Source organism: Mesorhizobium sp. M3A.F.Ca.ET.175.01.1.1 (assembly GCF_004791945.1).
Lineage (GTDB): Bacteria > Pseudomonadota > Alphaproteobacteria > Rhizobiales > Rhizobiaceae > Mesorhizobium.
The window spans coordinates 57,672-112,162 of the sequence record NZ_SRTP01000002.1; the positions used below are offsets into that span (position 1 = coordinate 57,672).

Sequence of the window (54,491 nt, forward strand, 5' to 3'; positions counted from 1 at the left end):
CGACGTGGCGAAATACTTCGCCATCATCCCGGCCATGTTCGCGGTCTTCTATGTCGCGCCCGGACAATCCGCCGGGCCGTTGCAGGCGCTCAACATCATGCATCTGGCGACGCCGCAGAGCGCCATTCTGTCGGCCATCATCTTCAACGCGCTGATCATCATCGCGCTGATCCCGCTGTCGCTGAAGGGGGTGAGGTACAGAGCCATCGGCGCCGGCGCGCTGCTCACCCGCAACCTGTTCGTCTATGGGCTCGGCGGCATCGTCGTACCGTTCGTCGGCATCAAGGCGATCGACCTGATCGTCACCGCCTTCGGCCTCGCGTAAGGATCTCTTCCATGCTCAAGCAACTCAGACCGGCGATCGTCATGATCGCCTTCTTCAGCGTGCTCACCGGCCTGATCTATCCGATCGGCATGACCGGCATCGCACAGGCGCTGTTTCCAAAACAGGCAAACGGCAGCCTGATCACCAGGAACGGCAAGGTGATCGGCTCCAGCCTGATCGGCCAAGCCTTCGCCAGCGATCGCTATTTCCACGGCAGACCCTCTGCCGCCGGCAACGGCTATGACGCTTCATCATCCGGCGGTTCCAATCTCGGACCGGCCAATCCGAAGCTGACCGAGCGCATCAAGGCCGACGCCGACAAGCTGAAGACCGAAAACCCGAATGCACCGGTGCCGATCGACCTCATCACCACGTCGGGCAGCGGTCTCGATCCCGACATCAGCCCGCAGGCCGCCTATTTCCAGGTTCCCCGGGTTGCGAAAGCGAGGGGCATCGACGAGGCGAAGGTGAAGATGCTCGTCGACAGCCATATTGCGGATCGCGAGCTCGGCTTCCTGGGCGAGCCGGTGGTCGACGTGCTCGCCCTCAACCTCGCGCTGGATGATCTGAAATAGGCAGGCAAAGCGCCGGGGATCGACACCATCCCCGGCGCAATTCATGATTGGATCGATGCCGGACGACAGGACCAATCTCGAGAACAGACCTTCTCCCGACGCGCTGCTCGAGCATGCCGAGCGGGAGGGTCGCGGCCGGCTGCGCATATTTCTCGGGGCCGCGCCCGGTGTCGGCAAGACCTACGAGATGCTGATGGCGGGCCGCGCCCGGCGCGCCGAAGGTATCGATGTCGTGGTCGGCATCGTCGAGACGCATGGCCGCAAAGAAACCCAGGCCCTCGTCGACGGCTACGAGGTGATCCCGCGCCGCCAGGTCGAGTACAAGGGACGCGCCCTTGAGGAGATGGATATCGACGCCATCCTGAAGCGGCTGCCGGCGCTCGTCCTGGTCGACGAGCTTGCCCACACCAACGCGCCCGGCAGCAGGCATCCCAAGCGCTATCTCGATGTGCAGGAGATCCTCAGGCAAGGCATTGACGTTTACACCACGCTGAACATCCAGCATGTCGAGAGCCTGAACGATGTCGTGGCCCAAATCACTCGGATCAGGGTGCGCGAGACGGTTCCCGATTCCATCATCGACCAGGCCGACGACATCGAGATCATCGACCTCACCCCCGACGACCTGATCCAACGGCTGCGGGAAGGCAAGGTCTACTTCCCTCACACCGCCCAGCGAGCGATCGAGAACTATTTTTCGCCGGGCAATTTGACGGCGCTGCGCGAGCTGGCGTTGCGCCGCACCGCCCAGCGCGTCGACGAGCAGTTGCTCAACCACATGCAGTCCCACGCCATTCCCGGGCCGTGGGCGGCGGGCGAGCGGGTTCTTGTCTGCGTCGACGCGCGTCCGGGCGGGGCCGCCCGCATCCGCTACGCGCGAAGGCTGGCCGACCGGCTCCGTGCGCCCTGGACGGCGCTCCATGTCGACACCCCGCGCATCGCCGGCATGTCCGAGGAGGACAAGGACCGGCTGGCGACGAACCTGCGTCTTGCCGAGCAGCTTGGCGCCGAGACCGCGACCATTCCTGGCCAGAACGTCGCCCAGGATATCATTCGCCACGCGACGGCGAACAACTTCACCCATATCGTCGTCGGCCGACCGACCCGCTCGCGCTGGCGGGAGCTGATCGAGGGTTCGCTCACCTATGATCTGATCCGCAATGCCGGCAACATCAGCGTCCATGTCATTGCCGGCACCGAACGCGACGCGGAGGTCGCCTCTGCGAGGGTCAAGGCCGCAGCCGAACAGAAGCCTTTTCAGATCTGGCCCTACCTGTTCGCCACCGCCTTTGTCGCCGGCGCGGTGGCAGTCAGCTCGGTACTCGATCAATTCCTCGACGTTCGCAATCTCGCGATCGTGCTTCTGCTGTCGGTGCTGACATCGGCGGTGACGTTCGGGCTTTGGCCAGCACTTTACGCCTGCTTTCTGAGCGCGCTTGCCTTCAACTACTTCTTCCTCGAGCCTCGCTACACGCTGACGATCAGGGAACCAGAGAGCATCGTTGCCTTTGCCGTTTTCCTCGTCGTCGCTGTCATCGCCAGCAATCTGACCGCCCGCGTTCAACGCCAGGCGGTCGCCGCCCGCTCGCGCGCCCGGGCCACGCAAGATATCTACTCCTTTTCGAAGAAGCTGGCCGGCGCCGGCACGCTCGACGACGTGCTTTGGGCCACCGCCTTCCAGATCGCCTCGATGCTGAAGCTGCGCGTGGTGCTGCTGCTGCCCGAAAACGGCACCATCACCGTCAAGGCCGGCTACCCGCCGGACGATACGCTGGCCGAGGCCGACATCGCGGCGGCGCGCTGGGCGTGGGAGCATGACCGGCCGGCCGGCCGCGGCGCCGATACGCTGCCCGGCGCGAAGCGGCTCTATCTGCCGTTGCGAACGGGACGTACGGCCGTCGGCGTGGTCGGCCTCGATAGCGACAAGCAGGGGCCGCTGCTGACGCCCGATCAGCAGCGCCTGCTCGATGCGCTTGCCGACCAGGCGGCGGTCGCCATCGAGCGCATCCAGCTCGTCGCCGATGTCGACCGCGCCAAATTGGCGGCGGAGGCCGATCGGCTGCGTTCGGCTCTGCTGAGCTCCATCTCCCATGACCTGAAGACGCCGCTGGCGGCGATCATGGGCGCGGCCGGCACGCTTCGCGAGTTCGCGCCGGCGCTGCCCGAGGAGGATCGGGCCGAGCTTCTGTCGACCGTGCTGACGGAATCGGAAAGGCTGAACCGCTTCATCGCCAATCTGCTCGACATGACCAAGATCGAATCCGGCGCCATGGAGCCGAACTACGCTTTCCACTATGTCGGGGACATTGTCGGGTCGGCGCTCAATCGTGCCCACAAGATCACCGGCGAGCACAGAGTTGACACCGACATTGCGCTGGACCTGCCGATGCTGCGGCTCGATCCCGTGCTGTTCGAGCAGGCGCTGTTCAACCTCCTCGACAACGCCGCCAAATACGCACCGCCCGGCTCGGCCATTCGCTTGCAAGGCTGGGTCGACAACGGCTCCGTCATCCTGCAGGTCATGGACGAGGGGCCGGGCATCCCGCCCGAGGACCTCGAGCGGGTTTTCGACAGCTTCTATCGGGTGCGCAAGGCCGACCAGGTCCGCGCCGGTACCGGCCTTGGCCTGTCGATCAGCCGCGGCTTCATCGAGGCCATGAGCGGCACCATCTCTGCCGGGAACCGCTCGGACCGGTCGGGCGCGGTCTTCACCATCAAAATGCCGCTGCCGGAAGAAGTTCCGGATGTTGCTGCCGCCAAAACGGATGATGCTGCATGACCAATCCGAACGTCAGCATCCTTGTCGTCGACGACGAGCCCCCGATCCGCAAGCTGCTTCGGGTCGGCCTCGGCAGCCAGGGCTACACGGTCTCCGAGGCGCCGAATGGCAAGGCCGCGATCGATCTCATGAACGCGGAGCGGCCCGACCTGATCCTGCTCGATCTCGGCCTACCAGGCATCACCGGCCTCGAGCTGCTCGGCAAATGGCGCGCCGACGGCCTCGACATTCCGGTCGTCATCCTGTCCAGCCGGACCGACGAGGCGGGCATCGTGACGGCGCTTGATCTCGGCGCCGACGACTATGTCACCAAGCCGTTCGGCATGAACGAGCTTATCGCTCGCATTCGCGTCGCGCTGCGCCACAAGTTCCAGCAGCAGGGCGAGAAGCCGGTCTTCCAGACCGGTGATCTCAGCGTCGACCTCGTCAAGCGCATCGTCAAGGTCGAGGGCAAGGAGGTGAAGCTGTCGCCGAAGGAATACGACATCCTGCGCATCCTCGTGCAGTACGCCGGCAAGGTGCTTACCCACCGGTTCCTGATGAACCATATCTGGAACGATTCGACCGATGTGCAGTATCTCAGGGTCTATGTTCGCCAGCTGCGTCAGAAGATCGAGAAGACGCCGGACCAGCCACGCTACATCACGACCGAGACCGGCGTCGGCTACCGTTTGCGCGAGGTTGACTGAGCCGAGCGCGCCGATGCCCGATTGGCCATTTTCCTTGGCACGATGATCAACCAGCTGGTCATCTCCCAGCCTTGGGACCATGGTACATCGGGACAGACGCCCTATATTATCGCGAAGGTTCTTTTTCTGCGGAAGGAAGCGATGGCGCACCCTCGCCTGTTGACGATTGGGATATCGGCGGTTCTCACGGCGGCTGTGCTGTCGGGCATGGCGTCGCATGCCTCGGCCCAAGTCGCCATCCCTGCAAATCGCAACGCCATCCAGCAGAACGAGCTGCAGATGCTGCAGAACCGGCTGCAGCGGCAGCAGTTCCAGCAAGAGCAGCAGTTCTATCGCGAGCAGGACCGGCAGGTCGTGCCGAAGCCTCGCCCCGACGTGCCGGTGGTCAAGCCGAGTTGCCAGTCCCAGGTGATCGGCAACACAATTTCACGCGTTTGCCGCTGACAATCCGCTTTTTTCGGATTATTTAGCCGACTTACTTGCTGGCAATGCCGGATCGCATGGGCGGCGGTTTTGGGGTTTTGCACGGGCGATGCCTCGTCGCGCGCGGTGTGGGCGCGACCGGGGCTTGGCCCTTGACCGGATTTTGGGATGGCTACAGCCAAGAAGAAAGCAGTGCGCAAGGCAAGGAAGGGAGAGCGGATCCGCCAGGTCGCGGCCATTCCCTTCCGCCTGGACGGACGAGGCGGCATGGAAGTGATGCTGGTCACATCGCGCACCACGCGTCGCTTCATCGTGCCCAAGGGGTGGCCGATGAAGAGCAAGAGCGGGCGCAAGGCGGCGATGATCGAGGCCCAGGAAGAAGCGGGCGTGCTGGGGAAGATCCTGAAGCAGCCGGCCGGCACTTATTCCTATTGGAAGCGGCTGGAGAGCCGTTTCGTACGCGTCGACGTCATCGTCTACCTCCTTGCCGTTGGCGAGGAGATGGCCGACTGGCAAGAGTCCGGGAAGCGCGAACGGGCCTGGCTTCCGCCGGCGGATGCAGCACTGCTGATCGACGAGCCGGAACTTTCGACATTGCTCAGGGATTTGCGGATTCCCGCCGCCGAGGCGACCTGAAATCCCTCATGTCGCGTCGTCCGGAAAAGGTCGCGCCGGGGTTCCTGTATAGGCCCACAGCCACTCCCTTGGCAGCGGTCCCTTGTTGCGCTCGCTCTCCTGCGACTGCTCCCAGGCATGCGCGAGGATGCCGACCGAGCGCGACAAGACGAACAGGCCGCGCGTCAGCGCCGGCGGGAAGCCAAGCTCGCCATAGATGACGGCGGTGGCCCCATCGATGTTGAGCGGGATCGCCTTCCCCTTGCGCCTGGCCACGTCCGCCTCGATCGTCTCGGCGATGTCGGCGTAGCGGCCGCCGACCACGCCGCGGGCCGCAAACGCGCGCGTCAGTTGAATGAGGCGAGGCGCCCGTGGGTCGACCGGGTGGAAACGATGGCCGAGGCCGGGCACATAACCCTTCTCCTCGGCAAAGAAGCGGTCGAGCCGGATTGTTGCCGCCTCGGCCAGCGTCGCGCCGCCATCCATCGCCGCCGCGATGTCGCCATAGAAGGCAAGCGCCTGCTCGCCGGCGCCGCCATGCACGTCGCCCAGCACGTTGATGGCCGAAGCCATGGCGTTGTTGATGCCGACGCCGCAGGTCGCCGCCATGCGCGCAATCGCAATCGACGGCGCTTGCGGGCCGTGGTCGACGGCGGCGCCGAGTGCTATGCCGAGAAGCGCTGCCTGCTCCTCGCTCGGCAGTTCTCCGCGCAGCATCAACCAGATCATCGCCGGGAAGCCGACGCGGCCGATCAGGTCCTGGATTTCATAGCCGCGCAGCCGGATGACGCCGGGATGCATCTCGATGATGCCGGTCTGCCACCATTCCTCGCCGCGCTCGCGGCCAGTCTTCTTCTGCGCGCTCATGGCCGCGTTCCCGTCTTGTCACGCTTCGGCAGTGCGGCAAGGATTTCGTCCATATGCTCGCCGAGGCGCGGCGGCGGGGCGGCGGGCGACGGTGCCGCGCCGTCGACCATGAAGCCGCCGCGCACCACCGTCAGCGGTCTGTCCATGCCGGGGACGTGCTGGAAGCGGGTCGCCATGCCACGCTCCGTAACCTGACGTTCTTCCAGCACCTGAGGGATCGTCAGCACCCGTCCCGCCGGCACGCCGGCCCGGTTGAGCTTTTCCTCCCAGGCTGCGGCCGGCGCGCCCGCAAGGGCTTCTTCGATCAATAGCTTCAACGCCGCGCGATTGCGCTTGCGTGTTTCGCGCTCCGCAAAGCGCGGCTCCGACGCCAGTTCCGGCCGTCCGATCAATTCGCACAGCGTGACGAACTGCTCCTGCTTGTTGGCAGCGATGTTGAGCAGGCCAGCGCCGGTGCGAAATGCACCCGAGGGTGCTGCGGTCATGTTCTCATTGCCCATGGGCTGCGGCTCGACGCCTGCCGTCAGATAGTTCGACACCGGCCAGCCGAGCGCCGACAACGTGCATTCCAGCATCGAGACGTCGAGAAAGGCGCCCTCGCCGCTCGTCTTCTGCCGCACCAGCGCCGCGGCGATCGCAAAAGCTCCGACCAGGCCGCCGAGTGTGTCGGCCACGGGATAGCCGACGCGCAGCGGCGCGGTGTCCGGCGTGCCGGTGATGCTCATGATCCCGGACAGTCCCTGGATGATCTGATCGTAGGCGGGGTTGCCGCGCATCGGTCCGGTCTGCCCGAAGCCCGATATGGCGCAATAGACCAGGCTCGGCCGTATTTCTCTCAGCTGTTCATGGCCGAGGCCCAAACGGTCCATGACGCCGGGGCGGAAATTCTCCACCAGCGCATCCGACGTGGCGACGAGATCGAGGAAGCGGTCCCGGTCCGCCTCGTTCTTCAGATCGAGCACGACCGATCGTTTGCCGGCATTCTGCGCCAGGAACGAGGCGCCCATGCCGGCACTGTTGAGCTCCGGCGAAGCGCCAAGCTGGCGCGCGAGATCGCCGCCCGGCGGCGCTTCGATCTTGATCACGTCGGCCCCGAGCAGCGCCAGCTGATAGGCGCAATAGGGGCCTGCCAGCACATTGGTGAGGTCGAGGACGCGGATGCCGGAAAGCAGGCCGTTCATGGCGCAGCGAGCCGTTCAGGCGTCGCCGGGCACATGCTCCGGCCCGCGCCTGCGCCGGTGCTCGATATAGGCCCAGATGTGCGGGCCGGCGAGGCCGATGAAGGCGAGCGTCAAGAGCGTCAGCGACAGCGGATGCCGGAAGAACACCGTCCAGTCGCCATTGGCGATCGTCATCGCCCGGCGGAACTGCGTTTCGGCAAGCGGCCCGAGGATCATGCCGATGATGACCGGCGCCGTGGGAAAATCGAAGCGCCGCATCAGGAAGCCCGCGGCACCCAGCAGATAAAGGATGAGGAGGTCGATGGGCGACTGCGAGATGCCATAGGTGCCGACCGTGGCGAAGACCAGGATACCGGCATAGAGCTGCGGCGCCGGTATCTTCAATAGCCGCACCCATAGCCCGATCAGCGGCAGGTTGAGGATGACGAGTATGACGTTGGCGATGAACAGGCTGGCGATCAGGCCCCAGACGAGATTGGCCTGCGTCGTCAAGAGCAGCGGTCCGGGATTGATGCCGTAGCTCTGGAAGGCGGAAAGCATGATCGCGGCGGTCGCCGAGGTCGGCAGGCCCAGCGTCAGCATCGGCACCAGCACGCCGGCGGCCGAGGCGTTGTTGGCCGCCTCCGGCCCGGCCACGCCCTCGATGGCGCCGACGGTTCCGAACTCTTCCTTGTGCTTCGACAGCTTCTTTTCGATCGCATAGGAGAGGAAGGTGGGGATCTCGGCACCGCCGGCTGGCATCGCGCCGATCGGGAAGCCGATCACCGCGCCGCGCAGCCAAGGCTTCCACGAGCGCGCCCATTCGGCAGCCGTCATGTAGAGCGAGCCCCTCAGCGGCACGATCTCGTCCTTGCCGGCATAGCGGCGCGAGGCCATGTAGAGCGTCTCGCCGACGGCGAAGAGGCCGACCGCCACGATGATGACGTCGACGCCGTCGAGCAGTTCGCCCGTGCCGAAGGTGAAGCGCGGCTGCCCGGTCTGCAGGTCGACGCCGATCATGCCGATGACGAAGCCGACGAAAAGGCTAGTCAGTCCTCGCACGGAGGACGAGCCGAGCACCGCCGAAACGGTGATGAAGGCGAGCACCATCAGCGAGAAATACTCCGCCGGTCCGAACGCCAGCGCAAACTTGACCACGACCGGTGCCAGGAATGCCACGCCAAGCGTGCCGATGGTCCCGGCCACGAAGGAGCCGATGGCCGAGGTGGCGAGCGCAGCCCCGCCGCGCCCGGAGCGCGCCATCCGGTTGCCTTCGAGCGCAGTGACGATAGTGGCGCTTTCACCAGGCGTGTTGAGCAGGATCGACGTCGTCGATCCGCCATACATGGCGCCGTAATAGATGCCGGCGAACAAAATGAAGGAAGCTTCCGGCGCCACTTGGTAGGTGATCGGCAATAGCAGCGCAATGGTCAGCGCCGGCCCGAGGCCTGGGAGCACCCCGATGGCGGTGCCGAGGGTTGTGCCGACCAGGCACCACATAAGGTTGGTCGGCGTGAAGGCGACTGCAAATCCGTGCGCGAGATAACCGAGCGTGTCCATGATCTCAGCCCCTCGCACCGAAGACTGTGTTGATCAGCGCATTGAGCTGGTTCTCGATGAGACCCGCGCCGATATTGACGCCGAGCGCCCTGGCGAAGCCGAAATAAGCTGCCAGCGCCAGCACCAGGCCAAGCAGCGCGTCGCGCAAAGGATGCCGGCTGCCGAAACCGAAGCAAACCAGCACGAACATGATCACCGACGCCGCGGTGAAGCCGAGCGGCTGGATGAGAAGCAAGTTGGCGAGGAGGCCGGCGATCACGAAGCCCATCGACTTCCAGTCGGTGGGGGTTTCCTTCTCCTCGACCGGCTGCCAGCCGCCGCGAACCGCGGCAAGGATCAGCAGCAAGGAAAGCACGATCATCCCGAACATGGTGATGTAGGGAAAGACGGTCGGGCCGACCTTGGAATAAAGCGGCGACACCGGGATCGCCAGGGTCTGCCAGGCGACGGCACCGGCGCAGGCCAGAAGCCCGATGCCGATCAACAATTCGGGTACGGCCAGGCGCGGCGCTGGAGGCTGTTGTTCGCTGGTGCTCATGATCTCCTCCCGGATGGCCGACATCGCCGGCATCGCCGCAGTTTCAATGCTGCTCGGTCAGCTGTCATACCGGTCCGAAGGGAAACCAGGTCCCCTTCGGACCTTGGGCAGGCTGGAAATCAGGCGAGGCCGAGATCCTTGAGGATGGCGGCGATGCGGGTCGTATCTTCGGTCACGAACTTGGCGTAGTCGTCGCCCGTGAGCAGGATCGAAGTCCAGTTTCGGTTCTTGCATTCGGTCGCCCAGGCCTCGCTCTTGGCCATGGTCTCGATCAGCTTGATCATCGCCGCCTTGTCGGCATCCGAAACGCCGGGCGGGGCGAAGACGCCGCGCCAGTTGAACAATTCGACGTCGATGCCCGCTTCCTTGAGCGTTGGCGCGTCGATGCCCTCCTGACGCTTGTCGGAGGAGATGGCGAGCAGCCTGAGAGCGCCTGCTTTGATCTGCTCGGAGAATTCGCCGTAGCCGGAAATGCCTGCCGCGACCTGGTTGCCGAGCAGCGCCGACAGCGCCTCGCCACCGCCGGCGAAAGGCACGTAGGACAGGTTCGCGGCGGGCACGCCGGCCGTCTTGGCGATCAGGCCGAACAGGATATGGTCCGTGCCGCCGGCCGAACCGCCTGCCACCGGAACCTTCGTCGGATCTTCCTTCAGCGCGGCGACAAAGTCGGCCGCGGTCTTGAACGGCGAGTCCGCCGGCACGACCAGCGCCTCGAATTCGCCGGTGAGCCGGGCGATGGGCGTCACTTCGGTGAGATTGTTGGCGGCCTTGTTGGCGATAATGGCGCCGACCATGACCATGCCGGCGACCATCAGCGAATTGCCCTTCCCCTTCCACTGATTGACGAATTGCGGCAGGCCGACCGTGCCGCCGGCGCCGCCGACATTGGTGATCTGCGAGCCCGAGATCAGCTTTTCAGAGCGCAGCACCTGGTCGATCGTGCGCGCGGTCTGGTCCCAGCCGCCGCCGGGCGCTGCCGGCACGAAGATCTGGATCTGCGGCGCGTCCTGCGCAAAAGCCGGCGTGAGGTGCAATGCGGCGAAGCTGGCGGCGCCGACCGCGGCGGTGCTCGTCAAGAACTTGCGTCTGTTCAGCATGGGGATTCCTCCAAATCACGACACCTCCTCCGGTGCCTGCCAAGGCCGGGCCTGAGCGAAGACCCGCTTATCGAGTTCAAGCAATGTCGCCTCGTTCTGTCAATGGGAACGGCATTCTTCTAGACAGAACGCGTCCGACCGGCCAAAATCTGTTGTCCGGGTCGCTCCCGGATTGGAGCGACCATGAAATCACGGCAGAAATGACAGACACTCCCTCCAGCCCGCCGGCAAACGACGGAGTTGCCGCGCTCGACCGCGCGATCGCCATCCTCGATGCATTCACTTCCGCGGACCGCTCGCTTGGTTTGGCCGAGATCGCGACCCGCACCGGCCTCTACAAGAGCACGATCCTGCGGCTGGCGAACTCGCTCATGCGCGGGCAGTTGCTGGAGCGCCTGGAGGACGGGCGATACCGCGTAGGCCCGGCCACCTTCAGGCTGGGTACGCTTTACCAGCGTTCGGTCGTGGCGATCGACATCCTGCTGCCGATCATGCGGGACCTGTCCGACCACAGCGGGGAAAGTGTCGCTTTCTATGTCCGCGCAGGTGACGTGCGCACCTGCCTCTACCGGGTCGAGTCCAAGCATCCGATCCGCTACACGATACGCGAAGGCGACGTGCTGCCGCTGCTTGCGGGCTCCGGCGGGCGCGTGCTCGCCGCCTTCTCGGGCGAGCCGGGCGAGCCTTACGAGACGATCCGCAAAAACTGCTTCTATATCTCCCTCGGTGACCGGGACCCGCAGACATCGGGTGTTTCCGCACCCGTATTTGGACCGGGCCGGACATTGGTCGGCGCATTGACGCTCGCTGGTCCGAGCGCGCGGGTCGACCTGGCTTTCCTGCAGCGGATGCAGCGCCCGTTGCTCGAAGCCGCCGCGCGCGCCACGCGCGCTTTTGGCGAGCATTCGCCGTGGCCGCATGAAGCCAGTGTGAAGGCGGACACCGCCTCCCCGACTTGAGCGCCCGCATCATGGCCGCACCGGTATAGCGGCTTGACATACATATATCCCGCTGGTTATAGATCAATCAATAACCAATGAGTTATTGATTGCCATGTCGGCCACGCACGAAATGCTCTTCCGAACGCTTGCCGACCCGACAAGGCGCGCCATTTTCGAGTGTCTGTGCCGCCAGGGCGAGCAGTCGGTGGGCACGCTGACGGCGCAGGCCGGCGTCTCGCAGCCGGCGGTGTCGAAGCATCTCGGCCTCCTCAAGGAAGCCGGATTGGTACGTGACCGCCATGAGGGCCGGCAGACCCATTACAGCGCGCAGCTCAGCGCGCTGGCGCCGCTGATGGACTGGACGCGGGACATGGCCGGGTTCTGGGAAAGCCGGTTCGATGATCTCGAAAACCTGCTCAAAAGGATGGACCAATGAATGAAGTTTCGGTCGAGACCCGCTCCGTCGTCGTCGAGCGCGAGATCCGTCACCCGCCGGAAAAGATCTGGCGCGCGCTCACGCAACCGCATCTCATCGAGGAGTGGCTGATGAAGAACAACTTCAAGCCGGTTGTGGACCACCGTTTCGATCTCAGCGCGGACTGGGGTGCCGTCGCCTGCCGGGTCCAGACCGTGGAGCCCAACAAGACGCTGTCCTACACATGGGACACCAAGGATCTGGAGAGCGTCGTCACCTGGACACTCACCCCGACGAGCATGGGCACTCATCTGCGCATGGAGCAAACGGGCTTCCGCGCGGATCAGCAGTCATACTATCGTGGCGCCACCGTCGGCTGGCAGAGGTTCCTTACCGCCCTGGAAGATGTCCTGGCGCGGATCGACTGAAGGCCCGCCGAAGGGTCGGAACAACGTGACGAAGATTGCCCATTCTGCAGAGGAGGCGGCTTTGGACTGGAGCAAGTCGATCAGGCAGCTGCATCGCTGGTTGTCGATCATCTTTACGGTGACCGTGATTGCCAACTTCGTCGCCATGGCATTGGGCGAACCACCCGCCTGGGTGGTCTATTCGCCTCTGCCGCCGCTGTTCCTGCTGTTGTTCAGTGGGCTCTACATGTTCGTGCTGCCCTACGCCGCCAAACGGCGCGGCGCTCGCGCAGAGGCGGGTTCGGCCTGATGGGGAAGGCGAAATCGGCGAAGGTCGCCGCCAAGCCGGCGGGTGAGAAGCCGGTCCTGCTTTCCGGCGGCAACCCGCAGATTGCCAAAGGCTATGGAGACGCTCCTGTGCAGGCCTATATCGCCGCGATGCCGGGCTGGAAGAGCGAAGTCGGCCGACGTCTCGACGAACTTGTCATGGAAGCCGTGCCCGAGGTGCGCAAGGCCGTCAAATGGAACTCGCCGTTTTACGGGATGGAAGGCGAAGGCTGGTTTCTCGGCATCCACTGTTTTACCAGGTATATCAAGGTGGCGTTCTTCCGCGGCATGTCGCTCGAGCCCATTCCGCCCGTTGAGTCCAAGAGCAAGGACACACGTTATCTCCACATCCATGAGGGCGACCAGCTGGACGAAGCGCAATTCGTCTCCTGGGTAAAACAGGCGAGCCGGCTGCCCGGCGAACGCATGTGAACCGGTCTTGCATCGAAGCCAGAAGGAAAACAGATGAAAAGCGAATCGCAGGACAGCAGATCTCCTTCCGAGCTGATCGATGGCCGGATCGAGGAACTGGGCGACTGGAGGGGCGATATGCTCGCGCGGTTGCGCGCCCTGATCAGGCAAGCGGACCCGGACGTCACCGAGGAGTGGAAATGGCGCGGCGTGCCGGTCTGGGAAGACGCCGGAATGATCTGCACCGGCGAGACCTACAAGGAGGTCGTCAAGCTGACTTTCGCCAAGGGCGCGGCACTGCCCGATCCGACGGGTCTCTTCAACGCCAGCCTCGAAGGCAACACACGGCGCGCCATCGACTTCCGGCAAGGCGAGCAGGTCGATGAAGAGGCGCTGAAGGCTCTTATTCGCGCGGCCGTGGTCCTGAACAAGTCCAGGCTCAAGCGCTGATCCGAACGTCTGTCGCCGCCTATTCGCTGCCTCCGGCCTGCCTCTTCAACAGGATCGTCGGCTTTTCGTGATAGGTGGTCCGCAGGGTTTCGCGATAGCCGTTCCTTTCGGCCACCTTGAGCGATGCGCCGTTTTCGGGATCGATGATGCACACGGTGCTGGCCGGCCCGAACACCTCGTCTCCCCACGCAACGATCCGCCCGACGACCTCGCTGGCAAGTCCCTGACCCTGCGCCTCCGAGGCCAGCGCCCAGCCTGCCTCCGGCACACCCTCGATCGACGGCTCGATATCGCGCTTCAGATCATGGAACCCGGCCTCGCCGGCAAAGCGGCCCGTCTTTTTGTCCTCGATCGCCCAGAAGCCGTAGCCCAGCAGGGACCAGAGGCCCGCATGGCGCAGGAAGCGCATCCAGCTCTCCTCCCGGGTGCGCGGCTTGCCGCCGATGAAACGGGTGACTCCGGGATCGGCCCACATGGCGACATAGGTCTCGAAATCGTCGAGCGCATGTGCCCGCAGGATGGTCCGCGCCGTCTCCAGGACCGGAACGCCGGCTTGCTTGCTGTTCATGGATTTCGCCCCTGTTGAGCCCGCAGCGCTACGCAGGCTGGCGCAGCCGGACAAGGGCCAGCATCACCCAGGACCACGGGGCAGCCAAGACCTGACCGGCGCCGAGCGCGTCGACGTCTCGCGCATTCTGCCGCCTGCCCAGCCGTCTGGGAATTTTGAGCGACGATGCTACTCTTCGAACGATTCAGCCACGTCAGGAAGAGCGCATGGATACGACTGATCTTGTATTGGCCATTCTGCATCACCTGCTGGTGTTTTCGCTGGCCGGCATCATCGGCGCCGAATTCGTGCTGGTGCGCGGCGACTTGCCTGCCGCCACGCTGAAGCGCCTGGCCGGTATCGACCGCCACTATGGCATCATCGCCACGCTCATCGTGGTCGTCGGCGTCTGCCGGGTGTTCTTCGGCCTGAAGGGCTGGGAATTCTACGTCTACAACTGGGTGTTCTGGGCCAAAATGATCGCCTTCATCATCGTCGGGCTTCTGTCGATCATCCCGACCGTGCGCTTCATCTCCTGGAACCGGCAGGCGGGCGGCAATCAGTCCTTCTCGGTGCCGGCGGCCGAACTCGCCTCGGTCAAGACCTATGTCCGCGCCGAAGCCTTCATCTTCCTGCTGATCCCGGTCTTTGCTGCAGCCATGGCGCGCGGCTATGGCTACTGAGCCCGGAAGGTTGTGCAGCAGTTTCTCCGGAATTTGCGAGCAAACGAACCCTAAGCTCCGGCAGAAGGCGCCTCCTCCAGCGGCGCGATCGGCACCAGCGGCGCCGGCACGTCGGTGGTCTTCTCCTTCGACTTGCAGATATCGGCGATCACGCAGGCCGGGCAGTCGGGCTTGCGCGCCTTGCACACATAGCGGCCGTGCAGAATCAGCCAGTGATGCGCATGGCGCATATACTCGGCCGGGATGACCCTCAACAACCCCTGCTCGACCTCCTCCGGCGTCTTGCCGGGCGCTAGCCCGATCCGGTTGCCGATGCGGAAGATATGCGTGTCGACAGCCATCGTGTGCTGGCCGAAGGCGACGTTGAGCACGACATTGGCGGTCTTGCGCCCGACCCCCGGCAGCTTGACCAGTTCGTCACGGTCCTCCGGCACGTTGCCGCCGTAGTCGTCGATCAGCGCTTTGGAAAGCGCGATGACATTCTTGGCCTTGTTGCGCCAGAGCCCGATGGTTCGGATATAGTCGCCGACCTTGGCCTCACCCAGCGCCAGCATCTTCTGCGGCGTATCGGCCACCGCGAATAGCGGCCTCGTCGCCCTATTGACGCCGACATCGGTCGCCTGCGCCGAAAGCACCACCGCGACCAGCAGCGTGAAGGCGTTGACATAGTCGAGCTCGCCTTTCGGCTCCGGACGCTGCACCGAAAAGCGCCGGAAGATCTCATGCACCTCGGCAGCGCTGTAGACGGAGCGCGTCCTGCCCTTCAGGGGTCGCGCCCTCGGTCTCGCATCGATCGAGGCTGATGCGGAGGGCTTTTTGACAGGGGCGGGATTTTTGGACTTGGGAGGCGCCATTTCCTTCCTATAATATTACCTCATGAGCGACACAAACGCCTCGTACCAAGCCGACGAGCCATTCTTTCAGGCACTGCTCACGCCCCATCGTTCCCTCGGCCGCACCGGCTTCTTCATCCTGATGGCCGCGCTGCTGTTCGGCTGGGCGGTTACCGGCGCGATCTTCCTGGCGCATGGCGCATGGCCGGTGTTTGGTTTCTTCGGGTTGGACGTGATCGGCGTCTACGTCGCCTTCCGCCTCAACTACCGCGCCGCACGAGCCCGTGAGGAAATCTCCGTCTCGCGCACAAGCCTCGACATCCGCAAGACCGCGCCGTCCGGCCGCTCCGAAGCGCATCATTTCAACCCGTTCTGGACGCGGTTTTCGATCGCCCGCCACACCGAGATCGGCATCACCAGGATGGCGGTCGAGGCGCAAGGCAAGAGCGTTTCGATCGGCGGCTTCCTCAATCCGGACGACCGCGAGAGCTTCGCCTCCGCCTTTTCGCGGGCTTTGGCGACCGCCAAGGCGCGCTGAGACGCGCTCCAGCCGAAATCGAAGTCCATCGGGTATGCTCCCGGCAAGGCAAGTTTCGGGTGGTGATCGGCCGTCCGAACGGCGATATTCGCGCTCAAGGAGATAGACCGATGAACGCTCAAATGCCTGTCAAGACGACCGCGGTCCTGGAGAAGGACATCACCCCGGAAGGCAGCGACTACGAGATCGTGCGCCGCGCCATCGAGAAGATCAGCCTCGACTATCGCGACCAGCCCTCTCTCGAGGTTCTGGCGGCGGAAGTCGGCGAGACGCCCACCGGGCTGCAGAAGCTGTTCACCCGCTGGGCCGGGCTGTCGCCGAAAGCCTTCCTGCAGGCGGTGACGCTCGATCACGCGCGCAGGCTGCTCGATTCCGGCATGCCGCTGCTGGAGACCTCTTTCGAGCTCGGCATGTCTGGACCGGGACGGCTGCACGACCTGTTCGTCACCCATGAGGCGATGTCGCCCGGCGACTACAAGACCCGCGGCGCCGGCCTCACCATTCGTTATGGCTACCATATCTCGCCCTTCGGCATCGCGCTGATCATGGTCACCGATCGCGGCCTGGCCGGCCTCGCCTTCTGCGACGCGGGCGGCGAGCGAGAGGCCTTCGCCGACATGTCCGGCCGCTGGCCGAACGCAACCCATGTCGAGGATATGTCGGCGACCCAGCCTTATGCGGCGCGGATCTTCGATCCGGCGCTCTGGCGCGCCGACCAGCCGCTGCGCGTGGTGATGATCGGCACCGACTTCCAGCTGCGGGTCTGGGAAGCGCTGCTGCGCATCCCGATGGGCCGGGCCTGCACCTATTCCTCGATCGCGGCCAGCATCGGCGCGCCGAGCGCAAGCCGGGCTGTTGGCGCCGCGGTCGGCGCCAACCCGATGTCTTTCGTCGTGCCTTGCCACCGCGCCCTCGGCAAATCCGGAGCGCTCACGGGCTACCACTGGGGCTTGACCCGCAAGCGCGCCATACTGGGCTGGGAAGCTGGCCAGCTGGGATCCTGAGACCACGATCACGCCAATGATGTCGGCCGCCGGCGCGCAACCCACGTGATCTGGAACCCGACGGTCTTTGCAGCTAGCCTCCTGGCCAAGCATTTGTGTAAATGCAAACACTTGGAGTGAATCGGCATTCGATCGAAGGCTGAACGGCTCCTGCAGGAGGCGCTTCTTTGATCATCATTGTCGGCTCGATCAATCTCGACCTCATCGCCAAAGTCGACCGTTTGCCGGCACCTGGCGAGACGGTGCGCGGCTCCGGCTTCGTCACCGCGCCCGGCGGCAAGGGCGCCAACCAAGCGCTGGCCGCGGCTCGTGCCGGCGCCCAGGTGCGCATGGTCGGCGCCGTCGGCAAGGACAGTTTTGCCGGGGACGCCCTGGCGCTGCTCAAGGCCGGCAATGTCGATCTTTCCGGAGTCGGCGAGAGTTTTGCCTCCACCGGCACGGCGCTGATCCTGGTCGGCGCCGACGGCGAGAACGTGATTGCCGTCGTCCCAGGCGCCAACGACTCCTTGGTTCCTGGCGACCTCGCCAAGGCCTACCTTAAGAAGGGTGATGTCGTGCTGTTGCAGCATGAGATCTCGCTGCAGACGGTCGAAGCGGCACTCGACGCGGCACGGGAGGCCGGCGCCGTCAGCGTGCTCAACACCGCGCCTTTTCGGGCAGAGGCCGCCGGCTTTCTCGGCAAGGCCGACTATGCCGTCGCCAACGAGACCGAATTCGACCTCTATGGCGAGGCGCTTTCGCTCTCCGGAGACGACCGGCAGGAGCGCATGCGGGACTATGCCAGCAAGACCGGCAAGACCATTGTCGTCACCCTCGGCGGCGACGGTGTTCTGGCCGCTACCCCGGACAGTTTCCTGACCGTTCCGGCGCTGAAGATCACCCCGGTCGACACGGTCGGCGCGGGCGACACCTTCTGCGGCTATTTCGGCGCCGCCCTGTCGACGGGCCTGCCGCTTGAGAAGGCGCTGGCCCGCGCCGCCGCGGCCGGCTCGCTTGCCTGCCTCAAGCCCGGAGCACAGCCGGCGATCCCGCTGGCAAAGGATGTCGAGGCGGCTTTGGCGGTCGGGCGGTGACGGCCACCCGTCCCAAGACGAAGCATGCCGTGCCGCCGGCCGGCGACATCTGCCGGCTGTCCGCCGTGGCGCTTGCCGCCAGCATCAGACAACGCCAGTTTTCGGTGCGCGAAGTCGTCAGCGCTTTTCTCGACCGCATCGACGCCGTGAACCCGCTGGTCAACGCCATCGTTTCGCTGCGCGACCGGGCCGGCATTCTGGCCGAGGCAGAAGCGGCGGACGCCCGCCTGGCCGGCAACGGCGAGGTTGGATCGCTGTTCGGCCTGCCGATCGCCATCAAGGATCTGGCTCTGACGAAGGGGCTCAGGACGACGTTCGGCTCGCCGATCTTCGCGGACTTCATTCCGCAGGAGGACGACTTCTTCGTCGAGCGCATCCGCAGGGCCGGAGCCATCATCATCGGCAAGACCAATGTCCCGGAGTTCGGGCTGGGCTCCAACACCTACAACCCGGTCTTCGGCCCGACGCTCAACGCCTTCGATCCGGCGCTCACGGCCGGCGGCTCGTCGGGCGGCGCGGCCGTGGCGCTGGCGCTCGACATGCTGCCCGTCGCCGACGGCAGCGACTTCGGCGGCTCGCTGCGCAATCCCGCCGCCTACAACAATGTCTATGGCTTTCGCCCCTCGCAGGGGCTGGTGCCGGCCGGGCCCGACATCGACGTGTTCCATGCCCAGATGGGTGTCGAGGGGCCGATGGGCCGCAGCGTGCGCGACATTGCGCTGCTGCTCGACGAGCAGGCCGGCTATCACCCGGGCGCCCCGCTTTCGCACGACAGGCAGGGCTCCTTCCTCGAGGGCCTGCGGGCGAACGCGGCCGGCGGCCGCATCGCCTGGCTCGGCGACCTCGGCGGCCATTTGCCGATGGAGCCGGGCATTCTCGAGCTTTGCGAATCCGCCCTCGCGCGCTTGGCGGATGCATCCTTGGCCAGCGAGGCTCTGGTGCCGGATGTTGACTTCGAGGCCTTGTGGCAGGCTTTCGTCGTTCTTCGCCAGGCCAGCAGCGGCTGCGGACTGAAAGCCCACTACGACGATCCGGCCAAACGCAAGCTGCTGAAGCCCGAAGCGGTTTGGGAGGTGGAACAGGCGATGCGCCTGGCGGCGCCGCAGGTGCACGCCGCCACCGTCCGACGCTCCTCATGGCACCGCACGCTGCTGTCGCTGTTCGAACGCTTCGATCTCGTCGCCTTGCCGAGCGCACAGGTCTTTCCCTTCGACGTCACCACCCATTGGCCACGCGAGGTCGCCGGGCAGTCCATGGACAGCTATCACCGCTGGATGCAGGTCTCCGCCTTTGCCACGCTGGGCGGCTGCCCGGCGCTCAATGTGCCGGTCGGCTTCGATCAAAGGGGACGGCCGATGGGCATGCAGCTGATCGGCCGCCCGCGCGGCGATCTGGCCGTGCTCAAAGCCGGCGCTGCCTATGAAGCGACGCTGCCCTGGCCGGCAGGCGCCGTCTGAAAGGCTTGTCTCCGGTTCGCGCTGAGCTTGCGCCGGCAGCGGTGCCGTGCATTGATCCTGCCCGGCCGCGCCGCATCGCCGCCATCGAGGGAAGACCATGTCGCTGGAACTTTACGCCACCTATGTCGTCGCCTGCATCGTCATCATCCTGGTGCCCGGCCCCACCATCACGCTGATCATCGCCAACAGCGTCCGCCACGGCTCGAAGGCTGGTCTGGCCAATGTTGCCGGCACCCAGGCCGGGCTCGCGATCATGATCGCCATTGTCGGCATCGGCCTCAACACGCTGATCGCTGGCATGGGCCACTGGTTCGAATGGGTGAGGCTGATCGGCGCCGCGTACCTGATCTGGATGGGCGTCCAGATGTTCCGCGCCAAGGCCGCGCTCAATCCCGACGGATCGGCCAGGAAGCCGCGCGGCGGCTTCTTCCTGCAGGGCTTCCTGGTGGCGATTTCCAACCCGAAGACGCTGGTCTTCTTCGGCGCCTTCTTCCCGCAGTTCATCGCGCCGCAGGGCAATTATACGCTGCAGATCGTGGTCATGGGCCTGACCGCGATGGTCTTCGCGGCCATGTCGGATTCGACCTACGCGCTTGCCGCCGGTCGGGCCGGACGCATGCTCTCTGCCAGGCGCGTCAAGCTGCTGTCCCGCATCAGCGGCAGTTTCATGGTTGGGGGCGGGTTGTGGCTGGCATTCTCGAAGGCAAAGTAAGACACAACCCGCAGGCCTTCACAACAACACTTCTGATCCCCACATCATAGGCGCTGGGGGTCAAGCAAATGCTTAGCATCTACACTGAACTGCGCAAGAACGCCTTCGGCATTCTGCTGCTTGGCATGCTGTTTGCATTTGGTGCGTTCGACTTCATGCGCCAAGTGGCAAATGATGCAAGTCCCATCCGTTCAGTGGAGTCGTTGGGCGCTACAATCAAAAGCGTTCAGTGGGACAAAGGCTCTCCGATAACCTATGTGCTTTTTCTCGACAGCGGCGCCACGGTGCTCATCAATGAAGATCGGCCGCAGCTTATCGGCTCACACGCGAATATAGAACGCGTCACCCGCAACAACGGCTTCGTCTTCTACCGCTTTCCGGAATGAACGCGCGACAATGGCACCAAAAACCTTCGGCTGCTTACTGCATGTCGCCCAGAAGTGTGCAGCGGTCCTGGGGCAACGACATGCATCAAAGAAAGACTTAAAGCACGCCGGCCGAATCCTTTTCTGCGCGACACGCATTAAGCGGCCTTACAGCCGCCCCAGCCTCTCCAGCAACAGCGCAAAGAAACCGTCATGGTCAATGTCGCGCATCACCATGGCGTTCTTCTCTCGCTCGGTGACGCCCCACCAGTCGATCACCGTCATGCCCATGGTGAGCTCGGAGGTCGTCTCGACGCTGACGTTGCAGCGGCGGCCCTTGAACAGCTCCGGCTTGATCAGATAGGCGATTACGCAAGGATCGTGCAGCGGCCCGCCGTCGGTGCCGTATTTCTCCTCGTCGAAACGCTCGAAGAATTCCAGCATCTCCGCGGTCGCGGTGCCGACCTTGGTGCCGAGCTCGCGAAAGGCTTTGGTGCGCTTGGCCGTGGTCAGCGCCTTATGGGTGACGTCGAGCGGCATCATCACGATCGGAATGCCCGATTTGAAGACCATGTCGGCCGCATGGGGGTCGACATAGATGTTGAATTCGGCGGTGGGCGTGACGTTGCCGCCCTCGAAGAAGCCGCCGCCCATCAGCACGATTTCCTTGATGCGCGGCGCAATGCGCGGTTCGCGGATCAGCGCCAGCGCGATGTTGGTGAGCGGTCCGAGCGGGCAGAGCGTGATCGTGCCGCTGTCCTCCCGCATCAGCGTCTCGACGATGAAATCGACGGCGTATTGTTCCTGCAGCGGCATCGTCGGCTCCGGCAGCTGCGGTCCGTTGAGGCCGGTCTTGCCATGCACTTCCTCGGCGGTCACGAGCTCGCGGGCCAGCGGGCGGATGGCGCCGGCATAGACCTTGATGTCGCGCCGGCCGGCGAGTTCGCAGATCTTGCGGGCATTCTTCTGGGTGAGGCTCAGCGGCACGTTGCCGGCAACGGCGGTGATGCCGACGATCTCCAATTCGGAGCTGCCGAGCGCCAGCAAGATGGCGACGGCATCGTCCTGGCCGGGATCCGTATCGATGATGATCTTTCGTGACTGCGGCATTTCAATTCCTTTTGGGAGTCTTTTTTGGGCGGGGTTTTGGGTGGGATTTTGGGCGGGTCTATGACGGCTTGAACTTGATCGCGCGGCGGACCATATCAAGACCATCGGGAAAAATGCCATGCGGGTTTTTCCAGTTTATGTCGCTCTCGAGAGGACAGTGTAACATGAGCCGAATGACGCCCTTCTCCAGCCCGCTTCTCTTGGGCTTCGACGCGATGGAAAAGACCCTCGAGCGTCTGGCGAAGTCGGGCGACAGCTATCCTCCTTACAACATCGAGCGCCTGAGCGCGTCCGACGGCAACGCCGAAAGGCTGCGCATCACACTCGCGGTCGCGGGCTTCGCCGAAAGCGATCTCGATGTCACCACCGAGGAGAATCAGCTCATCGTGCGCGGCCGCCAGACGGACGATACCGAGCGCGAGTTCCTTCACCGCGGCATCGCCGCGCGCCAGTTCCAGCGCTGCTTCGTGCTGGCCGACGGCATGCGGGTGATCGGCGCGGAGCTGAAGAACGGGCTTTTGTCGGTCGATCTCGACCGGCCCGAGGCCGAGCGGCTGGTACGGAAAATAAACATATCGGTGAAAGACTGATCTTCGCCGATGGCTCTATGCGAGGCGGCCCTGAGCGGCGTTCTCGCGGCAAGGAGGCTTGAAATGACCAGAACTGACGAAACCCTTACCATGACCAGCGGCGAACTCGCCCATCTCGGCGAAGGATCGGTCGCTTATTTGAGGAAAGTGTCGAGCGACGATCTGCGCGGCCGCTTCCCCGGCCTCGAGGAAATCGCTCCCGGCCTGGAACTGTGGGCGTTGTTTGCCGCCAACGGCCAGCCGATCCTGCTTTCCGACGCCCGCGACCGGGCACTGGCGGGCGCGCTGGAGAACGATCTGACCACGGTCGCCATTCACTGACCTCAATCAATCTCTGAATTTGGGGCCTGAATTGGAAAGGGCCGCACGCGCGGCCCTTGCAAGGACTGATCCTGAAACCTCAAGCCGCGTGCGAAGCCTGCGTATCCGACAGCAGCGCATGGATCGCTACCGCGTCGCGCGTCCCTCTGATCTTGGCCACCGTGTCGGCATCGCGCAGCACCCGTGCGATGCGCGACAGCGCCTTGAGGTGATCGGCGCCGGCGCCTTCGGGCGCCAGAAGCAGAAACACCAGATCGACCGGCTGGTCGTCCAGCGCCTCGAAATCCACCGGCGACTCCAGCCTGGCGAACACGCCGGCGATCCGCTTCACCCCGGCCAGCTTGCCGTGTGGGATGGCGATGCCGTTGCCGACGCCCGTCGAGCCCAGCCGCTCGCGCTGCAGGATGGTGTCGAACACTTCCCGCTCCGGAATCCCCGAAATTGTTGCCGCCCTCTCCGACAACAATTGCAGAAGCTGTTTTTTGGAATTCGCCTTCAACGCCGGCATGATCGCCGGAACGCTGATGAGATCACTAAGATCCATGCTTGAAAAATCCCTTGCTCGCCTGCCGCGCCGGTCGTCGCCCCCTCGCGCGGCCGGCTTCTTTATCCCTGCGCGACTTTGGTCGTCGATGGATCGATCCAGCCGATATTCCCATCCGGCCGGCGGTAGACGATGTTGAGATGGTCGTTTCCGGCGTTGCGGAAAACGAAGACAGGGCTGTCCTTGGTATCGAGCTCGATGACCGCCGACGCCACCGACATGGTGCGCAAGGTCATGGTTGATTCGGCAACGATGACCGGAGCGAAATCCTCCGGAATGTCCTCCTCATCGTCGGCGAGCGGGGCCACCACGGTGTAGGCGATATCGGTGGGCTCCTCGCCGTTGCCGTTGCCGGCGTTGCGCGACTTCAGCCGGCGCTTGTAGCGCCTCAGCCGCGTTTCCAGGCGATCGGCTGCCGCCTCGAAGGCAAGCGTCGGATCCTGGGCGTCGCCCGTCGCCTGCAATGAAGCTCCGGAATCAAGCCGGATCATGCAGTCGGCCGAAAAACGCGACCCTGATTTGATGACCGTGACATGTCCTGAAAAACCCCGATCGAAATATTTCTCGATCGCCTCGCCGACGCGGTCGTTGATGCGTGTGCGGAACGCATCGCCGATGTCCATGTGTTTTCCCGAAATGCGCAGATTCATCTGAAAACTGACCTTCCTTGCTCAGGCTTCAAACTGTTCCGAGTTTATACCCGTGGCACGCGCGCACAAGCTTTGCGGCGGCGCGCGCGCCGATTTTAACCCTGAACTTTCCGGTTGATCACAAGTTGCCTTATTGGCCGTCCAAGACTTTCGCCTTGGCGGACCCGTCCGCGTGCGGCCATCAGGGCCCCGTCTCATGCGGGCGGGCTTCTAGCCACTTCATCGCGGCTTGTCAATGAACTGCGAAGCTGTGGAAATCCGGCAAAGCCGGAACGTTACCAAGGTCTGTCGAGATTCAGGTCAGGCCGAGACGAGCATGGGGTTTGCGGGAACCGGAACGGAGCACAGTTTTGGTCCGTGAGTACCAGAAGCGCGGAACACCAGCATTCGCAGGCCGGCATCACCTGAATCTCGATGGGCATTAGCGCCCTGCGTTGGCCAGCGCCCTCTTCTCGCGTCGCCGCTGGACCGAGGAAGGTATGTTCATTCCTTCCCGGTATTTGGCCACGGTGCGCCGGGCAATGTCGACGCCGCTCTCCTTCAGCATGTCGACGATAGCATCGTCGGAAAGCACGTCGACGGGCTTTTCCTCATCGATCAGTTGCTTGATGCGATCGCGCACGGCTTCCGACGAATGCGCCTCGCCGCCGGCCGCCGAAGCGATCGAGGCGGTGAAGAAGTAGCGCAGCTCGAACACTCCGCGCGGCGTCAGCATGTATTTGTTGGCGGTGACGCGGCTGACCGTCGATTCGTGCATGCCGATCGCGTCGGCCACCGTGCGCAGGTTGAGCGGCTTGAGGTGACGCACGCCATGGACGAGGAACGCGTCCTGCTGGCGCACGATCTCCGAAGCCACCTTCAAAATCGTCCTGGCCCGCTGGTCGAGGCTGCGCGTCAGCCAATTGGCGTTCTGCAGGCACTCGGCCAGAAAATCCTTTTCCGCCTGGTCCTTGGCATGGCTGGAGACACGGGCGAAATAGACCTGGTCGACCAGCACCCGCGGCAGCGTATCGGCGTTGAGCTCGACCGCCCAGCTGCCGTCGGCGGCCGCCCGCACCTCGACGTCGGCCACGATGGCGTCGCTCGCGCCACCTGAAAACGCCATTCCGGGCCGCGGATCGAGCGCCCGGATCTCCGCCAGCATGTCGAGAAGGTCTTCCTCGTCGACGCCGCAAATCCGCTTCAGGGTCTGGAAATCCCGCCGTGCCAGAAGCTCGAGATTGGCAACCAGCACCTTCATGGCCGGATCGAGCCGGTCGCGCACGGCAAGTTGCAGCGACAGGCATTCGGCCAGGTCGCGGGCAAACAGGCCGGCCGGCTCGAAGCTTTGGCACACCTCCAACACCCGCGCCACAGCCGCTTCGTCAGCGCCCAGCCGCGCGGCGACTTCCTTCAAGTCGACTCGCAGATAACCAGCTTCGTCGAGGCCATCGGCCAGTTCCCCGGCGATGAAGCGCGCTGCCGGCGCGTGGAAGGCAAGGGCGATCTGCTCGCCGACATGCTCGCGCAGCGTGGCCGCGCTGGCGGCCATGTCGCCGACATCGAACCCCTCCGACGACGAAGCGCCGACGCCGGATCCGGAGGCCGACTTCCATTGCGCCGTCAGGTCGGGACCGAGCCGTTCACGGGTGCCAGGATCGTCGGGGAACAGGTTTTCCAGCGAAGAATCGAGTTTTTCCGAGATCGCCTCGGCGCTCCACTCCGCCTCGCTCTCGAACCAGTCGCCGTCGGCGCCAGGCTCCGAAGCGGCTTCGCTCTTCTGCTCGGGTTCGCTCGCCGCATCATCCTGCGGCTCGGCACGCTCGAGCAGAGGATTGCGCTCGATCTCATCGTCGATGAAGCGTTCCAGTTCGATATGGGTGAGTTGCAGCAGCCGGATCGACTGCATCAGCTGCGGCGTCATCACCAGCGACTGGGACTGTCTGAGCTGCAGTTTGGCCGCCAGCGCCATGGTTTGGTTCAAACGCCTCGTCTATGCATCGGACTGTGCCGAAGCAGAATTTGCCGACCGGGAATAGAAACTGGCCCGGCTTTTGCTTGTCAAGGCAAACGCTAGCAAAGGCCGCTTACCGGAGCGTTATCTGCGGTCGGAATCGCGAGCAAGGAGTCGAAATCCGCCGGAATCACCCGGAACTGTATCTTACGCTCAGAGCGTAAAGCCCTCGCCGAGATAGAGGCGCCGGACATCGGCGTTGGCGACGATCTCGTCGGCGCGGCCATGCGTCAGCACCTGGCCGGCATGGATGATGTAGGCGCGGTCGATGAGACCGAGCGTCTCGCGCACATTGTGATCGGTGATCAGCACCCCGATGCCGCGCGCGGTGAGATGGCGCACGAGTTGCTGGATGTCTGCAACCGCAATCGGGTCGATGCCTGCAAACGGTTCGTCGAGCAGCATGTAGGCCGGGCGCGTCGCCAATGCGCGCGCGATTTCCAGGCGGCGTCTTTCGCCGCCGGAGAGCGACAGCGAAGGCGCCTTGCGCAAATGGCTGATATGGAATTCCTCGAGCAGTTCGTCGAGCGAGCGCTCGCGCTCCTTGCGGCTCTTCTCGACCACTTCCAGCACGGCGCGGATGTTTTGCTCGACGCTGAGGCCGCGGAAGATCGAGGCTTCCTGCGGCAGATAGCCGATGCCGAGGCGGGCGCGGCGATACATTGGCATCGAGGTGACGTCAAAGCCGTCGATCTCGATCGTGCCCTCGTCCACCGGCACCAGGCCGGTGACCATGTAGAAACAGGTGGTCTTGCCGGCGCCGTTGGGCCCAAGCAGACCGACGGCCTCGCCGGCCCGCACGCCCAGCGTCACGCCGCTGACGACCTTGCGGCCCTTGTAGCTCTTGGTCAGGCCCTTGGCGATCAGGGTGCCCTTGAACTTCGCCTTCTCGGCGCTGACCGTGGCCGGCGCAGCCGGCTTGCCGGCCGCCCGCCCCGGGAGTCGGGCCAGCAGCGATGATACGCCGGCCATTACTTGTTCGCCGCTCCCTGCTTCTGGGGCGTGAACGACATCATGACGCGCTTGCCGCAGCCGTCGACATTGCCGAGACCGCTCTTCATCTGCACCGTCAGCTTGCAGCCCTTCAGCACATTGTCGCCCTGCGACAGGACGACTTCGTTGCCGGAAAGCACGAGCACCTGCGTCTTCATGTCGAATGTGCCGGTGTCGCCGGTAGCGATCTGGTCGTTCGATTTGATGTAGACCCTGTTCTCGACCACCAGGTGATCGATGTTGCCGGCGCCGGTCATTGCCGATGCACCGGCCGCCGCGCCCTTGGGCGCGTTGGGATCCTTGACATAATAGACCGTCATCTTGCCTGCCTTGAGCAGGGTCGGCCCCTGGGTGACCGTGACGTTGCCGCTGAACACGGCCACGCTGTCGGCCTGCCGGACCTCCAGCTTGTCGCTCTCGATCTGGATCGGCTGGTCGCCGGACAATTTCAGGCCGGGCATCTGGCTGGTCGCTCCCGACTGCGCAAGCGCGGACGCCGCACCCAGCAACAGCAGCGCTAAGGACGCGCCTGGAAGCCGTGCCGCACTACTGGGACGCATTCTGCTCTCCGCTCTTTGCCTCTGCCGCCTTCAGGCTGGCCGGATCGATGTTGACGCGCACCCGGTTCTCGAAAACGACGAGCTTGCCATTGTCCTGGACCGACAACGAGTCCGCGGTAATGCGCGACCCGCCTCGGCTTACATCGACCGGTTTGTCGGTCTTCATAGAGCCTTTGCCCATGTCTAGGAAGACCGATTTGAACGTGGCCAGCATGCCGTCGCTGGTCCTCACCGTGACGTCGCTGGTGAGGTCCATCGTGTTGGCGTCGCGGTCGTAGATGCCGTGTGCGGCGTCGACCGACACGACGTTGTCGGCGGCCACCGGCAATTTGGCGTTGATACCTTCGAGATCGATGATTCCTTGCTTGCCGACGTCCTGCGTCGCCCTGGTCGCCGTCAACGAGTAGGGCAGCTTCTGCTTGGTGAAGCCGTTGAGCTTGGGATTGGCCATCACCAGCTTGCCGTTGGAGAACGCGCTGCCGTCTGCCTGCACCGAGACCGAAACTGGAGCGGCAAGATAGGAATAGACCGGGAAAGCGACCGCAATGGCGGCCGCAAGCAGCGGCACGGCGAATTTCAGCACGCGCACGCGGCGCGAATGGCGCTGCGCCCGATCGAAGGCATCGCCCCGCGTGCTGGCCGGCCCCTCGGCAGCCGGCACCGTCTCGGCATCGCTCGTTTTTTCAGATCGCGCCAACATGACTGTTTCTATGGAGCCCTTGCCCGCCAAACACCGCCTATAGGTGGTATGCCGGCCCCCGCACGCAAGCACAAGCGGAGGAAAACTGCAAAAATATGACACCCGCCGCGGCAGAACCGCGACGGAATTCGACAGAACCTACTACCCTTCATAGCAGATAGGGACCGGCAGCGTTAAATTTTCGTGAAAGCGTGGTGACGGTAGGTGACGGCTTCGGTCAGCCAAGGTCCGTTCAGGAAACGGTAGCCGGGCGCGGGCGGTTGCTTTAAAAGCGTCCTTTCCCACCCATTGTGAGGCTGATGATGGCAATGAGAGCCGACGACCTGATCGACCGCCGCCGCTTGCGCCGCAAGCTGACGTTTTGGCGCGTGGCCGCGTTTGTCGTCCTGGCGGCTGCGCTGATCGCCTTTTCGGCATGGGTCTACGATGACGAGTTCGCCGGCCAGGCGGTCAATCACATCGCCAGGGTCAAGATCGAAGGCACCATCACGGAAGACGATGAACTGATCAAAAGGCTGGAGGCCATTCGTCAGTCCTCGACGGTGAAAGGCGTCATCCTGTCGATCGATTCGCCCGGCGGCACCACGGTCGGCGGCGAATCGATCTATGAGGAAGTGCGCAAGCTTGCCGGCGAAAAGCCGGTCGTGGCTGAGGTCGGGACGCTCGCGGCATCCGCCGGCTATATGATTGCCAGCGCCGCCGACCACATCGTTGCCCGCAAGACCTCCATTGTCGGCTCGATCGGCGTGCTGATCCAGTATCCCGATGTCAGCGGCCTGATGGACAAGCTCGGCATCAAGCTCGAGGAGGTGAAATCCTCGCCGCTCAAGGCTTCGCCTTCGCCTTTCAAGCCGACCAATGACGAGGAGCGCGCCATGGTGCGCAAGCTCATCCTCGACAGCTATGACTGGTTCGTCGGCATCGTCGCCGAACGCCGCAAGATGACGCGCGAGCAGGCGCTGGCGCTTGCCGACGGCTCGATCTTCACCGGGCGCCAGGCGCTCGCCAACCATCTGGTCGACGCGGTCGGCGGTGAGACCGAAGCCGTCAACTGGCTGGCCAGCAAGGGCGTCGATGCCAAGCTGAAGGTCATCGAGTGGAAGGACAAGGACAGGCGCGGCAGTTTCCTGTTCTCCGAATCCATGGCCAAGACCATGGCCCGCGCGCTCGGCCTCCCGGATGCCGGTGGCGACCTCATCCACGAGCTTGGTGCCGACCGCATGTTTCTTGACGGTCTCGTTTCGGTCTGGCACCCTTGACGCCCGTTGGGATGAGTGAAAAAAGCAAATAAAATCATCCTGATAATTGACCGCAGTGGTTTACGGGGAACGTACTTATGATCAAATCCGAACTTGTGCAGATCATTGCCGCGCGCAACCCGCACCTTTTCCTGCGCGACGTCGAAAACATCGTCGGCGCGATCTTCGACGAGATCACCGACGCGCTTGCCGAAGGCAACCGGGTGGAATTGCGTGGCTTCGGTGCCTTTTCGGTGAAAAACCGCCCCGCCCGCACCGGCCGCAACCCGCGTACCGGCGAGTCCGTCGAGGTGGAGGAGAAGTGGGTACCGTTCTTCAAGACCGGCAAAGAGTTGCGTGAAAGGCTGAACGGCGGCAAATAGGCGCGCCGCCGGCCGGGGTCGAACGAGGCCACTTCGGCAGTGCCCGCCTTTCCATGGGAAACCAGATGTTCAATCGCTTCATGCTCGTCGTGGTCTTCGTGCCGCTAGCCGTCATTCTGATCGCGCTCGCCGTCGCCAATCGCGGTCCGGTCGCCTTCACGCTTGATCCGTTCAACCCCGGCAATCCCGCTCTCACGCTGACGCTGCCGCTCTTCATCTTCCTGTTCCTGGCGCTTGCCGCCGGCATGATTGTCGGCAGCATGGCGACCTGGGTGAAGCAGGGCCGCTATCGCAAGCTGGCGCGCCAGCGCGGTATCGAGGCCGAGAACCTGCGCCAGGCGGTGAGTCGCGCGCCCGCGGCGCCGCCGAGCGGTCCCGCCTTGCCGAAGCCGACGAATTGAACGGCATCTCGCTGCCACGGAGCCTCCCATGCTGACCATTTCGGCCGCCGAGGTTGATCAGGCTCTGACCTTTCCAGGCCTGGTCGAGACGCTGCGCGCAGCTTTCCGCGAGGGCGCCGTGCAGCCCGTTCGCCACCATCACACGGTCGAGCGGCCCGACGGCGCCGCTTCGACGCTGCTGCTGATGCCGGCCTGGACCGACCTCAACGCCGCCGGCACCTCGGCTGGCGGCCACATCGGCGTCAAGATCGTCACCGTGTCGCCGGACAACAACGCCATCGCCAAGCCGGCCGTGATGGGGCTCTATCTTCTGCTCGACGGCGTCACCGGCGAGCCGGAGGCGCTGATCGACGGCCAGCGGCTGACGCAATGGCGCACCGCCTGCGCCTCGGCGCTCGCCGCCTCCTATCTTGCCCGCAAGGATGCTTCCAGGCTGCTGGTGGTCGGCGCCGGAGCGTTGTCGCCCTTTCTCGCCAAGGCGCATTCGGCGGTGCGACCGATCAGTTCCATCCGGATCTGGAACCGCACGCCGGCCAATGCCGAGAAGGTGGCGGCCGCCCTGCGCGCCGAGGGGCTTGCCGCAAGCGCTGGCGGCGACCTCGCCGACGAGCTTGGCGAAGCCGATATCGTCTCGTCGGCCACCATCACCAGCGAGCCCCTGATCAAGGGCGCGCTGCTGAAGCCGGGCACCCATGTCGACTTGGTGGGCGGTTTCACGCCGACCATGCGCGAAAGCGATGACGACGCCATTTCGCGCGCCCGCGTTTATGTCGACACCCGCGCCGGCGCCACCAAGGAAGCCGGCGACATCGTCCAGCCCTTGGTTTCCGGTGTCCTGAAGCCTGAGGCGATCATCGCCGACCTGCATGAATTGGCGCGCGGCGAGAAACAGGGCCGGCAGAGCGACGGCGAGATCACGCTGTTCAAGTCGGTCGGGGCGGCGCTCGAAGACCTCGCCGCCGGCATCGCCGTCTACAAGGCGCTCAAAGCTAAGGGAGTAGGGGAGTAAGGAAACTCAATGCCTACTCCCCTACTCCCCTACTCGAACGGCCAGTACACCCGCAGCCGATGCCCGTCGGGATCGAGCGCGACGAATGTGCGGCCGAAATCCAGATCCACCGGCGCCTGCAGCATCTTCAGGCCGCGCCCGGTCCAATCGGCATGCATGGCATCGACAGCATCCGCATTCTCGACTGCAAGCACGAGTTCACCGCCTCCGCCTGCGGCAGCCGCCGCCGGCTCCACGGCGTGGCGCGACCAGAGCCCAAGCTTGAAACCCTTGTCGAGCACGAACATCACGAAGGTCGGCGAGGCCTCGACCGGCGCGCGTCCGAGCAGCGAGGCGTAAAACGCACCGCTCCGCTCGGGGCTGTCGACATAGAGGATGACGAAGTTGGGCGTATTCATGTGTGATCTCCAAGGGGTGTTTCGACCTTGGTGACCTTAGAATACGATGCTGTCAGATTCTGGCAGCAGCGATCAACGAGCAGAGGCGTTCAGGCCTCGCGACCCGGCTAAACTTTGTTATCCGGTTTGTCGATCGTCCTCCGCCATTCCTTGAGCATTGCCTGGCGGCGGCGCGGATAGCGGATGTCGGTGGCTGTCAGATTGGACATACGGTCGGCGCGGAAATGCCGGAAGTCCTGGCGCGTCTCGCACCACGCAGCCATCACCCGCACCTTGTCGAAGAATCCGAGCGCGAACGGCCAGACCATGCGCTGCGACGCCGCGCCGCCGGCGTCACGATAGCGAAAGCCGAGTTTGCGCTCTCTGCGGATCGCCTCGCGCACGACGCCAAGATCGATGGCCTCGGCGCCTCCAGCGGGCGGGCCGACCAGCAGCGTCGTGGCGTCGAGATTGTCACGCAGATCGTCGGGCAGCACGGCCGCGATCTTGGCCAGCGCGTCGGTCGCCGCAGCCGCAAGCCGCTTGTCCGGCTGCCTGGCGACCCAGCGCGAGCCAAGCACGATGGCCTCGATCTCCTCGTCCGTGAACATCAGCGGCGGCAGCATGAAGCCGGGCTTCAGCACGTAGCCTAGCCCCGCCTCGCCTTCGATCGGCGCTCCCTGCCCCTGCAGCGTCGCGATTCGCGATAAACCGTGCGGATCGAGATTTCCATCTCGCCGGCAAGCATGCGGCCGCTCACCGGCCGGCGGTGGCGGCGCAGGATCTGGACCAGGTCGAGCAGGCGTTGGGAGCGGGACATCTTTTCCATCCGGAATGGCCGGACGATAGGACTGCGGTGGTTAGTGCGACAAGCTATTTGCTAATATTGGAACACCTGCCGCCGAGCGCGGTTGTGCCCACGATGGAGATGCGCGGATTTCTGTTCTTCTGGTCGGTGCTTACAGCCACGGTTGCAGCTCTCAGTCTGGGGCCATCCTTTGCCCATGTCCTGGAATCGCTGCCCCGGTTGACGAGATGGTCGCCGGAACTCTGGCGGGAAACGACAGTCTTCAATGCGCAGTTCCAGCTCTTTCTGCTCGTCGGTGCGCCGCTCGATATGGCCGCGATCGCCTGTCCGGCCCTGCTGGCCTGGATGCTGCGCGATGAGCCTCGCGCATTTTGGCTGGTGATTGCCGCCACCCTCCTCTATGCGCTCTCGCTGGCCCTCTGGTTCATGCTTGTGAAGCCCGCCAACGACGTTCTTGCGACCTGGGCGCCTGGCCCGATCCCCGACAATTTCGAAGCCATCCGGCTGCGCTGGGAAACCGGACATATGGTTGTCACGGCGGCGAAGGCCGTCGGGTTCGTTTCGCTTTGTCTCGGCCTGCTCACGATGCGGCACGGATGAAAGCTTCCAGCCATGTCGCATGGTTTGTTGCGCCGACAGGTTGAGCTGTGGCAGAAGCGGGCCGGACCGCCGGAGATGCCCGTTCTTGAAATCCTTTCGCGACAAACGCCGCGACAGCCGCCCCGCCAGGACGGAGCCGCCGGACCGGCGCGAGTCCATCGCGCCGGCACGGAAACAGCCCAAGACTGGCGAGCGCCCCGCGACAAGATTGGCTGATCGGCTTGAGGCAGAGCCCTCGCCGCGAGTGCTCGCGCGCCGCGAGGGCGTGCTGCCGGCCGAGCGCCTGCCGCTGATACTCGAGGTCGCTCCCAATGCCGACTATGCGCTGCTGGACAGCGGCGCCGGCGAGAAACTGGAACAATACGGCCCCTACCGCATCGTGCGCCCGGAAGGCCAGGCGATCTGGCAGCCCGCGCTTTCCGCCAAGGAATGGCAGCGTGCCGACGCCATCTTCACCGGCGATACCGACGAGGAAGGCATCGGCCGCTGGCGTTTTCCGAAAACGCCGCTCGGCGAGACCTGGCCGATGAAGCATGATGGCATCGATTATCTCGGCCGCTTCACCTCCTTCCGTCATGTCGGAGTATTTCCCGAGCAGGCCTCGCATTGGGACCACATGGCCGGGCTGATCGCCGCCGCGAAACGGCCGGTCAAGGTGCTGAACCTCTTTGGCTATACCGGCCTCGCCTCGCTGGTGGCTGCGCGCGCCGGCGCCGAGGTCACCCATGTCGATGCCTCGAAGAAGGCGATCGGCTGGGCGCGCGAGAACCAGGAGATGGCCGGCCTCGGCAACAAGCCGATCCGCTGGATTATCGAGGACGCGGTGAAGTTCGCCGAGCGCGAGGAGCGCCGCGGCAGCCGCTACGATATCGTTCTCTTCGACCCGCCAGCCTATGGCCGCGGCCCCAAGGGCGAGGTCTGGCAGTTGTTCGAGGACCTGCCGGGATTGACCGACCTCTGCCGCTCGATCCTGACGCCGAAGCCGCTCGCCGTGGTGCTGACCGCCTATTCGATCCGCGCCTCCTTCTTCGCCATCCATGCCTTGATGCGCGATACCTTCGCCGGGATGGGCGGCACGGTCGAATCCGGTGAGCTGATCATCCGCGAGAAGTCCGCCGGCCGCGCGCTGTCGACCTCGCTGTTCTCGCGCTGGGTGGCCTGATGCACGAACGTCATGCAGGGGCACCAGGGCAGGTGAAGGAAGTGACCAGCCTCGCCAACCCGCTGGTCAAGGACATCAAGGCTCTGGCGCTGAAGAAATTCCGCGACCAGCAGAACGCTTTCCTGGCCGAGGGCTTGAAACTGGTCATCGACGCGCTTGATCTCGGCTGGTCGATCAGGACGCTGGTCTTCGCCAAGGCAGGGCGCGGCAATGCCGCGATAGAAAAGGTTGCCGCACGCACGGTCGCCGCCGGCGGCACCGTGCTCGAAGTCTCGGAAAAGGTGCTGGCGGCGATCACTCGCCGCGACAACCCGCAGATGGTGGTCGGGGTCTTCGCACAGCAGTTCATGCCGCTGAAGGAGATCCGCGCCAAAGATGGCGACGTATGGGTCGCGCTCGACCGCGTTCGCGATCCCGGCAACCTCGGCACCGTTATCCGTACGGTCGATGCCGTCGGCGCCAGGGGCGTGATCCTGGTCGGCGACACCACCGATCCTTTTTCACTGGAGACGGTGCGAGCCACCATGGGCTCGGTCTTTGCCGTGCCTGTCGCCAAGGCGACGCAGGACGCTTTTCTCGCCTGGCGGCGCGATTTTCCTGGCCTGGTCGCGGGCACGCATCTGAAGGGCGCGGTGGACTACCGTTCGGTCGATTTTTCCCGAGGTCCTACATTGCTCTTGATGGGCAACGAGCAGCAGGGCCTGCCGGACGCGCTTGCCGAAAGCTGCGACAGGCTGCTCAGGATCCCTCAGGCCGGCCGCGCCGATTCGCTCAACCTGGCAGTGGCCACCGGGGTCATGCTGTTCGAGATCCGTCGCGGCGCCTTGAAACTCGAGTGATAAGGACGGCTAAATCGTGAAATCCTGGTCTCCCTATGCGCTGCTGGTGATCGCGGCAATCGCGCTCGATCAGTGGGTCAAGCAGCTGGTCGAGAACGGCCTTGCCTTCGAGGACAAGGTGGATCTTCTGCCGTTCCTGGCGCTGTTCCGCACCTACAATATCGGCATTGCCTTCTCGATGTTCCCCTCCTTCGGCGACACCGGCCTGGTGATCATCGCCGCATTGGTCGTCGCCTTCGTGCTCTATCTCGCCGCGCGGACGCCCGCCGGCCACATCGTTTCCCGCATCGGCTTTGCCCTGATCGTCGGTGGCGCGCTGGGCAACCTGATCGATCGCGCCATCTACGGCCATGTCATCGACTACATCCTGTTCCACACGCCCGTCTGGTCCTTCGCGGTGTTCAACCTGGCCGACGCCTTCATTTCGGTGGGCGCGGCGCTGGTCGTCCTGGACGAGCTGATCGGCTGGCGGCGCGAGGCCAGGCCCCAGGACCCGGGCAATTGACCTCATGCGGCCACCGCCGCAAAGTCGATCCAATTGCCAGAACCGAGGAGACAAAAGTGCCCGACACCTTCAAAGCCATCCTCGTCTCGCGCGACGCCGAGAAAAAGCAGTCGGTCGAAATCGTCGATATGACCGAAGCCGAACTGATGGAGGGCGATGTCACGGTCGCCGTCGAGGCGACGACGGTCAACTACAAGGATGGGCTCGCCATCACCGGCAAGGCCCCGGTCGTGCGCCGCTGGCCGCTGGTGCCGGGCATCGACTTCGCCGGCACCGTCATTGCCTCTTCGCACGCCGACTGGCGCAAGGGGAACAAGGTGATCCTCAACGGCTGGGGCGTCGGCGAGACGCATTTCGGCGCCTATGCCGGGCGCGCCCGGATCAAGGGCGACTGGCTGGTGCCGCTTCCCGATGGCATCAGTCCGCACGATGCGATGGCCGTCGGCACGGCCGGCTACACCGCGATGCTCGCGGTCATGGCGCTCGAGCGGCACGGCATCGTGCCGGACCGCGGACCGGTCGTGGTGACAGGCGCCGCCGGCGGCGTCGGCTCGGTCGCGATCTCCATCCTGTCGACTCTCGGCTACCATGTGATCGCTTCCACCGGACGCAGTGCCGAGAGCTCTTATCTGATGGACCTCGGCGCGGCCGAGGTGATCTCGCGTGACGAGCTCGGCCAGCCGGCAAAGCCCCTTGCCAAGGAACGCTGGGCCGGCGGCATCGACTCGGTTGGCAGCCACACCCTGGCCAACGCGCTTTCCATGACGTCCTATGGCGGCGCGATCGCCGCTTGCGGACTGGCCGGCGGCATGGACCTGCCGGGGAGCGTGGCCCCTTTCATCCTGCGCGGGGTGTCATTGCTCGGCATCGATTCCGTCATGGCGCCGAAGGCGGTCCGCCTCGAGGCCTGGCGCCGCATCGGCAACGATCTCGACCTCAAGAAACTGTCTGCCCTGTCGCGGACGATCGGCTTCGACGGTATCATCGGCGCCGCGCACGACATCCTGGACGGGAAGATCAGGGGTCGCGTGGTGGTGGACATGTAACCACCGGCTGTGTTCAGCCGGATCTGGTTCCAAAATCCGCGTGATTGCTAAAATTCGAACGGTCCGCCGCAACCTTCCATAATCTCTGGCTGGCAAGGTGGTCCGCATGATCGCGGACTCCGGCACCAGGCAGGGCAGCAACGCCACGGGTATCGACAGGCTGGGCGGCGCCGAAGCGCCGAAGCGGCAGCTTGTCGTCGCGCCCCCGCTGGCACCCGAACTGCCGGCGGGCAACCGCGAAGGCCTGCCCTTCCTGATTGTCGTGGCCATCGCCGTGCTGGCCGGTCTGGTCCATTTGACGGGAGCGCCGTTCTTCATCACCCTCGGCCTGCTGGCGACTGGACTTGCCGGCCTCGCCATGCATTTGCGCAACCGGCGCATGGAGCGCCGTACAGCGGCGCTGCTCGACGAGACCGCGGCCCGCAGCCGCGCTGAGATCGAGACGCTCGCCGACCGCATGTGGGAGATGCAGGAGAGCGAGGAACGTTTTCGCGGCCTCATCGACGCGCTCGGCGACCTCGTTGTTCACCGCGACCGCGACGGTCATGTCGTCTACGCCAACAAGGTCTTCGCCTCGCTCGTCAACGTTGATCAGCGCGATCTCGCCGGAAAGACCTTGTCCGACCTCGGCATCGATGTCGGCATCGTGCCCGACGCGGCGTTTTCTGACCATGAATGTCTTAGTTCAACCGACGTCGCGATCCGCACGCCGAACGGGCCGCGCTGGTTCTCCTGGATCGAGCTTTCGGTGCGCGACAAGGACACGGGCGCCGTGTCGCACCGGGCGATCGCCCGCGACATCACCGCCCGCAAGCGGGCGGAATCGTCGCTGATCACCGCCCGCGAACGCGCCGAATATGCCAGCCAGGCCAAGTCGCGCTTCCTCGCCACCGTCAGCCACGAGATCCGCACCCCGATGAACGGCATCATGGGCATGGCGAAGCTGCTTGCCGACACCGATCTGTCGCCCGAGCAGCGCACCTATGTCGGTGCCGTCTCCACCTCGGCGAGCGCGCTGCTTGCCCTGATCGAGGACCTGCTCGATTATTCCAAGATCGAGGCCGGCCGCTTCGACCCGGAGCCTCAACCGACCTCGCTGCGCGAGATCGCCGACAACATCATCGAGCTGCTCGCGGCGAAGGCCTTTGCCAAGAACATCGGGCTGGGATGCTATGTCGAACCCGACGTGCCGCAGATGATCACCGCCGATCCGGGCAGGGTGCGTCAGGTCTTGCTCAACCTGATCGGCAATGCCGTCAAGTTCACCGATGCCGGCGGCGTGCTGCTCACCGTGGCGCGTGCCCGCACCGAAACGACGGACCGCATCTGCTTCACCGTCTCCGATACCGGCCCCGGCCTGCGCGAGGAGGACATGGAGCGCATCTTCGAGGAGTTCGAGCAGTCCGACGGCACCTCGACCAGGGTGCATGGCGGCGCCGGCCTCGGGCTCGCCATATCCAAGCGTCTCGTCAGCGCCATGGGCGGCTCGATTTCGGTGTCGAGCCGGCTCGGCGAGGGGTCGGAATTCATTTTCGAGCTGCCCGCGACTGCCGCAACCGAGCCGCCGCAGAACAGACAGAACATACTCTCCGGCTGGCATGCAGTGATCGTATCCAAGAATGCCGTCGAGGCCGATGCCATCGCTCGCACAATTCGCGCCCACGGCGGCATGGTGAACATTGCCGCGACGCCAGCGCGGGCCGCGTCCTTCGCCGCCGATTGCAACGTGCTGCTGGTCGATGCGACGATCGAGAACAGCGATGGGCGCCTGCTCAGGCAGCTGCGCCAGAGCGGCTTTGCCGCTTGCGAAGCCGTCACGCTGATCGCACCCACCGACCGCGGGTTGCTCGGGGAGCTCCGCGCCAACGGCTACTCCACCTTCCTGGCCAGGCCGGTCCGAGGCGAGACGCTGCTGCGCATGCTCTTGACCAGCCATGTGCCCGTTCTTGCCGAGCCGCAACCGCAGCCGCGCGGCGCCTCTGCGGCGCGCAGGCGCGATCAGGGGCTGTCGGTGCTCATTGCCGAAGACAACGACATCAATGCCATGCTGGCCCGAGCCACGCTTCTCAAGGCGGGGCATCGCGTCAAGATCGTCGGCAACGGCAAGGCGGCCGTCGAGGCCGTCACCGATGCCGGGCTCAAGCATCGTTTCGACGTGGTGCTGATGGACCTGCACATGCCGGTGATGGACGGACTGGACGCGATTGCCGCCATCCGCCGCCACGAGGAAGCGACGGCCGTGCCGCCGATCCCCATCATGGTGCTTTCAGCCGACAGTCAGGAAAAGACCCGCCACGCCGTGCTCGCGCACGGCGCCAGCGGCTTCGTCACCAAGCCGCTCGATCCCGACGCGCTCGTCCAGGCCGTCGAGGGCCAGGTTGCGGCGTGACGAAATTTTCGGGCCCCGAAAACCTTGGATTGCTTGGCTTTCGGGACTTCAAGATAGCCGGTTGAGCGTATTCGCCAGCCGGCGAAGTATTGCCCGGATCGCCGTATCACGGTACTGTCACAATCCTGTTGCACCTACACCGTATCCCCGTGCCAAGAGGGATGGCTCGAAGGAGAATCACTCGTGCACACAGTCATGCCGGAATGTGACACTCGGCCGAACACCAACGGTGCCCTGCTCACCGCCCGGACCGCCGATGCCGTCGCAACTGGGGCACCGCTGGGCCGCATTGGCAACCTCGAAGTGCGGCTCGCCCGCAACGCAGCCGAAATCGCCGCTGCCCAGGAAGTCCGCTACCGGGTGTTCTATGACGAACTGGGCGCCAGGATGGACTTGTTCCAGGCGCAGAACCGGCGCGACGCCGACCGCTTCGACCCGCTCTGTGACCACCTCCTGGTTGTGGACACGTCGCTTCCCGGGCCCGAGCATCGCCGCATCGTCGGCACCTATCGCTTGCTGCGGCAGGAGATCGCGACGGCTGCGGGGGGGTTCTACTCCGAAGGCGAGTTCGAGCTGACCAAGCTGATCGCGCGTCATCCAGGCCAGCGCTTCCTCGAGCTCGGCCGCTCCTGTGTCCTCCCGGAATACCGCTCCAAGCGCACCATCGAGGCGCTCTGGCAAGGGATCTGGGCCTATATCAAGCACTATGGCATTGGCGTCATGACAGGCTGCGCCTCCTTCCACGGCACCGTACCCGCTGCCCATGCCGAAGCGCTCACCTACCTTGCCCATCACTGCCGCACAGACTCCGCCTGGGATGTCCGGGCGGTGGCAGGCCGCTACTGTTCGATGGACCTGATGCCGATCGAGGCGGTCAATGCCAAGGCGGCGATCGCCGCCATGCCGCCGCTGGTCAAGGGTTATCTGCGCGTCGGCGCCCGCATCGGCGACGGCTGCGTCATCGACCAAGAATTCTCGACCGTCGACATCTTCGTGGTCATGCCGGTCAAGGAGATCGGCGCCCGTTACGTCAACTATTATGGCGGTGAAGGGCAGCGCTTCGCTGCGTGATTGCAGGTGAATGGTGAATGGTGAATGGTATTCAATACCTCACTATTCACTATTCACTATTCACTATTCACCACCACTCAGGGAATATCTTCCGGCCGCCGGCCCGGCCGGCTCTTATAAGCCGGAAACGACCAGCCGAATTTGAGCGCGCCGCCGCGGACCACGAAAGCCGCCGCGAAGCCGAGCAGGCTGGATGGCAGCGTCGGCAGGCCGGCAAGGTCACACAGCGTGAAGAGCGCCGCGCCGGCAAGGGCCGCCGTCACATAGATTTCGGGCCGGAGCAGCACCGAAGGCTCGCCGGCGAGCAGGTCGCGCGCTATGCCGCCGAACGTCGCGGTAAGCACGCCGGTGATGACCGAGACGACGGGCGAGCCGGTGATCGCCAGGCCTTTTGCCGCTCCCATCACCGCATAGGCGGCGAGCCCGATGGCGTCGAGCCAGAGCAGGAGCTTGTAGCGGGACTCGACCAGATGGGCGCTGAAGAAGACGAACACCGCCACCACGGCGCAGATCAGCACATAGTCGCGATTGCCGACCCAGAACACCGGCAGGTTGAGGATGACGTCGCGCAGCGTGCCGCCGCCTATGCCGGTGACGCTCGCCAGGAACAGGAAGCCGATTATGTCGAGCTGCTTGCGCGAGGCGGCAAGCGCGCCCGTCGCCGCAAACACCGCGACGCCGGCATAATCGAGGAGGTCGATGGGATTCAAGGGCATAGGCAGTAGGGAGTAAGGCAATGGGGTGGAGTATGAATAACACGAAGCCGAGCGATTGATACGACCCCTTATCCCCTACTGCCTACTGCCTTATTCCCTAACTACGCATCCTTCTCGGCCTGCTCGTTCACCGGCCCCGGCTCGACCGGTGCCTCGGCCGCCGCCTTCGGACCCCCTTTGGAAACACCAACCATCGCGGGCCTCAGCACGCGCTCGCCGATCGAGTATCCGGGCTGCACCACCTGGACCACCGTTCCGGCCGGGACGTCGGGGTTGGGCACCTCGAACATAGCCTGGTGGAAGTTGGGGTCGAACTTCTCGCCTTCAGGCGCGAGCTTCTTCACGCCATGGCGTTCCAGCGCCGACAGCATGGCGCGCTCGGTGAGATCGACGCCCTCGATCAGGGCCTTGAAGCCGGCATCGCCGCCTGCCTTCGTCTCGGCCGGAATGGCGTCCAGGGCGCGGCGCAGATTGTCCGAGACCGACAGCATGTCGCGGGCGAAATTGGCCACCGCATAGGTGCGCGCATCGTGCACGTCGCGCGCGGTCCGGCGGCGCAGATTCTCCATTTCGGCCGCGACGCGCAGCGCACGGTCCTTCAACTCCTCGTTTTCCTTCAGCAGCCGCACAAGCGCTTCGTAGTCGCCGTCGACGCCGCCTTCCGCACGTTCGCCGGAAGCCTGGGCGGCTTCGATGTCCTCGGGCGCGCGTTCGTCTTTTGCCTGGTCGCTCATCGCGTTTCCCATCATTCGGATTGGTCTGGATTTGCGCCCGATATCGAGGTTTGAGGGCCAAAAATCAAGGGGCAAGCCGCCTCGCGCATAGGTCTGGGGCGCTTCGATATTAATTCAAATTTTACCGTGATGCCCGGCTCTGCTTGCGATCACGACTTGGTGCGGGAACCATTGCCGGGCTGCAGGAGTTTCGAAGCCGACACAGGATTTTGGACCATGACCGGCAAGAACGGTGACAGGCGAGCCGGGCTCGCCGCCGACATAAGGCGGCAGTTGGGGAGCGAGGCGACCAAGCGCTTCCTGCGTACGCTGCCTCCATTTCGGCTTGAGAAGGACACGCCGAGGCAGTTCAGCGACCTGCTCGATCGCCTGGACAAGATCGAGGCAAGGAGCGCTCGCGGCGGGCAACGCCAATAACTGCGCGCCGCCATTGGCACCTTGCCTTGCCTCCAACCCCGCTGAGGGTCCCGGCAGAACGCTTCAGGCGGCCTTACGCTCGTCGCGCATCAGTTTCTCGCCATGCTGGATCTCGGTGCCCAGCACCTTCAGGCATTCGCGCATGAAGGCGGCGAGACCGGGCCAGCCCTTGGCCGAGACCAGATTGCCGTCGACATGGGCGCCGGTCGGCGCAACGTCGATATAGATGCCACCGGCAAGCGTCACCTCCGGCTCGCAATAATGCAGCGCCGCGACTTCCCTGCCGCGCACCACGCCGTCGACTGCGATCAGAATCTGCACGCCATGGCAGATGGTGAAGATCGGCTTGCCTGTCTCGTGAAAGTGCCTGACCAGCGCCTGAACCCGCTTGTCGATGCGGATATATTCCGGCCCGCGGCCGCCTGCCGCGTAAACGGCGTCGTAGTCGGCCGGGTTCACCTCGGCGAAGGTCTTGTTGAGTATGTAGTCGTGGCCGAGCTTTTCGGTATAGGTCTGATGACCTTCGAAGTCATGCAGCGAGGTCTTCAGCACATCACCGGCCTTTTTGTCAGGGCACACGACATGGACGGTGTGGCCCACCGCGTGCATGGCCTGCTCAAAGACGAAAATTTCATATTCCTCGCTGAACTCGCCAACGAGCATCAATATCCTCTTGCCGGCCATGCTTTTTCCTCCCTGTGCTGGTTATTTATTTCGAGGTGCGAAATATTCGACCTATCCTAAGGGCAGGAAGCCGAAAGGGGAAGCACGAATCGCACAAGTGGTCTGACCAGATGGTTTAGACCACGCCGCCGAGATCAGGAACTCGCCATGCCCACGCGAAAATGGAAGCGTCTGGTCCGACCAAGCGGCAAGAGAAGCTCAGGCTGCCGCCCGGATCATGTCCGCCGCTTTCTCGGTGATCGTGGTCGCGTGGGTGTTGCCGCCGAAGCATCCACCACGCCGCAAGCCTTCCAGACCGTGAATCCTGAGACCGGGGTCGACCACCGTCGTCGATCCCCATCTTGCAGGTGCCTGCAGGGTGGTAGATCGTATCGGCGCGGGCTCTGATATGCTGGAGGGTCAGCCGCTGCGCTTGCGCCGCCAGGAATATTTCGGCCCCTTGGCCTCCCGCTCCACGGCCGGCTGATAGTAGACCGGCAGCCCGCCGATGCGCCCTTCCTCCAGCCGCTTCAGGAGCACCGGATTGGAGACTTCGAACTCGTCGAAACCGAGCCGCAGCATATGCGGCAATTGGTCGACCAGCACCTGGCCGGTGGCGCGGACCGCGCCCTCGAAGTGATGCCGGCTGCGCAGCAATTCGCCCTTGGAGAAGGAGCGGCCGTCATTGAACGCCGGAAAGGCCAGCGCCACCAGCGACAACTGATCGAGCAGGCCGGTTATCTTCTCGAGTTCATCGCCGGGCTGCAGCAGCACGCCAATGCGTTCCCTGGCCGACTTGCGAACCTCCGGGTCCAAGCCAAGAAAAGCCTGCAGCGGCAGGATGAAGCGGCCATTGCCGGCAAGCGCCTCCGCGCTTTCCGCATGGGTCCACTCATCTTCGCGAAAACCCTCCGGGGTCCAGAGGCGGGTTTCCGCTGCCATCGATCCAGTCATCAAAATTCCCAAAGCCCTAAAGATCCCAAGGATATGTCGCTATTCAGGTCAGGCCGAGTCGAAAATGGTGGCTGGCGAGAACCCGGAGCGTGCTTGAAGTGCGTTAGCACCCGCCTACGCCGGCCGTAGCCTAAATTCAACTGCCACGCCACTCATCAGGTGCTTCGGCCGACGAAGGCCGGAGGCTACCGTTTGGCCGGCCTTCACCTGGAGAGCGGTACATCCTTAAAGTGATGCGTCGGTCAGCGACTTCTCCAGCCCCGACAGGTGAATACCGCACTCGGTCTTGGCGTGACCGGCCCAGCGGCCGCTGCGCGCATCCTCGCCCGGCTGCACCGGCTGCGTGCACGGGAAGCAACCGATCGACAGATAGCCGTAGGCAACCAGCGGATTCTCGCGCAGCGCATGCGCGCGCATGTAGTCGGCCTGATCGGCGGTCGTCCAATGCGCTAGCGGGTTGATGCGGATGCGCGACCCGACCGCCTCGAAAGCCGGGAGTGCTGCCCGCGTCGAGGCCTGGAAGCGCTTGCGCCCGGTGAACCAGGCGCGGAATGGCTCGACACCGCGCGCCAGCGGCTCGACCTTGCGTACGTTGCAGCAGGAATCGGTGTCGGTCTCATGCAGCCTGCCCGTTGGATCGACGCGCTCGATGGCGGCCTCCTCCGGCTTGATCACCCTGATGTCGGTCAGGCCGAAATCGGCGACCAGCGCATCGCGATAGCCGAGCGTCTCCTCGAAATGCTTGCCGGTGTCGAGGAAGATCACCGGCAGCGAACGGTCGATCTCGGAAATCATGTGCAGCAGGACGGCCGAGTCGGCGCCGAAGGACGAGACGGCGGCGATTGCGCCGCGGAACTCGCGCGCCGATCGTTCTATGATCTCGATCGGCTTCAGGTGGCCATGGAGAGCATCAAGCCCTGCCGCCTCCGCGGCAACGCCGGCCTCCACGGCGCCGGTCCGGTCAAGCGGCCTTGGTTTCGCCAGCATAGAGCGCCTCCTTGAACGGCGCGGGACCGACTCTGCGGTAGGCGTCGATAAAACGTTCACTGGGACTGAGCCGAAGGCCGAGATAGGTATCGACGATCTGCTCGATGGCATCGGTGATCTCATCCGAGGAGAAGCCGCGGCCGATGATCTCGCCGACGGAGGTGTTCTCGTCGGCCGAGCCGCCGAGGGTCACCTGATAGAGCTCGGAGCCCTTTTTCTCGACGCCGAGAATGCCGATGTGGCCGACATGGTGGTGGCCGCAGGCGTTGATGCAGCCGGAAATCTTCAGCTTCAGTTCGCCGATCTCGCGCTGGCGCTCCAGCGAGGCGAAGCGCAGCGAAATTTCCTGCGCGACCGGAATGGAGCGCGCCGTCGCCAGCGCGCAGTAATCGAGGCCCGGGCAGGAGATGATATCGCTGATCAGGTTGGAGTTGGCCGTCGCCAGGCCGATCTCGACCAACGCGTCATAGACGGCCTTGAGGTCGGCGCGCGCCACATGCGGCAGGATCAGGTTCTGCTCGTGGCTGACGCGCAGCTCGTCGAAAGCATACTTCTCGGCGATGTCGGCAACCGCTTCCATCTGGCTGTCGGTCGCGTCGCCGGGCACCTCGCCGATGCCCTTGAGCGAGATGGTCACCGCCGCATAGTCGGGATGGCGATGGGTGACGACATTCTGGTCGAGCCATTCGGAGAAGCTCTTGGAATCCAGCCGCGCCTGCTTTGCCGCCGCATCGCCTTCCGACCGGTCGGGCAGCGCCGGCGGCGCGAAATAGGCGTTGATCGCCTGGATGTCGGCTTCCGGCAGCTTCAGCTCGTCGTCCTTCAGTGCCAGCCATTCGGCCTCGACCTGGCGAGTGATCTCCTCGACGCCGGTCTCGTGAACGAGGATCTTGATGCGCGCCTTGTACTTGTTGTCGCGACGGCCATAGAGATTGTACACGCGCAGGATCGCCGTGCAGTAGGACAAGAGGTCGGCTTCCGGCAGGAAGTCACGGATTTTTCTCGCCACCATCGGCGTGCGGCCCTGGCCGCCGCCGACATAGACCGCGAAGCCGAGCTCGCCGGCAGCGTTCTTCTTCAAATGCAAGCCGATGTCATGGGTCTGGATGGCGGCCCGGTCGCGCTCGGCCCCGGTCACGGCGATCTTGAACTTGCGCGGCAGGAAGGAGAATTCCGGATGCACCGACGACCATTGCCGCAGGATTTCCGCATAGGGGCGCGGATCGGCGACCTCGTCGGCCGCAGCGCCGGCGAAATGGTCTGCGGTGACGTTGCGGATGCAGTTGCCGCTGGTTTGGATGGCATGCATCTCCACGCTGGCCAGATCGGCGAGGATCGCGGGAATGTCCGACAGCGCCGGCCAATTGAACTGGATGTTCTGGCGCGTGGTGAAGTGGCCGTAGCCCTTGTCGTATTTGCGGGCGATATGGCCGAGCATGCGCAACTGCCGGCTGTTCAGCGTGCCGTAGGGCACTGCGATGCGCAGCATATAGGCGTGCAGCTGCAGATAGACGCCGTTCATCAGCCGCAGCGGCCGGAACTGGTCCTCGGTGATCTCGCCGGACAGCCGGCGCTGGACCTGGTCGCTGAACTCGGCGACGCGGGCCTGAACGAAATCGTGGTCGAACTCGTCGTAACGGTACATTCTTCGTCTTTCAGGGCGCGTCCGCCCGCTGTCTTCTTGATGCCTAAGCCACCCGGGCCACAGCCGGAGCGGCCTGCTTGCCGAGATCGGTGCGAATGGTCGGGCCTGCGGCGCGGATCTTCTCGCGCAGCCGCACCGGCTCGACCAAGCCGTCGACCACGGCGACGTCGATCAGGTTGACGTCGACCACCTCATTGTTGGCGGAAGCCGCGGCCCCGATCGCCTCCAGCCGGTCTTCCGCCGCCTTGTCATGGGCGAGATCGGCGTGGCCGACGCTCTCCGCCCAGCCGCCATCGGCGTACCAGACGGCGATGCCGTCGGAGAGCCTGTTCGCGGTCAGAACCTTCATTGCTCAACTCCTTCGGCCGTAACGCCGGCCGCATCTTGATGCCCGAAATCATCATGCTTGCGCGCCGCGAGCGGCTCGGATCGTTCGAAATTGGCGCCGGCAACGGCGTCGCCAATGATCGTCATGACCGGGCCGGTGAGGTCGGCGCGCGCTTCCAGGGACGGCAGATCGGCCAGCGTGCCGTGGAAACGTCGGCGGTTGCCGAGGCTGGCGTTCTCGACGACGGCAACAGCCGTGTCCGGCGACAGCCCGGCTTCGATCAGCCGGCCGGCGACTTCGGCCGCCACCGAGCGGCCCATGTAGACGGCGACGGTGGCACCGGAGATGGCGAGCTTTGCCCAGTCGGGCAACGAGTTGCCCTTGAGGTCGTGCCCGGTGGTGAACACCATTGACGACGTCACGCCGCGCAGCGTCAGCGGCAGCTCGAAATCCGCAGCCGCGGCAAAGGCGGCGGTGACGCCCGGAACCACCTCGTAGGCGACGCCAGCCTCGCGGAGTGCGGCCATTTCCTCGCCGGCCCGGCCGAACACCAGCGGATCGCCGGACTTCAGCCGCACCACGCGCTTGCCAGCGCGGCCGAGTTCGATGAGCAGCGCGTTGATTTCTGCCTGGCTCTTGGAATGGCAGCCCTTGCGCTTGCCGACCGGCAGGCGCTCGGCATCGCGGCGTCCCATCCCCACGATCGCCTCGGGCACCAGCGCGTCAAACACGATCGCATCGGCTTCCATCAGCAGGCGGTGGGCGCGCAGCGTCAGAAGGTCCTCGGCGCCCGGACCGGCGCCGACCAGCGCGATGTGGCCTTTGGCCGGCGCGTCGGAAACCAGAAGATCGAGCGCCGCGTCATGCGCTTCGACAAGTTCTCCGGCTTCGACGGCCTTGGCCGGGGCACCGGCGAAGAAATCGGCCCAGAAGCGACGACGGCGATTGCCCTTCGGCAGCCTCTCGGCCGCTGCGCGGAACGAAGCTGCCAAGGCTGCCAGCCGACCGAGCGACGGTGACAGCATGCGATCGATTTGCACGCGCAGCATCTGCGCCAGAACCGGTCCGGCGCCCTCGGTGCCGATGGCGATAGCGACCGGCGCGCGATTGACCAGCGCAGGCGTGAAGAAATCGCAGAATTCCGGCCGGTCTACCGCATTGACCGGAATGCCCAACCGGCGCGCGTCCTCGGCGACACGACGGTCAAGTTCCTCGTCGCCGCTGGCGGCAAACACCAAGGCCGCGCCTTCCAGATGCGCGGCATCATAGGCGGCCTCGACATGGATGGCGCCATTGGACGAGATAAAGCCAAGCAGATCCGCATCCGCATTGTCGGCGATGATGCGCAGCACCGCGCTCGACTGCGCAAGCAGACGAGCCTTGGCAAGCGCCTCCCCGCCATTGCCCACGATGGCCACGGCTTCGCCGTCGACCCGCACGAAGACGGGGAAGGCGTTGAGCTTGGCGTTGGCTTGCGACATGGCGATGAGCAATACGATAACAGTCTGGCAGTTTTATGCGAGCCCGCCAAAAACCAGAAGGCACCCACTCGCGCGCGCCTTCGGAGCAGGCAATCGCTTTTTCGCAACCGCGAAAGGCAAGAGAAAAAATTTCTATTTCGACACTGCGAGCGGTCGGCCAATCGAGACAGCCACCTCGATAGATCGCAATTTTTAGCGCTCGGCCCGCGCAAGCGGCAAAATAGTTTTCTCAAATTCTACTAGCTTAGTGGATTAAAAACGGTGCCCCGCTGGGCGCCATGCTGCTGCCGGTTGGAGCAGGCGATCTGGTCGTCTGTTCGTCTGGAACAATCACGCTTGGCGACACGTTTGGCTAACGACCCATCCCATGCCTTGAGCCCTGTTCAAGGCTCGATTGGCACACCCGGCAACAGGAGGAAGCCCCATGAGCATCAAGCTGAAACACGGTCTTTGGGTTATCGTCGCCGACGGCGAGAAGGCGCTTTTCCTCCGCAACGAGGGTGATGCCAAATTTCCGAACCTGGAGGTGGTGCAGGAAATGGAGCAGGAGAACCCCGCTACCCGAGAGCAAGGCACCGACAGGCCGGGCCGCTACAGTGATGGCCCCACCGTTCACCGCAGCGCGGTTGAAGACACCGATTGGCATCGTCTCGGCAAGGAGCGTTTTGCCGACGATATTGCCGAGCGGCTGTACAAGCTCGCGCATCGGGGCGAGTTCGAGGAAATCGTGCTGATCGCGCCGCCGCAGGTGCTTGGCGAGATGCGGCAGAAGCTGCACAAGGAAGTCAGCGGCAAGGTGCAGGCGGAAATCCCCAAGACCCTGACCAATCACACGATCCCAGACATCGAGGACCTGCTTCGGGCAGCTTGAGCCGACTGGCGGAAGGACTCACCACCAGATCGGAACATTAGCCCGCCTGACGCGGGTGTTGCGCCGGCGCCGCTAGCGCTGATTTCCATGCGGCGGCGGTTGCATCATCGCCTCACTCCCCGTCATATTGCGAAAGGCGCGCGCTCGCGGGCGCCTTCTCAGCGTTGCGCCCTCGAAAGACCGCCTAATAGACGATGCCGCATGACACGCCCCTCATCGCCACCATCGTTGCCGGTCTGGGGCTTGCCTTCGTCTTCGGCGCATTGGCCAACCGTTTCCGTATCCCGCCGCTGGTCGGCTATCTTGTAGCCGGTGTCCTGGTCGGGCCGCACACGCCGGGCTTCGTCGCCGACGCCAGCCTCGCCAACGAGCTTGCCGAGATCGGCGTCATCCTTCTGATGTTCGGCGTCGGCCTGCATTTCTCGCTGAAGGACCTCCTGTCGGTTCGCGCGATCGCCATTCCGGGCGCTGTCGTGCAGATCGGCTTTGCCACGCTGCTCGGCGTCGGCCTCGCGGGGTTGCTCGGCTGGTCGCTGGGCGCCGGCCTGGTCTTCGGCCTTGCGCTATCCGTCGCCTCGACCGTCGTGCTGCTTCGGGCCATGCAGGAGCGGCGGATGATCGAGACCGAGCGCGGCCGCATTGCCGTCGGCTGGCTGATCGTCGAGGACCTCGCGATGGTGCTGGCGCTGGTGCTCCTGCCGGCGCTGGCCGGTGTGCTGGGTGGCCAGCCGCCCGTCGACGACCATTCAAGCCTGTTCTCGCTGCCAGCCAGCTACGGCATATGGGGCGTCGTCGGCGTGACGTTCGCCAAGGTCGCCGCCTTCGTCGTCGTCATGCTGGTGGTCGGTCGCAGGGTGATCCCATGGATCCTGCACTATGTCGCCCATACCGGCTCGCGCGAGCTGTTCCGGCTGTCGGTGCTCGCCATCGCGCTCGGCGTCGCCTTCGGCGCGGCAAAGCTGTTCGGCGTGTCGCTGGCGCTTGGCGCCTTCTTCGCCGGCATGATCATGAGCGAATCCGAGCTCAGCCACCGAGCCGCTGAAGAATCACTGCCGCTGCGCGACGCCTTTTCCGTGCTGTTCTTCGTCTCGGTCGGCATGCTGTTCGACCCTCTCAGCCTGCTCGACAACGGTCTGCCCATCCTGGCCACGCTCGCCATCGTCGTCATCGGCAAGTCGCTTGCTGCCTTCGTCATCGTCATTGCCTTCCGCTATCCGATCGCGACGGCGTTGATGATCTCGGCGAGCCTCGCCCAGATCGGCGAGTTCTCCTTCATTCTGGCCGATCTCGGCGTCGGGCTGAAGCTCTTGCCCGAGCAGGGCCGTGACCTCGTTCTGGCCGGCGCGATCCTGTCGATCCTGCTCAACCCGCTGATGTTCTTGATCGTCGACCGGATGAAACCATGGCTGGAAACGCGCGCCGGCAAGGCCGCCGCGCCTGAGGACGTGAAGCCGATCGGTCCGGCGACCGAGCCCGGGCAACTGGCATCGGTGGCGGCAGTGCCACAGAATGAGGACAGCGCGCCTCCACGGACGGCGCTCGCCGGCCATTGCATCCTGGTCGGCTATGGCCGCGTCGGCAGCCTCGTCGGTGCCGCGCTGAAGGAAGCCGCCCTGCCCTTCCTGGTGGTCGAGGATGCCGACAAGACGCTGGCGAAGCTGGAAGCCGAAGGGGTCGAAACCGTCGCCGGCAACGCCGCCAATGCGGAGGTCTTTTCAGCCGCCAATCCCGAAGCTGCGAAACGGCTGATCCTTGCCATTCCCAACGCCTTCGAGGCTGGTCAGATCGTGCTTCGGGCCCGCGCCGCCAATCCCGCGATAAACATCATTGCGCGCGCCCACTCCGATGCCGAGGTCGAGCATCTGAAACGGCTCGGCGCCGACACCGTGATCATGGGCGAACGCGAGATCGCGCGCGGCATCGTCGAGGTGGTGACCCACAATAACACCCCTCAATCGACCGAGCGTGCTTTGGACGTCAAGCCTCAGCCTGCTTGAGGCGCGTTCGCGCCCAAACCAAGCGGATCAAGCAACGAACGCTGAACCACCGTTCTGCGCGATGTCGCTGAGGTATCTCGCTGGTGGCTTACCCAACGCCTTCTTGAACATGGTGATGAAGGCGGTGACGGATTCGTAGCCGAGATCGCCTGAAACCTGCTGCACGCTTGCGCCGGCGGAGAGTTCCCGCAGCGCGACGATCAGATGCAGTTGCTGGCGCCAGCGCCCGAAGCTCAGCCCTGTCTCCTTCAGCACGAGGCGGGCGAGACTGCTTTCGCTGAGCGCAACGCGGTTGGCCCATTCCGCCAGTGTGCTGCGGTCGGCAGGGTCGTCCGCCAAGGCGTCGGCGATCCGACGCAGCCGCGGCTCGGCTGACATCGGCAGGTGCAATTGCTGAACCGGCATAAGCGGCAGTTCGGCCAGCAGAATCCTTCCCAGGAACCCGCACCTCGCTTCGTCCGGCGCGCAATCCGACAGTTCGATGATCAGTTCGCGCAGCAGCGGCGAGATCGAAAGCGTGCAGCATCGGTCCGGCAGATCGGCAGCGCCCGGCTCGATGTAGACGAAGAAGATCCGGGCATTGGCGGTCGCGACGTTGCTGTGCTCCATGCGGCTCGGAATCCACACCCCGCAATGCGGCGGCACCATCCAGAACCCGCTGGGAACGCGGCAGGTGACGCCGCCACCGAGGGCGAAGACGAGTTGCCCTTTTCGGTGCCAGTGCTCGGGCACCTCGGCCCGCGTCTCGGTAACATCGACGCGCACCGCAATCGCCGGGGCGAGCACGTCGTCGACATCGAAATCCGGCCAGGGCCAGCGAAGAGGCTGTCTCATGATTGATGGCTTTTAGCGATCAGATGCCATGATAGCTAAATTCTTCAGCCAAGGAAGTCGATAGGCTCCAGTTTGTGGGTGGCGGGCAACAGTCGATCGCCTTGACGCTCCCAAACCAGCCAGGAGATACGACCCAATGCTCGCCCTCGTGACGTCTCCCGACTGCGCTACCGGCCTGAGGCTCTCCGAGGTCGAGGAGCCTCGGCCCTTGGCGAACGAGGCGCTTGTCTCGGTCCGCGCAACCTCGTTGAATCGGGGCGAACTGCGACTGCTCGCCATCCGGCCAAACGGCTTCATACCCGGCCAGGACGTCGTTGGAATTGTCGAACGCGCTGCAGCCGATGGCTCCGGGCCGGACGTGGGCACCAGGGTTGCGGCTTTGGTCGACGAGGCCGGTTGGGCCGAACGTGTCGCCGTTTCAACCGACCGTCTCGCCGTCCTGCCGGATGCCGTCAGCTTCGCCTCCGCAGCGACGCTCCCGGTGGCGGGCACCACGGCGCTGAGGACGTTGCGCCATGGTGGTGATCTGGCCGGCCAAAAGGTCCTGATCACCGGTGCAAGCGGTGCGGTCGGTCGTTTCCAGATCCAGATCGCCCATCAGCAGGGCGCGTTCGTGACCGCAGTCGCCGCCTCCCGGCACGAGGAGGACCTCCGCGCGCTGGGAGCCGAGCGAATTGTCGAGTCGATCGAGCTGGCTGAGGGGTCGTTTTCGCTGATCACCGAGTCAGTCGGGGGCAAAAGCCTCGCTGATGCGATCCAACGCATCGCACCTGGCGGAACCATCGTCATGTTCGGGTCGAGCAGCGGCGAACTCACCCCTGTCGGATTCCGCCAGTTCGTTCCGGGTCACGAGGGGGCGAGGCTTCAGACTTTCGCCTACTACACGTCCGGTTCAGGCATTGGCGCGGACATTGCCTCGCTGCTCGCCTTGGTCGCGGCCGGCCGGTTGGAAACCCGTATAGCCTTGACCGTCCCGTGGACAGAAATCGCCCGAGCCCTGGACGCATTGCGACAGCGCAGCATCAGCGGCAAGGCTGTTCTCACGATAACCGAATAGCAATCGTTAGTCTGAAGTCAGGCGCTCAAACGTGCTGGCCGCCATTGATGTGGATTTCCGAGCCGGTCACGTAGGACGCCTGGCCCGAGCACAGGAAGAAGATGATGTCGGCCACTTCCGAGGTGGCGCCGAGGCGCCGCATCGGGATCGTCTCGACGATCTTGTCGGTGCCTGGCGACAAGATCGCCGTGTCGATCTCGCCCGGCGCGATCGCGTTGACGCGGATGCCGTGCGGTCCAAAATCGTGCGCCATCTCGCGTGTCAGCGAGCCGAGTGCTGCCTTCGACGTTGCATAGGCCGTGCCGGCGAATGGATGCACCCGGCTGCCGGCGATCGAGGTGACGTTGACGATCGAGCCCTTTGCCGCCGCCAGTTCCTTGAACAGGCCCCTGGCCAGCATGATCGGCGCGAAGAAATTGACCTGGAACACGTCGCGCCAGACATGCATCGGCGTCTCGATCGAGTTCATGCGCCTGCCATCGCCGAGCTTGGGCGAGATGCCCGCATTGTTGACCAGCGCATGCAATTGCCCGCCATGCGCCTCCAGCCGGTGGCGGATTTCCGACACCGCGATGCCGACATCCTCCTGGTCGGCGAGATCGACCTTGATGTGGTCCTCCGGACCGGCCGGCCACGGACAATCCTCGGCAAAGGCCTGGCGCGAGCAGGTGATGACCCGCCAGCCCTCGCGTGAGAAGCGTTTCACCGTCGCATGGCCGATGCCGCGGCTGGCGCCGGTTAGCACGATGGTTTTTCTGGTATCGGTCTCTGCCATGGGCTTGGTCTCCGGCCGGACATGTAGCCGAAGGCGCCCGCCATGGCGAGAGGCGAAGTGCGCTCTAACCGCCGCTGAGGATGTCGAGGATCGAGGTATTCCGCTTCTTGGTCGGGCCGCCGACGTCACCCGGCGGCACCGGATGTCCGACCGAGGCGGTGGTGCCGCCGTCGCCCGGCATGTCGAAGCCGTCGGCGTCGACGGTTTGCGCCGGCCGTGCCTGCCGCACCTGAGCCTTGGCGACAGGCGTCGACTGGCCAACCGGCGCCGGGGGTGCCGGCGGCGGCTGCGAAGCGTCCGCCGACGGGATCTCGTCGGGCACGATCGTCTGGGAGGGCGTCGATTTCCAGGTGCCCGGCAGCGGCCTCACCGGCACGCCTTCATGCGCCGCCACCATGAATTCGTGCCAGGCCTGCGCCGGCAGCGCGCCGCCGGTGACCTTCTTCATCGGGCTGCCGTCGTCATTGCCGAACCAAACGCCCGTGGTGAGGTTCGCCGTGTAGCCGACGAACCAGGCGTCGCGCGAATTCTGGCTGGTGCCGGTCTTGCCGGCCGACGGCCAGTTGAACGCCGCCTTCTTGGCGGTGCCGATCTCGACCGTGCCGGTCATCATCGAATTCATCATTCCGACGACATCGGCCTTGATGACGCGGGGAGCGCCGCCGCCATTGTTGTCGTAAAGCACCTTGCCGTCGCCGGTCGTGATCCGGCGGATGAAATAGATGTCAGGCTTGTAGCCGCCATTGGCGAAAGGCACGTAGGCCGCCGTCAGTTCGAGCGGCGTCACTTCCGAAGTGCCGAGGGCAATCGAGGTGTTCGACTGCAGGTCCGACTGGATGCCCATGCGATGTGCCGCCTCGACCACCGCATCGGGGCCGACCTCCATCGTGAGCTGCGCAGCCACCGAGTTCAGTGACTTGGCCAGCGCGGTTGCAAGTGTGACCTTGCCATA

The 54,491-nt window shown here is 64.5% G+C and carries 62 protein-coding genes and 2 pseudogenes (2 of these 64 cut by a window edge); 36 read left to right on the forward strand and 28 right to left on the reverse strand.

The features are described from left to right. The 6 genes from kdpB to EN818_RS04940 form a co-directional block, all read left to right on the forward strand. Positions 1-325, forward strand: partial view of a potassium-transporting ATPase subunit KdpB gene (gene kdpB / locus EN818_RS04915; protein WP_095804303.1) — the 3' end only. The gene continues 1,772 nt to the left of window position 1, outside the view; only the last 325 of its 2,097 coding nucleotides appear in the window; the start codon falls outside the window, past its left edge; it ends in the stop codon at positions 323-325. Positions 326-336: 11 nt separating this feature from the next. After that, a complete protein-coding gene (kdpC, locus tag EN818_RS04920) occupies positions 337-900 on the forward strand; it encodes a potassium-transporting ATPase subunit KdpC (RefSeq protein ID WP_095804304.1) in 564 nt (187 codons plus the stop codon). A 55-nt stretch (positions 901-955) separates the two neighbouring features. Continuing rightward, on the forward strand, positions 956-3,679 hold the full coding sequence (locus EN818_RS04925) for a sensor histidine kinase KdpD (RefSeq protein WP_095804305.1): 2,724 nt from the start codon (positions 956-958) through the stop codon (positions 3,677-3,679). Continuing rightward, positions 3,676-4,368, forward strand: a complete 693-nt coding sequence (locus EN818_RS04930; protein ID WP_129553795.1) for a response regulator transcription factor — start codon at positions 3,676-3,678, stop codon at positions 4,366-4,368. The genes EN818_RS04925 and EN818_RS04930 overlap by 4 nt, the downstream gene beginning before the upstream one ends. Positions 4,369-4,410: 42 nt before the next feature. Next, positions 4,411-4,812 (forward strand): hypothetical protein, encoded by a 402-nt coding sequence (locus tag EN818_RS04935; RefSeq protein WP_348628765.1) that lies wholly within the window; start codon positions 4,411-4,413, stop codon positions 4,810-4,812. Between the two features lie 147 nt (positions 4,813-4,959). Continuing rightward, positions 4,960-5,427: an NUDIX hydrolase gene (locus EN818_RS04940; protein ID WP_095804307.1), complete on the forward strand. Its 468-nt coding sequence runs from the start codon at positions 4,960-4,962 to the stop codon at positions 5,425-5,427. Positions 5,428-5,433: 6 nt separating this feature from the next. On the opposite strand, the gene EN818_RS04945 is transcribed toward EN818_RS04940, so the two are convergent. The 5 genes from EN818_RS04945 to EN818_RS04965 form a co-directional block, all read right to left on the reverse strand. Then, positions 5,434-6,273 carry a citryl-CoA lyase gene (locus EN818_RS04945; RefSeq protein WP_095804308.1) on the reverse strand — a complete coding sequence of 280 codons (840 nt, stop codon included), beginning with the start codon at positions 6,271-6,273 and terminating at the stop codon, positions 5,434-5,436. Further along, complete coding sequence (locus tag EN818_RS04950; protein ID WP_095804309.1) at positions 6,270-7,454, reverse strand: CoA transferase; 1,185 nt, start codon at positions 7,452-7,454, stop codon at positions 6,270-6,272. The genes EN818_RS04945 and EN818_RS04950 overlap by 4 nt, the downstream gene beginning before the upstream one ends. 15 nt (positions 7,455-7,469) lie before the next feature. Next, positions 7,470-8,993 (reverse strand): tripartite tricarboxylate transporter permease, encoded by a 1,524-nt coding sequence (locus EN818_RS04955; protein ID WP_129553794.1) that lies wholly within the window; start codon positions 8,991-8,993, stop codon positions 7,470-7,472. A gap of 4 nt (positions 8,994-8,997) precedes the next feature. After that, entirely contained in the window at positions 8,998-9,531 is a 534-nt protein-coding gene (locus EN818_RS04960; RefSeq protein WP_095804902.1) for a tripartite tricarboxylate transporter TctB family protein, read from the reverse strand. A 119-nt stretch (positions 9,532-9,650) separates the two neighbouring features. Beyond that, positions 9,651-10,628, reverse strand: a complete 978-nt coding sequence (locus EN818_RS04965; RefSeq protein ID WP_129553793.1) for a tripartite tricarboxylate transporter substrate-binding protein — start codon at positions 10,626-10,628, stop codon at positions 9,651-9,653. 200 nt (positions 10,629-10,828) lie between these two features. Here EN818_RS04965 and EN818_RS04970 point away from each other — a divergent pair, with 200 nt between their 5' ends. From EN818_RS04970 to EN818_RS04995, 6 genes are all read left to right on the forward strand, one after another. Beyond that, positions 10,829-11,587: an IclR family transcriptional regulator gene (locus tag EN818_RS04970; RefSeq protein ID WP_095804312.1), complete on the forward strand. Its 759-nt coding sequence runs from the start codon at positions 10,829-10,831 to the stop codon at positions 11,585-11,587. Between the two features lie 94 nt (positions 11,588-11,681). After that, positions 11,682-12,005 carry a metalloregulator ArsR/SmtB family transcription factor gene (locus EN818_RS04975; RefSeq protein ID WP_095804313.1) on the forward strand — a complete coding sequence of 108 codons (324 nt, stop codon included), beginning with the start codon at positions 11,682-11,684 and terminating at the stop codon, positions 12,003-12,005. Next, entirely contained in the window at positions 12,002-12,412 is a 411-nt protein-coding gene (locus EN818_RS04980; RefSeq protein ID WP_095804314.1) for an SRPBCC domain-containing protein, read from the forward strand. Before EN818_RS04975 ends, EN818_RS04980 begins: the two co-directional genes overlap by 4 nt. A gap of 61 nt (positions 12,413-12,473) precedes the next feature. Continuing rightward, a complete protein-coding gene (locus tag EN818_RS04985; protein WP_095804315.1) occupies positions 12,474-12,701 on the forward strand; it encodes a hypothetical protein in 228 nt (75 codons plus the stop codon). Then, the gene (locus tag EN818_RS04990; RefSeq protein ID WP_095804316.1) at positions 12,701-13,150 is read left to right on the forward strand and encodes a DUF1801 domain-containing protein; all 450 of its coding nucleotides are present in this window, start codon (positions 12,701-12,703) and stop codon (positions 13,148-13,150) included. Before EN818_RS04985 ends, EN818_RS04990 begins: the two co-directional genes overlap by 1 nt. Before the next feature lie 33 nt (positions 13,151-13,183). After that, positions 13,184-13,579 carry a DUF1801 domain-containing protein gene (locus EN818_RS04995; protein ID WP_095804317.1) on the forward strand — a complete coding sequence of 132 codons (396 nt, stop codon included), beginning with the start codon at positions 13,184-13,186 and terminating at the stop codon, positions 13,577-13,579. 19 nt (positions 13,580-13,598) lie between these two features. Here the strand turns inward: EN818_RS04995 and EN818_RS05000 are convergent, their stop codons facing one another. Then, positions 13,599-14,147: a GNAT family N-acetyltransferase gene (locus EN818_RS05000; RefSeq protein WP_095804318.1), complete on the reverse strand. Its 549-nt coding sequence runs from the start codon at positions 14,145-14,147 to the stop codon at positions 13,599-13,601. A gap of 206 nt (positions 14,148-14,353) precedes the next feature. Between EN818_RS05000 and EN818_RS05005 the strand changes: the two genes are divergently transcribed. Continuing rightward, a complete protein-coding gene (locus EN818_RS05005; RefSeq protein WP_095804319.1) occupies positions 14,354-14,809 on the forward strand; it encodes a DUF2214 family protein in 456 nt (151 codons plus the stop codon). Positions 14,810-14,859: 50 nt separating this feature from the next. On the opposite strand, the gene nth is transcribed toward EN818_RS05005, so the two are convergent. After that, on the reverse strand, positions 14,860-15,663 hold the full coding sequence (nth, locus tag EN818_RS05010; RefSeq protein WP_095804320.1) for an endonuclease III: 804 nt from the start codon (positions 15,661-15,663) through the stop codon (positions 14,860-14,862). Positions 15,664-15,685: 22 nt separating this feature from the next. Between nth and EN818_RS05015 the strand changes: the two genes are divergently transcribed. From EN818_RS05015 to EN818_RS05040, 6 genes are all read left to right on the forward strand, one after another. Then, positions 15,686-16,180, forward strand: coding sequence for a DUF2244 domain-containing protein (locus EN818_RS05015; protein WP_095804321.1), 495 nt, complete (start codon positions 15,686-15,688; stop codon positions 16,178-16,180). Positions 16,181-16,290: 110 nt separating this feature from the next. Beyond that, positions 16,291-17,184, forward strand: coding sequence for a methylated-DNA--[protein]-cysteine S-methyltransferase (locus tag EN818_RS05020; protein ID WP_095804322.1), 894 nt, complete (start codon positions 16,291-16,293; stop codon positions 17,182-17,184). Positions 17,185-17,351: 167 nt separating this feature from the next. Continuing rightward, complete coding sequence (locus tag EN818_RS05025) at positions 17,352-18,257, forward strand: ribokinase (protein WP_095804323.1); 906 nt, start codon at positions 17,352-17,354, stop codon at positions 18,255-18,257. Then, a complete protein-coding gene (locus EN818_RS05030; RefSeq protein WP_095804324.1) occupies positions 18,254-19,714 on the forward strand; it encodes an amidase in 1,461 nt (486 codons plus the stop codon). The genes EN818_RS05025 and EN818_RS05030 overlap by 4 nt, the downstream gene beginning before the upstream one ends. A 97-nt stretch (positions 19,715-19,811) precedes the next feature. Next, the gene (locus tag EN818_RS05035) at positions 19,812-20,426 is read left to right on the forward strand and encodes a LysE family translocator (protein ID WP_095804325.1); all 615 of its coding nucleotides are present in this window, start codon (positions 19,812-19,814) and stop codon (positions 20,424-20,426) included. Positions 20,427-20,494: 68 nt separating this feature from the next. Further along, a complete protein-coding gene (locus EN818_RS05040; RefSeq protein WP_095804326.1) occupies positions 20,495-20,812 on the forward strand; it encodes a hypothetical protein in 318 nt (105 codons plus the stop codon). A gap of 147 nt (positions 20,813-20,959) precedes the next feature. On the opposite strand, the gene EN818_RS05045 is transcribed toward EN818_RS05040, so the two are convergent. Further along, entirely contained in the window at positions 20,960-21,901 is a 942-nt protein-coding gene (locus EN818_RS05045; protein WP_095804327.1) for a nucleoside hydrolase, read from the reverse strand. Between the two features lie 164 nt (positions 21,902-22,065). On the opposite strand from EN818_RS05045, the gene EN818_RS05050 reads away from it, so the two are divergent. Beyond that, a complete protein-coding gene (locus EN818_RS05050; protein WP_095804328.1) occupies positions 22,066-22,491 on the forward strand; it encodes an Hsp20 family protein in 426 nt (141 codons plus the stop codon). A 63-nt stretch (positions 22,492-22,554) separates the two neighbouring features. Beyond that, positions 22,555-22,812: a DUF1150 family protein gene (locus EN818_RS05055; RefSeq protein WP_095804329.1), complete on the forward strand. Its 258-nt coding sequence runs from the start codon at positions 22,555-22,557 to the stop codon at positions 22,810-22,812. Between the two features lie 79 nt (positions 22,813-22,891). On the opposite strand, the gene ptsN is transcribed toward EN818_RS05055, so the two are convergent. The 6 genes from ptsN to lptC all read right to left on the reverse strand — a co-directional run bounded on the left by ptsN (position 22,892) and on the right by lptC (position 28,252). Continuing rightward, positions 22,892-23,356 (reverse strand): PTS IIA-like nitrogen regulatory protein PtsN, encoded by a 465-nt coding sequence (gene ptsN, locus EN818_RS05060; RefSeq protein WP_095804330.1) that lies wholly within the window; start codon positions 23,354-23,356, stop codon positions 22,892-22,894. Positions 23,357-23,418: 62 nt separating this feature from the next. Beyond that, the gene (gene raiA, locus EN818_RS05065; protein ID WP_095804331.1) at positions 23,419-24,006 is read right to left on the reverse strand and encodes a ribosome-associated translation inhibitor RaiA; all 588 of its coding nucleotides are present in this window, start codon (positions 24,004-24,006) and stop codon (positions 23,419-23,421) included. Between the two features lie 421 nt (positions 24,007-24,427). After that, positions 24,428-25,957, reverse strand: coding sequence for an RNA polymerase factor sigma-54 (gene rpoN, locus EN818_RS05070; RefSeq protein ID WP_095804903.1), 1,530 nt, complete (start codon positions 25,955-25,957; stop codon positions 24,428-24,430). Positions 25,958-26,152: 195 nt separating this feature from the next. Then, the gene (gene lptB / locus EN818_RS05075; protein ID WP_095804332.1) at positions 26,153-26,971 is read right to left on the reverse strand and encodes an LPS export ABC transporter ATP-binding protein; all 819 of its coding nucleotides are present in this window, start codon (positions 26,969-26,971) and stop codon (positions 26,153-26,155) included. Continuing rightward, positions 26,971-27,552: an LptA/OstA family protein gene (locus EN818_RS05080; protein WP_095804333.1), complete on the reverse strand. Its 582-nt coding sequence runs from the start codon at positions 27,550-27,552 to the stop codon at positions 26,971-26,973. The genes lptB and EN818_RS05080 overlap by 1 nt, the downstream gene beginning before the upstream one ends. Beyond that, positions 27,539-28,252 (reverse strand): LPS export ABC transporter periplasmic protein LptC, encoded by a 714-nt coding sequence (gene lptC, locus EN818_RS05085; RefSeq protein ID WP_095804334.1) that lies wholly within the window; start codon positions 28,250-28,252, stop codon positions 27,539-27,541. The genes EN818_RS05080 and lptC overlap by 14 nt, the downstream gene beginning before the upstream one ends. A gap of 302 nt (positions 28,253-28,554) precedes the next feature. Here lptC and sppA point away from each other — a divergent pair, with 302 nt between their 5' ends. The 4 genes from sppA (at position 28,555) to EN818_RS05105 (ending at position 31,283) form a co-directional block, all read left to right on the forward strand. Beyond that, a complete protein-coding gene (sppA, locus tag EN818_RS05090; RefSeq protein ID WP_095804904.1) occupies positions 28,555-29,511 on the forward strand; it encodes a signal peptide peptidase SppA in 957 nt (318 codons plus the stop codon). A 77-nt stretch (positions 29,512-29,588) separates the two neighbouring features. After that, positions 29,589-29,873, forward strand: coding sequence for an integration host factor subunit beta (locus EN818_RS05095; RefSeq protein WP_027165368.1), 285 nt, complete (start codon positions 29,589-29,591; stop codon positions 29,871-29,873). 65 nt (positions 29,874-29,938) lie between these two features. Next, on the forward strand, positions 29,939-30,274 hold the full coding sequence (locus tag EN818_RS05100) for a DUF1049 domain-containing protein (protein ID WP_095804905.1): 336 nt from the start codon (positions 29,939-29,941) through the stop codon (positions 30,272-30,274). Between the two features lie 28 nt (positions 30,275-30,302). After that, complete coding sequence (locus EN818_RS05105; RefSeq protein WP_095804335.1) at positions 30,303-31,283, forward strand: ornithine cyclodeaminase family protein; 981 nt, start codon at positions 30,303-30,305, stop codon at positions 31,281-31,283. Between the two features lie 29 nt (positions 31,284-31,312). Here EN818_RS05105 and EN818_RS05110 read toward each other — a convergent pair whose 3' ends face one another. Continuing rightward, on the reverse strand, positions 31,313-31,681 hold the full coding sequence (locus EN818_RS05110) for a VOC family protein (protein ID WP_095804336.1): 369 nt from the start codon (positions 31,679-31,681) through the stop codon (positions 31,313-31,315). Between the two features lie 107 nt (positions 31,682-31,788). Beyond that, positions 31,789-32,480, reverse strand: a pseudogene (locus tag EN818_RS05115) (YafY family protein). A gap of 102 nt (positions 32,481-32,582) precedes the next feature. Here EN818_RS05115 and EN818_RS05120 point away from each other — a divergent pair. The 7 genes from EN818_RS05120 to EN818_RS05150 all read left to right on the forward strand — a co-directional run bounded on the left by EN818_RS05120 (position 32,583) and on the right by EN818_RS05150 (position 40,080). Beyond that, positions 32,583-33,068 (forward strand): DUF1772 domain-containing protein, encoded by a 486-nt coding sequence (locus EN818_RS05120; protein WP_095804337.1) that lies wholly within the window; start codon positions 32,583-32,585, stop codon positions 33,066-33,068. A gap of 85 nt (positions 33,069-33,153) precedes the next feature. Beyond that, positions 33,154-34,230: a class I SAM-dependent rRNA methyltransferase gene (locus EN818_RS05125; protein ID WP_135904107.1), complete on the forward strand. Its 1,077-nt coding sequence runs from the start codon at positions 33,154-33,156 to the stop codon at positions 34,228-34,230. Further along, complete coding sequence (locus EN818_RS05130; protein WP_095804339.1) at positions 34,230-35,069, forward strand: RNA methyltransferase; 840 nt, start codon at positions 34,230-34,232, stop codon at positions 35,067-35,069. Before EN818_RS05125 ends, EN818_RS05130 begins: the two co-directional genes overlap by 1 nt. 16 nt (positions 35,070-35,085) lie before the next feature. Beyond that, complete coding sequence (gene lspA, locus EN818_RS05135; protein WP_095804340.1) at positions 35,086-35,574, forward strand: signal peptidase II; 489 nt, start codon at positions 35,086-35,088, stop codon at positions 35,572-35,574. A gap of 56 nt (positions 35,575-35,630) precedes the next feature. Then, positions 35,631-36,620, forward strand: a complete 990-nt coding sequence (locus tag EN818_RS05140; protein ID WP_095804341.1) for an MDR family oxidoreductase — start codon at positions 35,631-35,633, stop codon at positions 36,618-36,620. Positions 36,621-36,726: 106 nt separating this feature from the next. Beyond that, complete coding sequence (locus EN818_RS05145) at positions 36,727-39,009, forward strand: PAS domain-containing hybrid sensor histidine kinase/response regulator (RefSeq protein ID WP_095804342.1); 2,283 nt, start codon at positions 36,727-36,729, stop codon at positions 39,007-39,009. Between the two features lie 183 nt (positions 39,010-39,192). After that, the gene (locus EN818_RS05150) at positions 39,193-40,080 is read left to right on the forward strand and encodes a GNAT family N-acetyltransferase (RefSeq protein ID WP_095804343.1); all 888 of its coding nucleotides are present in this window, start codon (positions 39,193-39,195) and stop codon (positions 40,078-40,080) included. 77 nt (positions 40,081-40,157) lie between these two features. Here EN818_RS05150 and EN818_RS05155 read toward each other — a convergent pair whose 3' ends face one another. Beyond that, the gene (locus EN818_RS05155; protein ID WP_095804906.1) at positions 40,158-40,790 is read right to left on the reverse strand and encodes a trimeric intracellular cation channel family protein; all 633 of its coding nucleotides are present in this window, start codon (positions 40,788-40,790) and stop codon (positions 40,158-40,160) included. 107 nt (positions 40,791-40,897) lie between these two features. Beyond that, a complete protein-coding gene (grpE, locus tag EN818_RS05160; RefSeq protein ID WP_095804907.1) occupies positions 40,898-41,530 on the reverse strand; it encodes a nucleotide exchange factor GrpE in 633 nt (210 codons plus the stop codon). Positions 41,531-41,746: 216 nt separating this feature from the next. Here grpE and EN818_RS05165 point away from each other — a divergent pair, with 216 nt between their 5' ends. Then, entirely contained in the window at positions 41,747-41,947 is a 201-nt protein-coding gene (locus EN818_RS05165; protein WP_095804344.1) for a hypothetical protein, read from the forward strand. 63 nt (positions 41,948-42,010) lie between these two features. Here EN818_RS05165 and EN818_RS05170 read toward each other — a convergent pair whose 3' ends face one another. The 7 genes and pseudogenes from EN818_RS05170 to cysG form a co-directional block, all read right to left on the reverse strand. Then, positions 42,011-42,631 carry a DJ-1/PfpI family protein gene (locus EN818_RS05170; protein WP_095804345.1) on the reverse strand — a complete coding sequence of 207 codons (621 nt, stop codon included), beginning with the start codon at positions 42,629-42,631 and terminating at the stop codon, positions 42,011-42,013. Positions 42,632-42,829: 198 nt separating this feature from the next. After that, a pseudogene (locus tag EN818_RS33505) lies at positions 42,830-43,022 on the reverse strand (GMC oxidoreductase); the annotation flags it as partial. A gap of 8 nt (positions 43,023-43,030) precedes the next feature. After that, positions 43,031-43,564: a DUF934 domain-containing protein gene (locus EN818_RS05180; RefSeq protein ID WP_095804346.1), complete on the reverse strand. Its 534-nt coding sequence runs from the start codon at positions 43,562-43,564 to the stop codon at positions 43,031-43,033. A gap of 225 nt (positions 43,565-43,789) precedes the next feature. Then, positions 43,790-44,551 carry a phosphoadenylyl-sulfate reductase gene (locus EN818_RS05185; protein ID WP_095804347.1) on the reverse strand — a complete coding sequence of 254 codons (762 nt, stop codon included), beginning with the start codon at positions 44,549-44,551 and terminating at the stop codon, positions 43,790-43,792. Continuing rightward, positions 44,526-46,196 carry a nitrite/sulfite reductase gene (locus EN818_RS05190; protein ID WP_095804348.1) on the reverse strand — a complete coding sequence of 557 codons (1,671 nt, stop codon included), beginning with the start codon at positions 46,194-46,196 and terminating at the stop codon, positions 44,526-44,528. Before EN818_RS05190 ends, EN818_RS05185 begins: the two co-directional genes overlap by 26 nt. A gap of 43 nt (positions 46,197-46,239) precedes the next feature. Continuing rightward, entirely contained in the window at positions 46,240-46,545 is a 306-nt protein-coding gene (locus EN818_RS05195) for a DUF2849 domain-containing protein (RefSeq protein ID WP_095804349.1), read from the reverse strand. Continuing rightward, entirely contained in the window at positions 46,542-48,005 is a 1,464-nt protein-coding gene (cysG, locus tag EN818_RS05200; protein ID WP_095804350.1) for a siroheme synthase CysG, read from the reverse strand. Before cysG ends, EN818_RS05195 begins: the two co-directional genes overlap by 4 nt. 424 nt (positions 48,006-48,429) lie before the next feature. Here cysG and EN818_RS05205 point away from each other — a divergent pair, with 424 nt between their 5' ends. Both EN818_RS05205 and EN818_RS05210 read left to right on the forward strand, forming a co-directional pair. After that, complete coding sequence (locus EN818_RS05205; RefSeq protein ID WP_095804352.1) at positions 48,430-48,876, forward strand: host attachment family protein; 447 nt, start codon at positions 48,430-48,432, stop codon at positions 48,874-48,876. Between the two features lie 194 nt (positions 48,877-49,070). Beyond that, the gene (locus EN818_RS05210; protein ID WP_095804353.1) at positions 49,071-50,873 is read left to right on the forward strand and encodes a cation:proton antiporter; all 1,803 of its coding nucleotides are present in this window, start codon (positions 49,071-49,073) and stop codon (positions 50,871-50,873) included. A 27-nt stretch (positions 50,874-50,900) separates the two neighbouring features. Here the strand turns inward: EN818_RS05210 and EN818_RS05215 are convergent, their stop codons facing one another. Beyond that, a complete protein-coding gene (locus tag EN818_RS05215; protein ID WP_095804354.1) occupies positions 50,901-51,707 on the reverse strand; it encodes a helix-turn-helix transcriptional regulator in 807 nt (268 codons plus the stop codon). Between the two features lie 136 nt (positions 51,708-51,843). On the opposite strand from EN818_RS05215, the gene EN818_RS05220 reads away from it, so the two are divergent. Continuing rightward, a complete protein-coding gene (locus EN818_RS05220; protein WP_095804355.1) occupies positions 51,844-52,764 on the forward strand; it encodes a zinc-binding dehydrogenase in 921 nt (306 codons plus the stop codon). 25 nt (positions 52,765-52,789) lie between these two features. Here EN818_RS05220 and EN818_RS05225 read toward each other — a convergent pair whose 3' ends face one another. Both EN818_RS05225 and EN818_RS05230 read right to left on the reverse strand, forming a co-directional pair. Beyond that, complete coding sequence (locus tag EN818_RS05225) at positions 52,790-53,539, reverse strand: SDR family oxidoreductase (RefSeq protein ID WP_095804356.1); 750 nt, start codon at positions 53,537-53,539, stop codon at positions 52,790-52,792. Positions 53,540-53,603: 64 nt separating this feature from the next. Next, positions 53,604-54,491, reverse strand: partial view of a transglycosylase domain-containing protein gene (locus tag EN818_RS05230; protein WP_095804357.1) — the final stretch only. The gene runs 1,362 nt beyond the window's last position; only the last 888 of its 2,250 coding nucleotides appear in the window; the start codon falls outside the window, past its right edge; it ends in the stop codon at positions 53,604-53,606.

Coding starts and splice junctions, on each gene's coding strand:
- kdpC (WP_095804304.1), top strand. CDS start 337: ATGCTCAAGCAACTCAGACCGGCGATCGTCATGATCGCCTTCTTCAGC.
- EN818_RS04925 (WP_095804305.1), top strand. CDS start 956: ATGCCGGACGACAGGACCAATCTCGAGAACAGACCTTCTCCCGACGCG.
- EN818_RS04930 (WP_129553795.1), top strand. CDS start 3,676: ATGACCAATCCGAACGTCAGCATCCTTGTCGTCGACGACGAGCCCCCG.
- EN818_RS04935 (WP_348628765.1), top strand. CDS start 4,411: ATGATCAACCAGCTGGTCATCTCCCAGCCTTGGGACCATGGTACATCG.
- EN818_RS04940 (WP_095804307.1), top strand. CDS start 4,960: ATGGCTACAGCCAAGAAGAAAGCAGTGCGCAAGGCAAGGAAGGGAGAG.
- EN818_RS04945 (WP_095804308.1), bottom strand. CDS start 6,273: ATGAGCGCGCAGAAGAAGACTGGCCGCGAGCGCGGCGAGGAATGGTGG.
- EN818_RS04950 (WP_095804309.1), bottom strand. CDS start 7,454: ATGAACGGCCTGCTTTCCGGCATCCGCGTCCTCGACCTCACCAATGTG.
- EN818_RS04955 (WP_129553794.1), bottom strand. CDS start 8,993: ATGGACACGCTCGGTTATCTCGCGCACGGATTTGCAGTCGCCTTCACG.
- EN818_RS04960 (WP_095804902.1), bottom strand. CDS start 9,531: ATGAGCACCAGCGAACAACAGCCTCCAGCGCCGCGCCTGGCCGTACCC.
- EN818_RS04965 (WP_129553793.1), bottom strand. CDS start 10,628: ATGCTGAACAGACGCAAGTTCTTGACGAGCACCGCCGCGGTCGGCGCC.
- EN818_RS04970 (WP_095804312.1), top strand. CDS start 10,829: ATGACAGACACTCCCTCCAGCCCGCCGGCAAACGACGGAGTTGCCGCG.
- EN818_RS04975 (WP_095804313.1), top strand. CDS start 11,682: ATGTCGGCCACGCACGAAATGCTCTTCCGAACGCTTGCCGACCCGACA.
- EN818_RS04980 (WP_095804314.1), top strand. CDS start 12,002: ATGAATGAAGTTTCGGTCGAGACCCGCTCCGTCGTCGTCGAGCGCGAG.
- EN818_RS04990 (WP_095804316.1), top strand. CDS start 12,701: ATGGGGAAGGCGAAATCGGCGAAGGTCGCCGCCAAGCCGGCGGGTGAG.
- EN818_RS04995 (WP_095804317.1), top strand. CDS start 13,184: ATGAAAAGCGAATCGCAGGACAGCAGATCTCCTTCCGAGCTGATCGAT.
- EN818_RS05000 (WP_095804318.1), bottom strand. CDS start 14,147: ATGAACAGCAAGCAAGCCGGCGTTCCGGTCCTGGAGACGGCGCGGACC.
- EN818_RS05005 (WP_095804319.1), top strand. CDS start 14,354: ATGGATACGACTGATCTTGTATTGGCCATTCTGCATCACCTGCTGGTG.
- nth (WP_095804320.1), bottom strand. CDS start 15,663: ATGGCGCCTCCCAAGTCCAAAAATCCCGCCCCTGTCAAAAAGCCCTCC.
- EN818_RS05015 (WP_095804321.1), top strand. CDS start 15,686: ATGAGCGACACAAACGCCTCGTACCAAGCCGACGAGCCATTCTTTCAG.
- EN818_RS05020 (WP_095804322.1), top strand. CDS start 16,291: ATGAACGCTCAAATGCCTGTCAAGACGACCGCGGTCCTGGAGAAGGAC.
- EN818_RS05035 (WP_095804325.1), top strand. CDS start 19,812: ATGTCGCTGGAACTTTACGCCACCTATGTCGTCGCCTGCATCGTCATC.
- EN818_RS05040 (WP_095804326.1), top strand. CDS start 20,495: ATGCTTAGCATCTACACTGAACTGCGCAAGAACGCCTTCGGCATTCTG.
- EN818_RS05045 (WP_095804327.1), bottom strand. CDS start 21,901: ATGCCGCAGTCACGAAAGATCATCATCGATACGGATCCCGGCCAGGAC.
- EN818_RS05050 (WP_095804328.1), top strand. CDS start 22,066: ATGAGCCGAATGACGCCCTTCTCCAGCCCGCTTCTCTTGGGCTTCGAC.
- EN818_RS05055 (WP_095804329.1), top strand. CDS start 22,555: ATGACCAGAACTGACGAAACCCTTACCATGACCAGCGGCGAACTCGCC.
- ptsN (WP_095804330.1), bottom strand. CDS start 23,356: ATGGATCTTAGTGATCTCATCAGCGTTCCGGCGATCATGCCGGCGTTG.
- raiA (WP_095804331.1), bottom strand. CDS start 24,006: ATGAATCTGCGCATTTCGGGAAAACACATGGACATCGGCGATGCGTTC.
- rpoN (WP_095804903.1), bottom strand. CDS start 25,957: ATGGCGCTGGCGGCCAAACTGCAGCTCAGACAGTCCCAGTCGCTGGTG.
- lptB (WP_095804332.1), bottom strand. CDS start 26,971: ATGGCCGGCGTATCATCGCTGCTGGCCCGACTCCCGGGGCGGGCGGCC.
- EN818_RS05080 (WP_095804333.1), bottom strand. CDS start 27,552: ATGCGTCCCAGTAGTGCGGCACGGCTTCCAGGCGCGTCCTTAGCGCTG.
- lptC (WP_095804334.1), bottom strand. CDS start 28,252: ATGTTGGCGCGATCTGAAAAAACGAGCGATGCCGAGACGGTGCCGGCT.
- sppA (WP_095804904.1), top strand. CDS start 28,555: ATGGCAATGAGAGCCGACGACCTGATCGACCGCCGCCGCTTGCGCCGC.
- EN818_RS05095 (WP_027165368.1), top strand. CDS start 29,589: ATGATCAAATCCGAACTTGTGCAGATCATTGCCGCGCGCAACCCGCAC.
- EN818_RS05100 (WP_095804905.1), top strand. CDS start 29,939: ATGTTCAATCGCTTCATGCTCGTCGTGGTCTTCGTGCCGCTAGCCGTC.
- EN818_RS05105 (WP_095804335.1), top strand. CDS start 30,303: ATGCTGACCATTTCGGCCGCCGAGGTTGATCAGGCTCTGACCTTTCCA.
- EN818_RS05110 (WP_095804336.1), bottom strand. CDS start 31,681: ATGAATACGCCCAACTTCGTCATCCTCTATGTCGACAGCCCCGAGCGG.
- EN818_RS05120 (WP_095804337.1), top strand. CDS start 32,583: ATGGAGATGCGCGGATTTCTGTTCTTCTGGTCGGTGCTTACAGCCACG.
- EN818_RS05130 (WP_095804339.1), top strand. CDS start 34,230: ATGCACGAACGTCATGCAGGGGCACCAGGGCAGGTGAAGGAAGTGACC.
- EN818_RS05145 (WP_095804342.1), top strand. CDS start 36,727: ATGATCGCGGACTCCGGCACCAGGCAGGGCAGCAACGCCACGGGTATC.
- grpE (WP_095804907.1), bottom strand. CDS start 41,530: ATGAGCGACCAGGCAAAAGACGAACGCGCGCCCGAGGACATCGAAGCC.
- EN818_RS05165 (WP_095804344.1), top strand. CDS start 41,747: ATGACCGGCAAGAACGGTGACAGGCGAGCCGGGCTCGCCGCCGACATA.
- EN818_RS05170 (WP_095804345.1), bottom strand. CDS start 42,631: ATGGCCGGCAAGAGGATATTGATGCTCGTTGGCGAGTTCAGCGAGGAA.
- EN818_RS05180 (WP_095804346.1), bottom strand. CDS start 43,564: ATGACTGGATCGATGGCAGCGGAAACCCGCCTCTGGACCCCGGAGGGT.
- EN818_RS05185 (WP_095804347.1), bottom strand. CDS start 44,551: ATGCTGGCGAAACCAAGGCCGCTTGACCGGACCGGCGCCGTGGAGGCC.
- EN818_RS05190 (WP_095804348.1), bottom strand. CDS start 46,196: ATGTACCGTTACGACGAGTTCGACCACGATTTCGTTCAGGCCCGCGTC.
- EN818_RS05195 (WP_095804349.1), bottom strand. CDS start 46,545: ATGAAGGTTCTGACCGCGAACAGGCTCTCCGACGGCATCGCCGTCTGG.
- cysG (WP_095804350.1), bottom strand. CDS start 48,005: ATGTCGCAAGCCAACGCCAAGCTCAACGCCTTCCCCGTCTTCGTGCGG.
- EN818_RS05205 (WP_095804352.1), top strand. CDS start 48,430: ATGAGCATCAAGCTGAAACACGGTCTTTGGGTTATCGTCGCCGACGGC.
- EN818_RS05210 (WP_095804353.1), top strand. CDS start 49,071: ATGCCGCATGACACGCCCCTCATCGCCACCATCGTTGCCGGTCTGGGG.
- EN818_RS05215 (WP_095804354.1), bottom strand. CDS start 51,707: ATGAGACAGCCTCTTCGCTGGCCCTGGCCGGATTTCGATGTCGACGAC.
- EN818_RS05220 (WP_095804355.1), top strand. CDS start 51,844: ATGCTCGCCCTCGTGACGTCTCCCGACTGCGCTACCGGCCTGAGGCTC.
- EN818_RS05225 (WP_095804356.1), bottom strand. CDS start 53,539: ATGGCAGAGACCGATACCAGAAAAACCATCGTGCTAACCGGCGCCAGC.